The following is a 57671-nucleotide window of genomic DNA, read 5'->3' on the forward strand; positions in this document are numbered from 1 at the left end:
GGTGACGGCACCACCGTGGCGCGCGTAATGAAGAACGACGTCTCCATATCCTCAAACACGATATTCAGACGCTGGCCCACGTTCTTGACGATGTCGTCGACAGCGGGGGTTTCCTTGAAGCCGAAATCCACCACTGCGGTGTAGATGTCTTCGCCGATGGTCTTGAGCACCATCCGCTTGGCGGGCTCCACATAAGGCACGGCCAGCGTGCGGAAGTGAATGAACAGCACGCGCTTGTGCAGCACGTGGTTGTGCTTGAGGTTGTGCAACAGCGCCAGCGGCACGAACTCGATGCTCGGCGTGAGATACACAGCCGTACCATCCACGCGATATGGCGGATGGCGCAACAGGCCTTCCATGAAAGGTTCAAGCGGAATGCCGCCCTCCACGTTGCGCGCCTTGAGCAACTGCGTGCCCGTGTGCCACGTCACCATCAGGAAAAAGATCAGGCCGCCCAACAGCAGCGGGAACCAGCCACCTGCTGCAATCTTCAGCAGGTTGGCGCTGAAGAACGACAGGTCCACCGCCAGAAACACGGTGCCGAGGCAGGCCACCACGGGCAGACTCCACTTCCATGCGTTGTGCATGACGACGGTCACCAAGCCCGTGGTCAACAGCATGGTGGTCGTCACGGCAATGCCGTAGGCAGCCGCCAGATTGTCGGATTTGCCGAAGGCAAGCACCACTGCCACCACCAGCAACAGCAGGATGTAGTTCACGACCGGCACATAGATCTGGCCGATTTCCACATCCGACGTATAGAGAATCTTCATGCGTGGTGCATAACCCAAGTGCACAGCCTGCGCCGTCATCGAGAACGCACCGGAGATGACTGCCTGCGATGCGATCACGGTGGCGGCTGTCGCCAGCACCACCATCGGCCCGACGGCCCAGCTCGGCATCAACAAGAAAAATGGATTCTGCACGGCAGAAGGCTCGCGCAGCAGCAATGCGCCTTGCCCGAAATAATTCAGCAGCAGGCAAGGCATGGCGATGTAGAACCATGCAAAGCGGATCGGCCGCGCACCGAAGTGGCCCATGTCGGCATAGAGCGCCTCGGCACCGGTCAACGCCAGGAACACTGAGCCAAACACGATGAACGCCAGAATGGTGTGCCGGAACGCAAATTCCAGAGCATAGGTGGGGCTCAACGCCACAAGCACCTGCGGAGACTTCACCACCGAGGCCAGTCCAATCAGCCCCAACAGCACGAACCAGATCAACATAATCGGCCCGAACAGGCGCCCGACCACGTGCGTGCCCTGCTTCTGCAGCAGAAACAAGCCAATCAGCACCACCAACGCCAGCGGCAACACCCACGTCTGCAGCGCGGGCGCCATGATTTCCATACCTTCAATGGCGGAGAGCACCGAGATGGCCGGCGTGATGACCGCGTCGCCGTAGAACATCGCGGCACCCAACAGGCCAAGCATCATGAGCGTGCGGGTGAACCGGGCACCGCCGCCGCTGGCGCGCATTGCCAGCGCTGTCAATGCAAGGATGCCGCCTTCGCCGTTGTTGTCGGCGCGCATGACGAACACCACATATTTGATGGAAACCACCAGCGTCATCGCCCAAAACAGCATCGACAGGATGCCGAAAACGGTCTGGTCCGAGAACGGAACCCCATGCTCGGGGTTGAAGCATTCCTTTAATGCATACAAGGGGCTGGTGCCGATGTCCCCGAAAACCACGCCGATCGCCCCCACCATGGTGACCATCAACGCGGGTTTTTTTGTGATTGTGCTGGCGGTGGCTGTCGTCATGGTTGCCTGCGACTGGAACGGCGGGAGCACACGCAATTTTCGTGCGAGATCTGCCATGCCGCCCACGCCTAGCGCGGCTTTGGAGTGCGGCAGAAGCCACTAAAGCTTAGGTGAAAACGCTCGGTTTTGTGCGAGTGTTTGCACCGATGGCGAGAACGCCCGGACCCTGATGCGCCCGGCAGGCATCGTCTATGCTTGATCTAAACAAGAGAAGTGAAAAAAACAGACTTTGACGAGGAGACGCGCCAAGCATATATTCACCAAACGATCGTTTGGCCGGTTTGGCCGGGTCTGCCTGCTGTGTTTCTCTTGGCCGGCGGCCGATCGATTTCTCAACTTTACGACTCAAGATCATGGCTACTGGTACTGTTAAGTGGTTCAACGACGCAAAGGGCTTCGGCTTCATTACCCCGGATGACGGCGGTGAGGACCTTTTCGCGCATTTCTCTGCGATCAATGCGGCGGGCTTCAAAAGCCTGAAGGAAGGTCAAAAGGTATCGTTTGACGTCACGCAAGGCCCGAAGGGTAAGCAGGCGTCGAATATCGTGCCGCAGTAAGTCGAAGGCCGGGGCACAGGCACCGCCAAGATCGTCATTGCGATTGCAGGACGGCGCGCCATCCTTCCGGGCAGGCGGCGCGCCGGTCAAAAGCCCCTAGAAGTCAGGTTGTAAGGGTTGTTCAGTACGTGTTTGCCATCAAGCGGTCGAAGGGCTGCCGCCTCCTAAACAGCGGCGCTCCGGTTTGACGAAGTCCCTCATGGGAGAATGCAATGGCCAGCCGAATTGAAGATAACGCCGTTCAATATGATCCGCCCGCCGGGGCAGCTGCAGAAATGCACGCTGCCCCGCGTTTTATTCGGGATTCGGAGATCCAGTTTTCACGCGCCCCCGCATTCCACGAAGGCCAGCGTGTGAGTTTCGATATCGAGATCGGCCCGGATGGCGAGCCGATCGCCGTGAATATCAAGCCAATATGACGGTGCGGTTGACCAACCGCATGCTCAAAGAAAAAAGGGAGGCATAGCCTCCCTTCTTCATTGCTGCATACCGCTTTACTTGGCAGTCGGCATGACGAACTCGGCGCCCTTGGCAATCGAATCCGGCCAGCGTTGCATCACGCTCTTGTAGCGTGTGTAAAAACGTACACCCTCTTCGCCATAGGCGTGGTGATCGCCAAACAGCGAGCGCTTCCAGCCGCCAAAGCTGTGCCAGGCCATCGGCACCGGAATCGGCACGTTAATGCCGACCATGCCCACCTGAATCTGCCTTGCAAACGCACGCGCCACGCCACCGTCGCTGGTGTAGCACGACACGCCATTGCCATATTCGTGCGCGTTGATCAGGTCCACCGCCTCGGCAAAATCGTGCACACGCACCACTGACAGCACTGGGCCGAAGATCTCTTCCTTATAGATCGTCATGTCAGGCTTGACATGATCGAACAACGTACCGCCCGTGAAGAAGCCTTGTGCGTGGCCATCCACCGTATGGCCGCGGCCATCCACCACCAGCTTGGCGCCCTCTTCCACACCCTTGGCGATATAGCCTTCCACCTTGGCCTTGTGCGCGCCGGTAACGAGCGGGCCCATTTCGCTGTCGGCGTCCATACCGTTGCCGATCTTGAGCGCTTTCGCGCGTTCCGCCAGACGCGGCACGAGCTTGTCCGCAACATCGCCCACCGCCACGGCCACGGAGATCGCCATGCAGCGCTCGCCGGCCGAACCGTAGCCGGCGCCGATCAATGCATCGACAGCCTGGTCGAGATCGGCATCGGGCATCACCACTAGATGGTTCTTCGCACCGCCCAGCGCCTGCACGCGCTTGCCGTGCTTCGTACCTTCCGTATAGATGTACTCGGCGATGGGCGTGCTGCCGACGAAGGACAGCGCCTGCACATCCGGATGCACCAGCAGCGCATCCACGGCATCCTTGCCGCCTTGCACAACGTTGAACACGCCATCGGGCAGACCGGCTTGCTTGAGCAGATCGGCAATCATCAGGCTCGGGCTCGGGTCACGTTCGCTCGGCTTGAGGATGAACGTGTTGCCGCAGGCCAGCGCCACCGGCGCCATCCACATCGGCACCATGAAGGGGAAGTTGAACGGCGTGATGCCGGCCACCACGCCCAGCGGTTGGCGCAGGTTCCAGTTGTCGATGCCGCCGCCGATGTTGTCGGTGAATTCCGTCTTGAGCAGGTTCGGGATGCCGCAGGCAAACTCCACCACCTCAATGCCGCGCGTGACTTCGCCCTTGGCATCGGAGAACACCTTGCCGTGTTCGCGGGTGATGGCCGCAGCCAGAGCGTCGTGATTCTGGTCGAGCAGTTCCTTGAACTTGAACAGAACGCGCGAGCGCTTGAGCGGCGAGGTCTCGGCCCACGCCGCTGCAGCGGCCTGCGCGGCAGCCACGGCGGCATCCACCTCAGCCTTGCCACCCAGCAGCACCTGCGCACTCACGGCGCCGGTGGCGGGGTTGAACACATCGGCACTACGTGTGCCTGCGCCGGCATAGCGCTGCCCGCCAATGTAGTGGCTGACCACGGATTCGGTGACGGCAGGGTCAATCGGTCGGTTCATCTCAAGCTACCTCTTGCAGAACGGTACGGACGGTGTCGAAGATGCGCGCAATCTGCGCCTCGTCGATGATGAGCGGTGGCGAGAATGCCAGGATGTCGCCGGTGTAGCGCACCAGCACGCCGCGCTCCAGGCATTTCAAGAAGACTTCGTACGCGCGTGCACCAATCGCACCCGGGCGCGATTCCAGCTCGATGCCGGCCACCAGCCCCAAGTTGCGGATGTCCTTGACGTGCGGGGCGCCCTTGACCGAATGCGCCGCGGCTTCAAACGCCGGCGACAGCGCGCGCGCACGCTCGAACAAACCCTCACTGCGATACAGGTCGATAGCGGCAACCGCAGCGGCGGCGGCCAGCGGGTGTGCGGAATAGGTATAGCCGTGGAACAACTCGATCGCACCCGGCGCACCGGCGTCGATGATGGTGTCGTGCAGCGACTGGCGTACGGCCACGGCGCCCATCGGCACGGCGGCATTGTTGATGCCCTTGGCCATCGTCAGCAGATCCGGCGTCACGCCAAAGAACGCCGACGCGGTAGCGGCACCCAGGCGGCCGAAACCGGTGATGACCTCATCAAAGATCAGCAGGATGCCGTGCTTGTCACACAGCGCGCGCAGGCGCTGCAGGTAGCCCTTGGGTGGCACCAGCACGCCCGTCGAACCCGCCAGCGGCTCGACAATGACTGCTGCAATGGTGGACGCGTCATGCAGCGTGACGAGGCGCTCCAGCTCATCGGCGAGGTGTTCACCCCAGGCCGGTTGGCCCTTGGAGAATGCGTTGTGCTCCGGCGCATGCGTATGCGGCAGGTGGTCAACACCCGGAATCAGGTTGCCCGAAAACGCCTTGCGGTTCGGCGAGATACCGCCCACCGAAATGCCCCCGAAGCCCACGCCGTGATAGCCGCGCTCACGGCCAATCAAGCGGGTGCGTTGCCCCTCGCCACGTGCTCGGTGGTAGGCCAGCGCGATCTTGAGCGCCGTGTCCACCGCCTCCGAACCGGAGTTGACGAAGAAGATGCGGTTCAGCCCTTCCGGCATCAGCTCGGCCACTTTCTCGGCCGCGCGGAAGGCCATCGGGTGGCCCATCTGGAAGGTGGGTGCGAAATCCAGCGTGCTGGCCTGCGCGGTGATGGCGTCGACGATCTCCTTGCGGCTGTGGCCAGCGTTGACGCACCACAGGCCGGCCGTGCCGTCCAGCACTTCACGGCCGTCAGCGTCGCGGTAGTACATGCCTTGTGCCGACGTGAGCAGGCGCGGTGCGGCCTTGTACTGGCGGTTGGCCGTAAACGGCATCCAGAAGTAGGACAGATCAGTCGTTTCCAGCGGGTGCGGTGCGGGTTTCATCGGCGTCTCCGGAAGAAAAGCAGGCAAGCGTGCATGCAGCACAACGGTTCGGGCAAACTGTACAGAGTCACACGCACTGCGGACATGCACAGATGACGGTTCTATACGAAACTGTATAGGTGCCCGCCGCGCTTATGTCGCTCAGATGCCGCATCGCAACATGCAACTCGAACTCGATCCCCATCATCCCCAGCGTACGTTGGTCGATCAGATAGTCCAAGGCATTCGTGCCGCCGTGGAAAGCCGCAGCCTGCCGCCAGGCACACGGCTGCCCTCGGTGCGCAAGCTTGCTCAGGCACACGACGTCAGCACGTTCACGGTGGCCGAGGCCTACACGCGGCTGGCCGCGCTGGGGGCCATCGTGGCGCGGCCGCGCTCGGGCTATCTGGTGGCCGCACGTGCGCCTGCACAGCCTGCGCCCGTCGCACCGCGCTGGGAGCCGCCCAAGCTCAACGCTGCATGGCTGCTGTCGGATGTGTTTGCCGATCGCTCCATCGCCATCAAGCCAGGCTGCGGTTGGCTGCCGAACGATTGGCTGGACGAGCGCGGCGTGCAAGAGGCGATGCGCGCCGTGAGCCGGGTTTCTGCATTGCGCGTGGCGGGCTACGGGCACCCGTGGGGCTATGCACCGCTGGGCGAGTACGTGGCGGAGTCGCTCACCCTGCGCGGGTTGCCCGTCGAACGCTCGCAGGTACTGCTGACCAGCGGAGCCACCCAGGGGCTCGACCTGATCGTGCGCACCCTGTTCAAAGCCGGTGACGTGGTGGCCGTGGATGAGCCGGGCTATTGCAATGTGCTTCAGGTGCTGAAACTGGCCGGCCTGCGCGTAGTCGGCGTGCCCCGCACGCCAGATGGGTTGGACACAGCGGCCCTGGAGGCCATCCTGCGCACCGATGATGCCGAACGCCCACGCGCGCTCTTCACCAGCTCCGTGCTGCAGAACCCCACCGGCACCTCGATGACCGCGCAGAACGCCTACCGCGTGTTGCAACTGGCCGAGCAGCACGGCCTATGGATCGTCGAAGACGACCTGCACCGCGAACTGGCCGACCCCGCCGCACCCATGCTGGCCGCGCTCGATGGCCTGCGGCGCACGCTGTATGTAAGCGGTTTCTCCAAGACAATCTCGCCGTCGCTGCGTTCGGGGTATGTGGTCGCGGATGCCGCCATCACGCGCGAATTGGCCCGTACCAAGATGGCCGTCGCCCTCACCTCATCGGAAATCACCGAGCGCATCGTGCATGCGTTCGTGACCCGGCCGGGCTATGCAGAGCACGTGACGCGACTCATTGCGCGCCTGGCCAAAGCGCATGCCGACGCGGAGGCCCGGATGCGCGAGCACGGTGCCGTCACGTTCGATACGCCGGGGCGGGGGCTCTTCCTGTGGGCGCGCCTGCCGGGCCACCCGAATGCCGCCGCATTGGCCGACCAGGCAATCGGCCACAACATCTGGCTGGCACCGGGCCAGTATTTCCGCACCAACGAGGCGCTCGATCCTTGGCTACGCTTTAACGTGGCCTACTCCGCCGAGCCCGCACTGTGGGCATTCCTGAGCCAGCAATAGCGGCGCCCTCAAGCGCAACAACGCATTGCGCCCGTCAACCAAGGTTGTGGGTTTCGCATATATATGCGGCTTCGCAGTCCAATATTTGCCCATGCAATCATATAAATACGCATGGGAAACATCCCTCGGTACCGGTGATTCGCATCCGCATGTGACGATTTGACCGTCCTGTCACATAAGCCCGGCAGGATCGACTTTTGCGTCACATGCGTGTCGGCCGGCGCACCACCGTCAGGCTTTGTCTATCGTGTTCCAGGCGCGCCGGCTTCACACAACTGGTTCCACGGCCGGCTGATTTCTCGTTTTTCTCGCTGTCCGAAATCCCTCTCCTCGATCCCTCACCGCACAAGGAGTGCCATGGATATCAAGACTGTCCGCGAAACCGCGTTCGCGATGCCGATCACGAGCCCGGCCTACCCGCCCGGCCCGTACCGCTTTATCCACCGTGAGTTCTTCATCATCACGTACCGCACCGACCCGGCCAAGCTGCGCGCCATGGTGCCCGAGCCGCTGGAAGTGCCCGAGCCGCTGGTTGCCTATGAGTTCATCCGCATGGCCGACTCCACGGGCTTTGGCGACTACACCGAGAGCGGCCAGGTGATCCCCGTCACCTACGAGGGCAAGCCCGGCACCTATACGCTGGCGATGTACCTGGACGACCATCCGCCCCTGGCAGGCGGCCGCGAGATGTGGGGCTTCCCCAAAAAACTCGCCAGCCCCAAGCTCGAGACCGACAAGGACACGCTGATCGGCACGCTCGACTACGGCCCCGTGCGTGTCGCCACAGGCACCATGGGCTACAAGCACCGAGAACTGGATCTGGCCGAGCAGAAGCGCCGGCTGGGGCTACCCAACTACCTGCTCAAGATCATCCCGCACGTGGACGGCAAGACCGCGCGCATCTGCGAGCTGTCGCGCAACTATATGGTCGATATCGACATGAAAGGCGCCTGGAGCGGCCCCGCCTCGCTGGAGCTCGCCCACCACGCGCTGGCGCCGGTGGCCGAACTGCCGGTGCTGGAGATTGTCGAAGCTCGGCACATCATTGCAGACCTGACCCTCGGCATGGGCGAGGTCGTGTTCGACTACCTCGCGCAGTAATCCCTCCCCCGTCAACCCTCACGGAGTACACAACATGTCTGATTTGAAAGGCAAAGTCGCTGTTGTCACAGGCGCCGCCAGCGGCATCGGCAAGCAGATCGCCCTCACGCTCGCCAATTCGGGCGCGGCTATCGCCATCGTTGACCTGAACGAAGATGGCGCAAAGGCCGTCGCCAAGGAGATCACCGATGCGGGCGGCCGCGCCATCGGCCTGCGCATGGACGTGACCGATGAGCAAGCCGTTGACAGCGGCATCGACCGCGTGGCGGAAGAGCTCGGTTCGGTCGACATCCTCGTCTCGAACGCCGGCATCCAGATCGTCAACCCGTTCGTGAGCTACTCGTTTGCCGACTGGAAGAAGATGCAGGCCATCCATGTCGACGGCGCCTTCCTGACCACGCGTGCAGCGCTGCGCCACATGTACAAGGACGACCGTGGCGGCGTGGTGATCTACATGGGTTCGGTGCACTCGCACGAAGGCTCGCCGCTCAAGTCAGCCTACGTGGCGGCCAAGCACGCACTGCTGGGCCTGAACAAGGTGCTGGCCAAGGAAGGCGCGGCACACAACGTGCGCTCGCACGTGGTATGCCCGGGCTTTGTGCGCACGCCGCTGGTTGAAAAGCAGATTCCCGAGCAGGCCAAGGAACTCGGTATCAGCGAGGAAGACGTCGTGAAGAAGGTCATGCTGGGCGAGACGGTGGACGGCGTGTTCACCACCGTGGAAGACGTGGCCGAGACAGTGCGCTTCCTGGCGACCTTCCCGAGCGCCGCGCTGACCGGCCAGTCGTTCGTGGTCAGCCACGGCTGGTTCATGCAGTAAGAACGGAGGAGACATGCCCGCACCCAAGCTACGCGTGGCGGCCAGCCGCGCCAAGTCCAACGACACTGCGCAAGCCGCCGGCACCTCGCCGTCACGCATTGAACTGCCGCCCTACGAAAACATCGCGCTGGTGCTGCAAGGCGGCGGCGCGCTCGGCTCGTATCAGGCCGGCGTGTTCGAAGGGCTGGATGCGGCCGGCATCATGCCGAACTGGATTGCGGGCATCTCCATCGGGGCGTTGAACACGGCCATCATCGCGGGCAACGCGCCTGAGCACCGGTTGGCAAGGCTGCGCGAGTTCTGGCAGATCATCACGCAGCCGACCTTCTCGCCACCGCTGCCGGACATCCTGGAAAACGCATGGTTTGACGGCAACTCGCATCTGCGCAAATGGCTGACCGCCATGCAGGCGGCCGACACCCTCATCGAGGGGCAGCGCGGTTTCTTCACACCACGTATTCCCGCGCCGCTGCCGGCCAATGAAATGGACCCGCTCGACGCCAGTTACTACGACACGACACCGTTGAAGGCCACGCTTGAGCGCCTGTGCGATTTCGATCGCATCAACGACGGTGGCATCCGCGTATCGGTGGGCGCTGTGAACGTTCGCACCGGCAACCTGGAAGCCTTCGACAACACCGAGCGCCGCTTGTGCGCGGAGCACTTCATGGCCTCCGGCGCGCTGCCGCCGGGCTTCCCGCCGGTGCTGATCGACGGCGAGTACTACTGGGATGGCGGTGTCGTCTCCAACACGCCGCTGTCGTACGTGCTGGGCACCAAGCCACGCCGCGACACGCTCGTGTTTCAGGTGGACTTGTGGAGCGCACTGGGGCCGGTGCCCAACACCATGATCGGCGTAGCCAGCCGTCAGAAGGATCTGCAGTATTCCAGCCGCACCCGGCTCATCACCGACTGGATGGAGCGCTCGCAATCGACGCGCCGGTTGGTGCGCAAGTTGCTCGACCACCTGCCGGAGGAGGAATTCAAGCGCTCGCCATGGTACAAGCACGCGCAAGAACTGGCCTGCGCCAAACGCTACAACGTGATCCACCTGATCTACGCGGCCAAGGAGCACGAAGGGCCAGGTAAGGACATCCAGTTTGGGCCATCCACCATGCGCGACCACTGGGGCTCGGGTCTGGCGGACATCCGCGAATCGCTCTCGCACCCCGAGTGGCTAGCAATGCCCGATGACGAGTCCGGCTTCGTCACACACGATATCCACCGCCACGCGCACGCCGAGCGGCGCGGCAAGCGGCTCTAAGGCCGGCTAACCGGGCGGCTGCGGCGCGCTTGCCTGCTGCGCACGCAGCGTCCGCAGCGACACGCCCAATGGCGGCCGCGGCAACGCCGCCGACCACGCCCGGCGGATCACGCCGCTGATCTGCTTGTAGACCTCCTTCGAGATCACCGTTTCGGCCAGCATGGCGTCAATCTTGTTCTGGCCGATGTGCAGCGCAAACAGCAACAGCAGGCGCTTTTCGAGCACGGCGCTGTAATCGCCAAACTTGTCGCGCAACTCGGTCAACCCTTCTTCTGCGGCTTCGATCCGCGCGATGAGCACGCCGTCGAGCAAGTCCGCCATGCGCTCGCCCAGTACCGGCTGCAATGACAAGCGGTTGTAGGCACGCAAGCGCTCCAGCACGGTCTGCCGGCAGACCAACAGCTCGAAGCGGTCAGCCAGCGCATTGGCCAGCGGCCGGTCGATATGCGCAACCCGGTGGACCCAGAACGCAGCGCGATAGCCGATGTGCTTGGCAAGAATTCGGCGCGATGCGCGCTTGTACCCAACGCGCCCCTCTGCGCGCGCCGCGTCGATCATGTCGGCGGTGTTGCGCATCATCACATCGAGGTTGCGGATGGAAACCAGGCCGTTGCCGTATTCGGGAATCAGCTCGCGCTCACGCGTGGCCAGCGAGACCAACCCGATGGTCAAACGCTCGCGCTCTGACAATGCGTCTTCAAGGTTCAACTCGGCAGCGCCGGCTGCCACTTCCAGCCGGTACGCTTCTGCCGCCTGATCTGTTGCCCCCGCCGCAAAGTGAAAGTGCCCACCGATGCGGCGCATGATCGACTCCACTTCCACCGTCGACAGGTTCAGCGCCTGCCGCTGCAGCGCCTGCTCCTGCGGCGAGAGCTGGTCGAGCCCGAGCTGGTGCATCACCCAGCGCAGTGTCGCGCCGTTGAAGAGCACGCTCACCAGCACGAAACCCGTGGCGAGGATGGTGACGAAATGGCGATCGGCCACGTGCACCGCGGCGTTCTCGGCCACGCCCAGCGCCAGTACCAAGGTGACGGCGCCGCGCAGGCCACCCCATGCAATCGCCAGCTTGTAGGCATGACTGACCGGCGCTGAGAGCTTGCACCACGCGAGCGCCGGCAACAGGCCAAACAGCACGGCCAGGCGCGCTGCCAGCGCAGCCACCACAACCACCGCCAGCCACAGCGCGTCTTTCCACACCACGCCGTGCAACAGCTCGGGCACGCGCACCGCAGCCAACAGGAAGACCACCGCCCCCGCCAGCGCTGCAATCTGCTCCCAGATCAACTGCAGGTGCGACCAGTTGCGTGGCGCCAGGCGCGTGCGCCCCAGCGCGCCGATCACCAGCCCCGCGCACACCACAGACACCACGCCCGACACGTCGAGCACGTTCTCCGCCACGAGGTACAGCGGATACGGCAACGCAAGCGTCCATGCGGCTTCCGCCTGCGCAATGCCGTGCAGCGCCGGCAACAGGAACGCGGCAACACGCCCGGCAATCAAGCCAAAGAGCACACCACCACCAAATGCCTTGGCCAGTTCACGCAGGCCACCGCTGACCGTCGCATCGGTGCCGTGGCCCGTGAGCATAGCCAACAACACACCCATGATGGCAATGGCCGCCGCATCGTTGAGCAACGCCTCGCCCTCCACCAACCGGATCAGCCGCGCCGGCGCGCCCACATCGCGAAACACGGCAATCACAGCGGACGGGTCCGTGGTGGCAATCATCGCGCCCAGCAACAGGCAAGTGACGATGCCAAACGGCGTGACCGCCGCCGCAGCCAAGCCGATGACGCCCGTGGCCACGATCACTGCCACGATGGCCAGCATAAGAATGGGGGCGGCGTCCGGTGCCATGCTGCGCACGTCCACCGACAGCGCCGCCTGAAACAGCAGCGGCGGCAGGAACAACCACAGATAGGCTTCTGCCGGCCAGCTTGGATCAATGAGCGGTGCAAAGAAGGTCGTCGCAAATGCAGGCGCCGTATTCTGCAAGCCCACATAAGCGCCGCCGATGCCGATACCCGCCAGCGCCAGCAGCGTCGATTCGGGCAGCGTCAGTCGCGAAGCCAGCATCTGCACCAGCGCCACCACGGCGAGCAAACCGCCCGCCACCAGCAAGAGGATGACGACGCCGTTCACGAGGTGGACTCCCGTACGGCAAGCCAATCGGTGCGCTCGGTGTCGGTCAGGTCCGGCACAACCGCTATGCCCGTCTCGGCAGCAGCGATCGCCGCTTCGAGCACCGCCATAACCGCCAATGCCTGAACCGGAGGAACAGGATTGGGGCGTTGACCGAGGATGGCATCGCGCACGGCAGCGTAGTACGCGCGCTGGTCACCCACAGGTGTGGCGACATCGCTTGCCGATGACGTCGCACCATCGATGAGAGCGCCCGTATCGGCATCCGCGCCCCAGCCCTGCGCACCGGGCATCATGCCGGCCAGCAGTTGCGCTTCCTGCTGATCCATACCGCGTTTGATGAAAGAGCCGCGCGTGCCATGCACGATCCAGCGCGGTGCGCCGCCGGCCACCAGCATGCTGGCGTGCAGGATGGTGCGGCGTTCGCCGTGGTGGAGAACCACGTGCGCCCAATCGGCAGTCTCCGCACCGGGGCGTTGCCGGGCGAACGAGGCGCTCACCGCATCGGGCAGGCCGAGCAGCAGCAACGCCTGGTCAATCAGATGCGGGCCGAGATCAAACCAGATGCCGGTGCCCTGCCCGGCCTGTTCGCGCCAACGCGCCCGCACCTGCGGGCGATAGCGGTCGAAATGCGCCTCCACGTGCATTGCTTCGCCCACGGCACCGCTGGCAATCACTGCCTGCACGGCAAGGAAATCACTGTCCCAACGCCGGTTCTGGAAAACCGACAGCAAACGCCCGGTCTCCCGCGCCGCGTAGGCCAGATGCCGTGCCTCCGCCAGCGTGACCGTAAAGGGCTTGTCCACCACAACGTGCTTGCCGGCACGCAGCGCGGCTTCAGCCAGCGGCGCGTGGCGGTCGTTGGGTGCGGCAATGACAACGAGATCGACCTCCCGGTGCACCGCTGCCGCTTCGGGCGCGCAAACCACAGCGTCCGGCCGGTCTGCGAGCACAGCGTCCGGCCGGTTCGAACCAATTACATGCAGGAGCAGACCCGGCGTGGCATCGATCAGGGCCGCGTGGAACAGCTTGCCCGCATACCCATAGCCCACCAGGGCAACGCGCAGGGGGCTCAATGGATGTGGTGAGGACGACATATCAGGAAAAGGCAGAAAGCAACTGAGTCAGACACAGCGCACGCAACTTGGTGCCGAAAATTCGCAATTGACTCATGGAAAGTTGCTGAATCTTGTACCCGCAAACGTTGCATTCCGTCAAAAGCATGATTTAACTCTCTTGTAAATAGGAATTGTTCTCATTATTATTTGCGCCTTCACAAAGTGAAGGCGCCGCAGATGACGGCGCCCTTCCCCATACCGGGGCTTTTTACTTTACGGGAACTGCAATGCCGCCGAATTTTCGACGAGATGGCCTGCGCCTGTCTCTGGCCGTCCTTGGAACCCTGCCGCTCATGCACGTGGCGGCGGCTGCCGACACGATTGCGGCCGCCGATGCCGGCACGCTGCCGACGTCCACCGTCAAGGGCACGCGCAGCAGCACGAGCTACGACACGCCTGTTGCCAACACGGCCACGAAGATTCCCGTGCCGTTGCGCGAGATTCCACAGTCGGTCAACGTCGTGCCGCGCGCGGTCATCCAGGATCAGGGCGCGCTGTCGCTCAAGGACACCCTGCGCAATGTGCCCGGCGTATCGGCCTCGCTGGGCGATGCGCAACGCGATCAGGTGACCATTCGCGGCTTCTCGTCAATCAACGATCAGTACGTCGACGGCCTGCGCGATGACTCGCTGTACTTCCGCGATCTGTCGAACATCGACCGCATTGAAGTGCTGAAGGGCCCGGCTGCCGTGCTGTACGGGCGCGGCTCGTCGGGCGGCATCATCAACCGCGTCACCAAGAAGCCACTGGCCACGCCGCTGGCCGAAATTGGCGTGCTGGTGGGCACCGAGCGCCAGAAGCGCGCCGAGTTCGACCTGAACACCTCCATCAACGACGACGCCATTCGCGCGCGCATCACCGGTGCGGTGGAAGACTCGGGCGGTTTCCGCAACGACTACTTCCTGCGCCGTCAGGCGATTTCGCCATCGTTCCTGTTCAACCTGTCACCCGACACCAAGCTGACGGTGCAGTTCGACTACCTGCACGACAAGCGCATTGCCGACCAGGGCGTGCCGTCGTACCACGGCCGCCCCGTGGATGTGCCCATCGGCACGCGCTACGGCTCGGCCGATGCGGGCGCGGGCAACATCGACACCACCGTCAAGAGCGTGACAGGCACACTGGATCATCGCTTCAACGATCAGTGGTCGTTCCACAGCGTGGTGCGCAACTATGAATACTCGCTGGGCCGCAACAACTACACGACCGTGAAGAGCGTGAACGACGGCCCGATCCCGACCGTCACGCTCAACGTCAACCAGCGCAACCGCAGCGATCGCGGCACCGTGTGGCAAAACGAGCTGACGCAGAAAGCCGAGACCTGGGGCATCCAGCACACGCTGCTGTACGGCATCGAACTGGGCTATCAGGACAAGAGCGACCGCGTGGCGTCCACCCCGGGCAACTTCAACGTCAACCTGTTCAATCCGGTGCTGCCGCTACTGCCCACGGTGCCCGCCAACGCCACGCCCAACAACTACGGCCTCTCGCACAACGAAACGTACGCCGCGTATGTGCAGGACCTGATCAAGTTCTCGCCGCAATGGACGGTGTTGGCCGGCCTGCGCTATGAAGCGCTCAAGCAGAGCCGCACAGACCTTACGCCCAGGAACCAGAACTACGCGCGCACCGACACACCGGTCAGCCCGCGCCTGGGGGTGGTGTATCACCCGGTGGAGCCGCTCTCGCTCTACGCGTCTTACAGCCGCTCGTTCCAGCCGGTGGCGGACAGCTTCAGCGTGTACCCGAACAGCAGTGCACTGGCGCCGCAATCCACGACCAACTACGAGATCGGCGCCAAATACGATGTGTCGGCCAACGCCAGCCTGACCGCCGCACTGTTCGACATGAAACAGACCAACCTGACCGGCGTAGATCCGGCCACGCAGCTGGCAGTGCCCATCGGCACGCAGCGCACGCGCGGGCTGGAGCTGTCGTTCACAGGCGAGGTGGTGAAGACGTGGTCCCTCATCGCCAGCTATGCCTATCTGAACGGCGTGCTGACCAACCCGCTCGACAAGAGCGCCGGCGTGGCCGTCAACGGCAACCAGCCGTCGCTCACGCCACGGCATAGCGGTTCGCTTTGGCTAAAGCACGATCTGCCCAATGGCTTCTATGTGGCCGGTGGCGTGCGTGCAGAGGCCTCGCGCTATGCATCGCAGTACAACGTGACGACGCTGCCGGGCTACATGACGGTCGACCTGGGTGCGGGCTATCGCAGCAAGCACGTCGACGTCACGCTCAATCTGCAGAACCTGTTCAACCGCGCGTACTACGTGTCGGCCCATGGCGGCGCCGAGAACTACAACATGCCGGGCGCCCCGCGCATGGCGCTGCTGGGCGTGCGCTACAAGATGTAAGCGTGTAAAGGGCAAACACGCGATGCTACGACGGGTGCTCTTTCGCCTGCACTGGCTGATCGGGTTGTCAGCCAGTGTGGTACTGGCCGTCGTCGGCATCAGCGGTGCGCTGATGGCGTGCGACGAAGAACTGCTGCGCTGGCTGAACCCCAGCGTGTTCAACTTGCCGGCGCGCACCGGCCCGGCGCCCACGCTGCCACAGGTAGCGGCACAGGCGCGCGCCGCCATGCCCGAGCGCCCCGTCACGTTCATCACCGCAGCCTCGGGGCCCACTGAACCCTGGCGCATCTGGTACGCGTGGCCACCGGGCAAGCGCGGCGGCAGCAGCCGCGGCGAGTTGCGCTACTTCGACCCGACCACCGGCACTTTGCTGCCCGAGGCGCGTGGGCAACGCTTCTTCGCCACCGTCAAGCTGCTGCACCGGACATTGCTGGCAGACGAGATCGGCAAGCAGATCGTTGGGGCCAGCACGATAGCGCTGGTGGTGATGGCGCTGTCGGGGCTGTACTTGCGCTGGCCGCGCCGCGTGACTAACTGGCGTAGCTGGCTCATCATCCGCTGGAGCCGCAGCGGGCGCATCCGCTGGTGGGATGTACACACCGTCATCGGCACACTGGTGCTGCCGCTCTACCTGCTGGCCGCATTGAGCGGGCTGTACTGGGCCTATGACTGGTATCGCGAAGGCCTGCAGCACATGGCCGGCATGCCGGTTACCGCCAAGCCAATGCCAACGGAAGGCCCGCGCAATTCGCTCGACAATGCGGCATTGGAGCGCACCTGGAACGCTTTCCTCGCCAAGACGTCCAACTATGCGAGTGCCACCCTGCGCATCGACGATGCGCGCACCGGCAAGGTTGACATCAACTGGCTGCCGCTCAACGCACCGCACGACCGCGCCTTCAACCGCCTGACGCTCGACGCAGCCACTGGCGCGGTCCTCCGCCAGGAATCCTTCACTGACAAGCCACCAATGCAGCGCCTGCTGGCCGGCATGTTGCCGCTGCACAATGGGCGCTACTTCGGGCCCGTCGGCATTGTGCTGGTGTTGATCGGCGCGTTGATGCTGCCGGTCTTTGCGATAACGGGGTGGTGGCTGTATCTGGATCGGCGCAAGCGCGCGCAACCGCAGCGCAAACACGCATCCTCAGCGACACGTCCTTGCTGACCACGCAGGGACGTCGATGCGATGTCGAGCGCCCTCAACACAACAAGGACAACATCATGGTGATTGAAAGAGCCCGCGACCTTTCCCTGCGCCCACTGGAGCGCAATGACCTGCGCTTCGTGCACGAGCTGAACAACGACGCGAAGATCATGCGCTACTGGTTCGAAGAACCGTACGAGACCTTCACCGAGCTGTCGCAACTCTATGACCGGCACGTACACGATCAGCGCGAACGCCGCTTCATCTGCGAGAACGACGCGGGTGAAGCCGTTGGCCTGGTCGAGCTGATGGAGCTCAACTACATCCACCGCCGAGGCGAGTTCCAGATCATCATCGCCCCCGGATGGCAAGGGCATGGCTATGCATCAATCGCGACACGTCTGGCGGTCGACTATGCCTTCATGGTGCTGAATCTGCACAAGCTGTATCTGGTCGTCGACGTGGAAAACGAGCGCGCCATCCACGTGTACGAGAAGTGTGGCTTCCAGCGTGAAGGTGAACTGATCGAAGAGTTCTTCAGCAACGGCGCGTACCACAACGCCTTGCGGATGTGCGTGTTCCAGCGCGACTACGTGAGCGCGGTGCGCGGCGCCAACTGACGAAGGCAGGCGCCTACGCCGTGCGCAGCCACGCGTGCAATTCGCGCTGCCCGAGTTCGGTCATCTCCAACGCGCGGGAGTGCTTCTGCCGCGCGAGCCAGCCCAGCGCAATACAACGCTCCGCCACGGCCGCCCCAAGCGCACCGGCCAGATGCGGGCGGCGCTCACTCCAATCCATGCAGCCGTAAGCAAAACGGCGGCGCCCGCCGCGCAAGGCCACCACGTCGACACCGATGGCGGCAAAGGCACGCTTGCCTTCGGACGTAACGTCGTAGGCGGCATGCGCTTCATCAAGCTGTTCGAGCCAACCGCGTGTCAGCAGCTTCTCTGACACCTCCGTGCCAAGCTGTCCGGCCAGATGGTCGTAGCACAGCCGTGCCGCACGCAGGTTTTCAGGCACGGTCGAACGGCGCGGGTCTGCGGGCTTTTCTGGCGCAACCACCATCAGCGATTCGATCATCTCTGCCACCGCTGGCGAGCGCAGCCCGAAGTACTTGTAGCGCCCGCTGGCCAACGAAGTGATCAGCGCATCCGCCTCCAACCGGCGCAGGTGCGCGCTGGCGGTCGCGGGCTCCACGCCGGCGCCATAGGCCAGCTCCTTGGCTGTGAGCGAGCGGCCCTCCATCAACAGCAGCAGCATGCGGATGCGGGTTGGGTCGCCAATGGTGGCGGCCACCCGGCCGATATCAGGTTGTGTCGCTGGGGAAGATGCGGTCATGGTTCGATGCAGACCAAACTGTTGGCGCGTGACAGGCGCGGGGCCAGTCCAGACAATGGGAGCCATCTTACTCCTGCACCTCGCGCCCCGATCGCGTTGATTGCCGCCATGGACATCACCCTCGCCCCACCCGCTGATCCGCTGCAAGCCATTGTGCACGCCGACCCTGTGCCGTACTACGCCACGCTTGCTGCCACGCGGCCGTTCTTCTTCGATGCCGCGCTCGGCTGGTGGGTAGCCGCCAGCGCCGATGCAGTAGACGCCGTGCTCAACAGTGCTGCCTGCCGCGTCCGCCCTGCGGAAGAACCGGTACCCAAAGTGGTGGCCGCCTCGCCAACAGGTGCGTTCTTTGGCCGCCTCGTCCGGCAAATCGACGGGCCGGATCACGACGCACGCAAAGCCACGGTGATGGCTGCCCTGGGCCGGTTGGATGTGGCCGCGCTGGCCAACCGCGCGCATCAACAAGCGCAAGCCACCCTGCCCGACGCAACCGCCCTCGACGCCGCGCTGCGCACGGACGCCCATTTCCGCGTGCCGCTGGCCACCATCGCGCAAACGCTGCTGGCCGATCAAGCAGACACACACGCCTGCCAGAGCGACATCACCGCCTACCTGGCAGCGCTCGGCCCCGGCGCCAACGCCTCGACCGTCGAACGCGCGGATGCCGCCGTCGGCCGCCTGCAGCAGCGCTTTGCCGACTCGCCGTTCGCTGCCAGCGACGACGATGCCGACATCAGCAACCTCGCCGCCCTGCTCGCGCAAACCTATGACGCATGCGCCGGGCTGCTCGGCAACAGCATCGTCACGCTGGCGCGGCATCCAGAGTTGGTCGAGCGCCTGCATGCTGCACCGGAGTCAATCGAACCCTTCGTGCGAGAAGTCCTTCGCCTGGACGCACCGGTACAGAACACGCGCCGCTTTGTCGCCCACGACACCGATCTGCTTGGACAGCCGTTGCGCGCGGGTGATCGCATCCTCGTGCTGCTGGCCGCCGCCAACGTGGATGCCGCAGTCACGCCCAATCCACTGCGTTTTGACATCGATCGCACCCAACCGCGCCTCTGGACCTTCGGTGGCGGCGCACACCGTTGCCCAGCCGAGACCCTGGCAGTGGTGATTGCGCGCGAAACCGTACAACATCTATTGCGTCTGCCCGGCATTGCGCGATGGCTCGCCAACCTGGGCGAGATCGCGTACCGGCCATCGCCCAACGCACGTATCCCCGTCTTCCAGGCCTGATCTGACACCTCGACGTTTCGACTCTCTGCAGGAGCTTCCACCATGATTGCCGTCATCTTTGAAGTCGTGCCCGCCCCGGGCCAGCGCGATACCTACCTCAACATCGCCGCGCGCCTGAAGCCGCTGCTTGAGCAGATCGACGGCTTTATCTCCGTCGAACGCTTTCAGAGCCTCACCAACCCTGACAAGCTGCTCTCGCTGTCGTTTTTTCGCGATGAAGAGGCCATCAAGGCCTGGCGCAACCTGGAGCAGCATCGCAGCGCACAGCACGTCGGCCGCGAGAGCGCGTTTGCCGACTACCGCCTGCGCATTGCACACGTCGTGCGTGACTACGGTCTGAACGAGCGCGAACAGGCCCCCGCTGACAGCCGTACCGAGCACGCCTGACCTGCCGCCGAGCCCCCGTTTGGCGCCCACTGGCGCCCTCGGGCATCCCCTTTGCTAGTTGGTTGCGGAGCCGGCACGGAATGACGCATCGCACCATCCCGCGTCACTTCCGCGCGCAACGATTGCAAAGGAGTTGTCATGTCTACCGCTTTTCACGAGGCCGAACCTGCTCTGCAGGCCACACCCGCCCCGATCGCACACAAGCCAACGCACCACCCAGTGCGCTACGCGGTGGTGGGGGCCGGGTGGATTTCCCAGGCCACCTTCCTGCCCGGCGTGACGCATAGCGGCAACTTCGTTGTCACCGCGCTGGTGACGGGCGACGCCACCAAGGCCAACGCATTGGCCAGGCGCTATGGCATTAAGCACGTCTGTGGCTATGCCGACTACGAACACTTGCTGACCAGTGGAGAGATCGACGCCATCTACCTCGCGCTGCCCAACGACATGCACCGGCAGTACGCGCTGCCCGCACTGCAACGCGGCATCCATGTCCTGCTGGAAAAACCCATGGCCACCAGCGAAGCCGACTGCGAAGCCATGATCGAAGCGGCCCGCCAAGGCAACGCCAAGCTGATGATCGCGTACCGGCTCCATTTCGAGCCGGCCACGATGGCCGCCATTGAGCTGGTGCGTGCAGGTAAGCTGGGCCGCATCCGCGCGTTCTCGGCCGTATTCAGCCAGTCGATCGCGCCGTCCAACCACCGCGCCAGCCATGGCTATTGGGCGGGGCCGGTATCCGACATGGGCGTGTACCCGATCAACGCTGTGCGCAATCTGTTTGGCGAGGAACCCGTGGAAGTGGCGGCCGTCGGCGTGCGCGCCCCGGATCTGCCCTTTAACTTTGACGACACGGTGGCCGTGACGCTGCGCTTTGCCGACCACCGCGTCGCGCAGTTCACCGTCAGCTACAGCGCAACATGGGTCGACCAATACCGCATTCTCGGCACCAAGGGCGATCTGGAGGTCTCACCGGGTTTTACGTTTGGCTCGGGCCTGCGGCACCGCCTCACGCTGAACGGCCACACGCAGGAACACGCGTTCGATGCCACCAACCAGTTTGGCGGCGAGTTGCAGTACTTCTCTGACTGCATCCTGAACGACCTGGAGCCGGAACCGAACGGCGAGGAAGGCTTGGCCGACGTGCGCATCCTGGCCGCCATCGAGCGGGCGCTGGAGTCGGGGCAACCGCAAAGCCTGGGGCAGTTTCATCGCCACGGCCGCATGGAGGCTGGGCAGGTGCGCAAGCTGCCGGCCGTGTCGGCACCAGAACTGGTGGACGCGGCGGAGCCAAACGTGGGTTGAAGCGGAAGGAACAGCACCCGCAGCGAACGGCGGGCGCAGGGGACTACAGCTTGATGCGCTGCACAGCGTCGCGCATGCGCAGGCGGGTGGACACGTCGGAGTTGTTGGTGTTACCGCTGCCGTCGGTTTCCATGGCGTTGTCGCAGCGCCATTCTGTGGCGGCGCCGCTGTCGGTCAGCGCGCAGACGCGGTGGGTCCAGCGGTCCCACACGAACACATCGCTGCCCGCCTCGCCGGAGAGCAGCGGCTCGAACCGGTACATCCACAAGTACCCGACACCCAGCAGGGTAAAGACCAGAATCGCCACCCAGGACGCTTTGATTCGGCGTCGCATTGTCATTTCTCCTCGCAGAAGCACCGCGCCGGACGCGTCAGACAGTGCGTCGCCAAGCTCAAAAAACACGGTGCTTCAAACGCAAATCGTAACATGCGGCGTGCCCGCCTCCGCCCGGCGGGCAGGACGGCGCGGCGGCACAACGATCCGGGAGCCGTCTCAGCAACCTCAGTTGAAGACGTCCTGCCGGTAGCGTCCGGATTGCATCTGCTCGGTCAGCCAGTCTGATGCGGTGGCCAGATCACTGCCGTAGCGCGCCTGGTGCATGCGGATGAGCGTGTCGCGCACGGCCGGTGCCATGGCGCGGCCGTCACCGCAAACGTACAGCGTGGCGCCTGCGTCGAATGCCGCCCAGACGGCCTCGCGCGCATCCCACAGTGCGTGCTGCACGAAGCGATGCGGGTGGTCATCCACGCATGAGTACGCCTGGAAGACACGCACCACGCCAGCGTCTTCCCAACCGCGCAGGGCATCGCGGTACAGGAAATCGTGCTCAGGGTGCCGACAGCCGAAGCACAGCAGCGATGTCGCGACGGCCTCTCCCGTCGCGTGCTGCGCAGCACGCTCCTCCAGGAAACCTCGGAACGGTGCAATGCCTGTGCCGGCGCAGATCAGTACCATCGGCTTGCTGGTATCCATCTCGGGCGCGAATGGTGGGTTGGGCGTACGCACCGTGGCGGCGATCTCCGCACCAGCCTGCAGTTGCATCAGGTAGTTCGACGCCGTACCACGATACGTGCCGACACCCGACCATGCCGGCCCCGACACCGTGCCCACCGTCAGCGCCGCAACATCCGGCGAGACGCGCGCCGATGAGGCAATCGAATAGAAGCGCGGCCGCATCGCCCCAAGGCGGGCGAGAAAGCCCTCCAGCGTCAGTTCGATGGCGGGAAAGCGGATCAGCAGATCGAGCACGCTTACGTGTGCGGCCTGGATGTCCTGGTCGAAACGCTGCGCCGCAGCCTCCCCGTCGATCCACACGGCAAGCTGGCTGCGTGTGAACGGGCAGCGCGTGATCGCGTGCAACGCAGTGATGTCACGCGCCGTGGCGGTGTCCTGCAACTCGACAAAATCGCGCAGCAATTGGCGCACAGTCACTGGCTGATTGAGCGGCAAGTGCCGCACATGGGCATGCTGCGCCGTCAGCGTGACAAGCGCCTCGCCTTCCAGGCCGAGCCGGGCAATGGCCGCCTCAACACGATCATCGGCATTGCGCGGATAGACGGCGAGGTGATCACCCGTGGCGTAGGTCACGCCTTGGGGCAGCCGTACTGTCAGATGACGCGTCGGGCCACGCGGAGCCTCGCGGATGAAGTCCCACAGTCCGGTGGGATCCCTGACGAGCTCCTCATTGGCGAGCACTGTCATGCTGCGTGCGGCGGCAGGCAATACGGCGGCACGCACGGCATCCGTTGCCAGGTATTGCACACTGACAGCGACAGCGTCGGCCTGCACCTGCCGCGCGCCGAGGGCAGCCCACAGGCCGCGCGTCCAGGCATCGACAGCCGCATCAAACCCGCCATTGCCGTCGGCCTCACCGCGCGGCACGATGGCCTGCGCACCGGCGGCGGCCAGCATGGCGTCCACCCGCGTGGGAAACGCCTGGAACGCCGGCCACTGCGAGTTGCCGCAACCCAGCACGGCATAGCGCAAGCCGGACGCCTGCCGGACCAGCTCACCATCCGAATCGAGCCGCGCCTCCAGCATGCGAGCGCTGTCCGGCGCACGGCCGTTATAAGTGGCCGCCACAACAACGAGCGTGCCCTGCTGCGGCAACGCATCGGCAACGGCATCCAGCGGCGCCACCTTGGCATCAAAGCCTGCGCGCGACGCCGTGGCCGCAATCTGTTCGGCAATGTCCTGGCAGGTGCCGAGGCTGCCGCCATACAGCACGTGCATCGGCTCCCCGCCGCCGGCCAGCGTGGCTTGTGCATCGGCGTCCGACGCCGAACTGGCCTGCGACGGCATGGAAACCAGCAACCGCTCGCGCGCATTGCGCAACCGCGCACGCAGGCGGAAGCCGTCCGGCTTGAGCGTCAGCGTCTCCTTGATGTGGAACGCGTAGTCGTGCGGATCGGACAGCGCAAAACGCTGCAGAATCACGGCCAGCGCCAGCTTGGCCTCGGTCAGGGCGAACTGGCGGCCGATGCAGGCACGCTCGCCGTTGCCGAAGGGCTTGTAGGCATGCGGGTGGATGCGGGCTTCGTTCTCGGGCAGGAAGCGATCGATGTCGAACACCTCGGGCCGATCCCACACGGCGGGGTCGCGGTGCAAGGCCATCAGTAGCGTCACCACGCGCTGATCCTTGCGGATGGCGTAGCGGCCACCAATGCGCGTGTCTTCGTACGGCGCCACACCAAAGCTGGGAGCCGTGGGCCACAGGCGCAGCGTTTCTTTCAACACGCGCTCGATCACATCGAGCTGCGCCAGGTGCGCGTACTGTGGCACGGTGTCGCCCCGAAGTACGCGATCGACCTCGGCATACGCCTGCGCCAGCACGGCCGGGTGGCGCAGCAGCATGTACAGCGCGAACGTCAACAGTCCGCTGGTGGTCTCGTGCCCGGCAATCAGGAAGGTGATGACCTGGAAGCGGATGTTGGTGTCGTCCAGCGGCAGATCCGTTACCGGATCGCGCGCGTTGAGCATCAACCCCAGCAGGTCGCTCGCCCCCTTGCCGCCATCCTGCGCCTGGCGGCGCTTGCGGATCACCTCGTCCACCAGTTGGTGCATGGCGGCCACATCCTGCTCGAAGCGGCGATGGTGCTCATGCATGAACCGGTCTTTGAACGGCAGGCGCGTGAGCTTGCCCATCGCCTCGGACAGCACGCCCGCCATGGCTTCCAGGAATGGATGCAGCGCGGGCGTCTTGAACGAATCAAAGCGGTATCCGAAGCCCGCCAGCGAGATAGTGTCGAGCGTGAGCCGCGTCATGTCGTCGGCGACGGAGATGTCGGCGTCGGGGCCTTGGCGCGTCCATTTGTCGGCCAGCGCGTTGGCCACTTCGAGCATCACGTCGAAGTAGCCCTTCATGGCGCGCTGGCTGAAGGCCGGCAGCAGGATGCGGTGGGCCTTGCCCCAGTTGGGCTCGTCCTGGTGTGCGGTGAACAGGCCATCGCCTGCCCCGGCACGCAGGAAGGACAGCGGCGGGCCGATCAGCTTGCGAAAGCGCGTTTCATCGCACAGCTCAGCCACCAAGTCGGCGGAATAGACGAACGGGACGCAGCGGCCGACGAAGTTGAGCTGGTACAGGCCTTGGGGAAACTGCCTGCTGATCTCCAGAAACGTCTGGGCGACGCGGTCTTTAGGCAATTGAAGCAGGTTGCCCAGCCACGGCAGGCCTTTGGGCTGCGGGATGGGCTCCGCCGCTGCGGGGGAGGCGTTGGCGGGCAACTCGGAGGCAGAACGCATGCGCGGTCGACTACAAAAATGGGGTGTCCGCCAATGTACGCGCCACTCGGTGCAGTATCAAACGCCATCGCCGTGTTTGAATGCCGCCCCCTAAAAGTGTATCGGGCGACCCGTGGGCCGCCCGATCTGGTGGACTGCGATGTGCTGATCAGCGATTGCGCTGCGACGGATTGAACGGCGCGTTGACCTGGGCTTCCAGCGCGCGGATCTGGCGCTGCAGTTCGTCCACGCGGGCGCGGGCGGCGCGGCGCTCCACATCCAGCGTATCGGCTTCGGAGCGGGCAACCTTCTGGCGCTCCTGCGCCTGGGCCTGCTGCTGGCGTTGGATTTCCAGGTCAGTCTTCAGACCGCGCAGCGTTTCTTCCTGCACCGCAATCTGACGCTCGGAGCGCTCCTTCTGGGCTTCCAGGCGGATGCGCTGCAACTCCAGGTCGGCCATCGTGCGCGTCTGCTTGGCGAAGTCGCTGTACAGGCGCTCGGCAGAGGCTTCATTGGTGGTCTTGATGACGCGCCAGAGGTCTTTCTGCTGGAACAACGTCACGTAGTAGGTCAGATCGCTCTGGGCAAACAGCAGGCTGGCGCCGTAGGCCCCGTTGTAGGTGGTGCGCAGCTCGGACAATTCATGGGCCTGCATGCGACGCTGCAAATCCAGTACGGCGCTGTTGCCGGCACCGTTGCCGACCGGGCTCTCGGCACGGGCGGTACTGTTGCTGGCCGCGGGCGTGCTGGTGGCAGCCGTTGCGGTGGTCTGACCAACGGTGGCGGTCAGTGCCGGCACCGGCGCGGCCGCGGCAATCGGTGCGATGGCGGTGGGTGGTGCAGCCGGGCTCTGCGCCACGGCAGATGTGCAGGCGGTGCCGCCCGCCATGGCTGCCAACGCGGCCACAACGGCCAATCCCCTCTGAAACGCCTGTTGCGACGCTTTCCCTGACTGTTTTGTTGTTGTCATCTCGACCCTGTGGATTCTGCGCAGGTGTTGCAGCCGAAAACTATACGCGATCCGCCGCCCGAGTGGCATGCCGGGGGTCCCGCCGGGCGGGAGGGTGTTGTTTAGAACCCATTTCCCCAATAGGAAGGGGCGCGAAGGCTGTCGCCTTCCCTACGGGTTCAAGTCAGGAGAGGCGCATGCGTCGTTACCGGCCTTGACCTTGGAATGGCCAAGGCCTGCGGCCCGTGCCTAGCCTGCGCCTCTCCTGGCTTGAACGCGTCCCCATCCTATTGGGGAAATGGGTTCTATCACTCCATCTCACGCAACTCGGTTTCGCCGTCGGCAATCTGGTATTTGCGCATCTTTTCCCACAACACCTTGCGGCTGATGCCCAGGGTGGCGGCGGTGTCCTGGCGGCGCCAGTTGTTGGCGTCCAGCGCGGCCAGGATGCGGCGGCGCTCCTCATCGCTACCACTGCCGCGGTCATGGCCGTTGCCGCCATTGCCGTTGTTGGCCTCGCGCTCGAAGGCGTCGCGCTGGAGGCCGGCAAACAGGGGCAGGATGCGGGCCTCGTCCCAGCGGCCGAACTGGCGCAGGGTGATGCCGATGCGCTCGGCCAGGTTGCGCAGTTCGCGCACATTGCCGGCAAAGTAGGCACGGCCCACCGACGCCCTCACCCACTCCGGCACCGGCGGCATGCTCTCGTAGGTCTTGTCGCCCAGCAAATGCCGCAGGAAAGACAGCAGCAGCGCCACCTTGTCGTCGGCGCCGCGCTGCTCCAGGCTGGGAATACGCAGCTCGATCACGGCCAGGCGGAAGTACAGGTCTGCACGAAACTTGCCGGTGGCAACCATCTCGCGCAGGTTCTTGTTGGTCGCCGCCACCAGACGGAAATCCAGCTTCACGGGCACGGTCGAGCCCAGCCGCGTGCATTCGCTGTCTTCCAGCACGCGCAGCAGCTTCACCTGCTGATACAGCGGCAGGTCACCCAGTTCATCAAGGAACAGCGTGCCGCCGTTGGCTTGCTCGAAGTAGCCACGGTGCGCATACATGGCCCCCGTGAATGCGCCCTTGGCGTGGCCAAAGAACTGCGATTCGAACAGCCCATCAGGAATGGCGCCGCAGTTGACCGCCACGAACGGGCCTTTACCGTACATACGGTTCTTGTCGTGCAGCAGGCGGGCGATGCGCTCCTTGCCGGCGCCAGTCTCGCCGTAGAGCATGACGTTGCTGTCGCAGTCGGCAAAGGTGTCGACCTGTTCCAGCAGCCCATGCATGGCCGGCGATGCCGCGACGAGATCGCTCTGGTCGGGCGCCTGATCCCGCGCCGACGACATCGACGGCAAGACCTTGCTGATCTGCGCGCGCAGTTCCGTGGCGCCAAAGTCCGGCCCAAGCACGTAGGTGTATTCGGGCGGGAAACGACTCGAGTCGTGCTGCGTGTCCGCTGCCACCCAGATGACAGGCATGCCCTGCGCGGCTTGCCAGTCCAGCACGGTAAAGCCGCCGCTTTCCACTACAGACGCGCTGATGATGGCCACGCTAGGCTTGGCACGCGGCTCGGCCGGCTGGAAGTCGATACCGCCGGCGCGAATCACCTCCGCACCAAACGGCGCCATGAACCGCGCCACACGATCGGCAATGTCGTAGCGCCCTTCCCAGACAAAGATATCAAGCGTTTCGTACGCCCAGCGATCGGTTTTCATGTCGTCGCTTCCATGTCAGAAAACCAGCTCGACGGAATCGCAGTCGAGCGAGAGGAGTTTGATGTCGGCATAGCCGAGCTGGATGCCAAGCAGCCCCAACAAGGGACTGAGAACGCCATCTAGAGTCGTCCCGACCAGCGCCAACACCGGCGCAATGACGGGCGCCAGATCAGAGCCCAGCGGAATGGTTCCCACGAGCGGGAGGGTCACGGATAGTTGAAGCTGATTCAGATTGCTGTTCAAGATGGAACTGAAGACACCTGCCGTTGCGACACGTGGCGGCGAGTTACCACTCGTATCCGTTTGGGGGTTCAGGCCGATCTGCGTTGCGGCAATGGTTTCATCGCCCCAACCGGAATTGGCAGTTGGCGACACATTGGCTTTGATGCTCACAGCCCCTAGAGGACCCAGATCCACCAAGGAGGCCGGAGATGCTGACGCACAATTCATTGCACCGTTGACCGCCTTATCTGCGCCGGTAGCAATACATATCGATACAGGCTGGGGTTGCGCGGAAATCGTGGCCGTGGAGTTAGTACGCGGGATCGTGCAACTGGTCGACTTCGCGTGTGCTTGTGCCCCCGCCACTTGCAGACCAATCGGTACGCTCACTGCAAGCACCCCCGGGGCACCAACCACGACCCCCACCCCCAAGCGCACCTGCGCCGTGCGCGCTTGCGTTTTCCACTGTCCAGCATTCGGCCCTGAAAGAAACTGGCCAGGTGGCCCGATAGCGATGGCAGGCGGCTCAATGATCTTCAGCGACAACGTGACGGCACCCAGCCCGACGAGATTCAACGTAAGCGGTGCCACGTTCACCGCTGATTGACTGTTGGCAATTTGAGCGGCGGTCGTCAGCAAGTCCAACACATTGACTGTGGCATTGAGCGCGGCCTGCTCATTGCCGGCGAGCGCAAGCACCGAAAGCAGCCCCGGAGAAGCAGCTCCGCCATCACCAATGTTGATGGGCAAATTCAAGTCGTTACCAAACGACAGCGCATTGCTGGCCCCTGCTGCGCCCACGGATATGCCCGCCAGCCCGGATTGCGAGGCAACCGAAATCACCGCATTGAAGAACGTCCCCAGATTGGGCGACAACGCCAGCAACTGCTGCATGGAGCCAGCGCCAAGCGCGACGGCAAGATCAGCCAGCCGGATGTTGGTCGTGGCCAGCCCCTGGTATGAAGCGGCATCGAGGTTAAGGTTGGTGTGCAGCAAATACCCGAGCACCTGGTTCAGCAATCCGTTGTTGACGGACGCCAGCCCAGAGCCGAGTGAGAACGACACGATGGACGTGTTCTTTGCGATGGCTGTCGCTTGTAACTGCCGCTTCCCGACCATGAAGAAATACGGCACGTTCTGCGTGATCGTTACCTGCGCGGCATTGGTGTTGCCGTCTACTGCCGCCTGGGCCGTGAAATAGGTCGGCGCGGTGCCAGCGCTGGCATCCCACACCCCGGGCACCACGGCCAGCGTAACGTTGGTGCCGTCAACCGTCAGCCCGTTCTGTGCCACCGATTGCTGCGCCGCGTTAGGCAAATCCAGTCGCTGCACAGCGGCCATTGCTGCCAGATCAGCGGAGCGCTGCAGCGTACGTTGCGTGTAGAAGAGATTGCCGATGTCGATGGATACCAGCACCGCCAAGCCAACGGTGGCAACAAAGACGGCCGTCATCACGCTCACTGCACCGCGCATGCGGCGCAGTGAGGTGGCGGTTCGGAGAGGGCGGGTAGCGGATTGCATCACGACGGGGAGAAACTGCGGCTCAACGCCCGGACGACTGCGCCGTGTTCTGCGTGGATGTGCGCGTACCGGTGTTCTGCGCTGCCACGCTTGGCATCGGCTGGTTGAATGAATTGAGGTAGCGTTGGTACGCCAACGCGGCCTGTTCTCCACGCAACGGCACGAATTCGCCTGCGTATGTCCCGTCACGTTGAGCCCTGAGCAACGCGCGCGTGGCGTCGTTGACGTTGGTTCCCACCTTGGGAGCCGCCAACGCGGCACTCTGTGCGTCTGCCCCGGAAAAACCCTGGGCAGCAGCGATACCACACGCCAACCATGTCGCCATGCCGGCAACCATCAGAATGCGATTGATCATTGTGCAGCCTCCAAGGTATCCAGTAGGCGGCCGCGCTGTAACGCCAGCGGGCCAACCGAGGTACGAACAGTATTGACGGCTGCGGTAGGCGCCACGGTGAACGGAGCCGCCGCCACGGCACGCGGGGCCACCGGTGAGGTTTCACGCGCGATACGGCGATCACGCCAAGCGCTACGTACACGCGCCACGTCGTCGTCAATGGCTTTGCGAGCCGAAGGCGTCAACTGCGCATGCGAAGCCAGCGATGCGGCATCGTCCCTGCGGTCATTCACGGTCAACCAGATCACCAGATTGCCGGAGATCTTCGGGCTACCAGCAGCCATCTGCTGCGCCTGCATCAAAGGCACACGGGCCTGTTCGACCTCGCCGGCACGCATCAGGGCGTAGCCGTAGTCGCTGGCGGTGGCCGGGTCAGTCGGGTTGGCTTGCGCTGCCACCTGCAGGCGACGCGCGGCCTCAACAAAGTTGCCCTGGCGGCCGGCGGTGATACCCAGTCCACGCCAAGCGGCCGCGTTGAGCAACGCGCCTTGCGTACCCGCCCCCATGGCGGCGGTGGCGCCCACCACCGCACGGTATTCGGCATCAGCCGCTGCAAGTTGATCGGTCTCGCGCAGTGCATCAGCGTGCAACAACATCACGTCCGGCGTGCGGCCATAGCGCTGCTGGTAGGCATCGATATGCGCCAGCGATGCGTAATACAGCCCCTGCTCCTGCATCCTGCGGATCAGCGACAGATACGTCGCTGGGTTCGTGATCTCGGCTTTCTCCTGGCTTTGACGCTGACGCGCCATCTCGATATCGGCATCTGCACGCAGGCCCATGTCAGAGGCGGCCATCGAGCCGCAGCCGGCCATCAGCGCGGTCAGAATCGATAGGCTGGCCAACCGTATGCAGGCTGCCCTCGGGATTCGTGTCATCTCAATGTCCCCCGGTATGTTGCAGGCTGCGCATCACGCTCATAAAGCCAGGCCCTGCAGTAATGATCAGCAACGCAGGCAGCAGCGTTATCACCATGATCATGGTCATCTTGACGGTCAGCTTGCCCACCTGCTCTTTCAAGCGGGCGCGACGGTTTTCTTGCAAGCGCCCGCCAAACTGCCGCAGCGGCTCCTGCACAGCGCCGCCAAAGCGGTCAACCTGGGTGAGCAGCGTGATCAGGCCCTTCAGATCTTCGTTGTCGAACAGCCTGGCAATGCGCAGCAGTGTCTGCTCACGCGGGCGGCCCGATGCAAACTGCTGGTTGGCTCGGCCGAACTCACCAGCCAGCACCGGCAGCATGCTGTGGAACTCGTTGGCAATCACCTGCAGGCTTTGGTCAATCGATAAACCCACCCCTTGCAACAGGCGCAGCATGTCGACCATCACAGGCAGTTCGTCATCCACACGGCGGCGGCGGCCTTCCTTGCGGCGCCCTAGCAGCCACTTCGGGCCCAGATAGCCCAAAGCAAAACCCACAAAACCCCACACAAACACAAACAGGAACGACGAAGCATTCAGTGCACCGACAACCGCCAGCAACGGCGGCAACACGATGCGTGTACCGCCGAACACCGTGCGCGCGTGCTCGCCGTAGTAGCCGCACTCTTCCAGCAGCTTGCGGTCTTCATCGGTGACGATCCGTCGCCCCAGGCCAGTGTCAATCCAGCGCTGCCCCACCTTGGCAATCTGCTGCTGAATCTGCTGCGCCTCGCGCGTGCCGTGAGGGCTCGTCTTGGCCACCGGAGGCACAGTAGGTGCCGCCGCGGTTGGGGCTGCGTTGACCCCGCTCGTTCGCATGTTGGACAGCGCTGTATCCAGCTTGCGTGCGCTTCGATAGCGGGTGAGCGTCGCCCGCAATGCCAGTCCACCGAATACCAGCACGCCCGCTGCGGCTGCAGTGAGACTGAGTGTGATGAGCGCATCGTCCATGTCAATCCCGTCCCTAGACTGATTTCGCCAGCCTGGCCAGCATGACCGCGCCGATCACTTCCATGGCGAATGCCGTCAGGATTAGCGACTTACCAAACGGGTCGCGCCACATCGACATGATGTAAGCCGCGTTAGACATGACGATCACCCCCCCAACAACCACCGGCAGCAGGCCGATGATCCACGCAGACATGCGTGTCTCGGCAGAGAGCGCAATCAACTCTTGCTGCGCCTGCTGACGGTCTCGCATGAACGCCGCGGTACGCTCCATCACGATATCTGCCCGCCCGCCGTAGCGCAGTGACAGACGCAGCACGGACGACAGCAGAATCAGCTCATTGACGCGGTACTGCTGACCTACTGCCAGTACAGCGGCATCAAGATCCTTGCCTGCACGCTGCATTTGCGTAATCGCAATCAGGCACGAGCGCAGCGGTTGCTCGGTATTGGCACTGGCGGCCTGAAAGGCGGCTGGCACTGCACTGCCAATGCTCATCAGGCGTACCACGCCATCCAGGAACCCGGGCAACTGCTGCAGCAGTCGTTCATTCATTTTCCGCGAGCGGTTCCAGAACAGAAAAGCCACGATGAGCGCGTACAACCCAAGCGCCATCACCGCAGACAGCAAGCTCGACACGGCCCATGCAATCAGTGCGATCGTCAGCGCCGGCACAATCAACAGCATGTAGAAACGCCGGCTTGGCTGGATGTCGGCCCGGCGCAGCGCATCGTTCCAGGCCCGGGTAAAAGAGTCCGGCACGCTGACGGGTGCCGCCTCCACATTGGGCTGGTAGCGCGCATTGATCTGCTCGGTCTGCGTGCGCACAAAGCTGCGCGAGGCCTCGCGCTCACGCCGGCGCACGGACTCCGCCCACAGCATGAGCGATGCGCCCATCAGCAGGAGTGCCAGGCAACCGAACCAGAGCGTCATGCTAGACATGGAAGCGGCCTCCATTGCCGAATCCGCTCATCCCGCCGTCCTCCAACCCACTGTTGCGCATGCGTGCCAGCTTGGGTGAATGCGGTTGCAGGCCGAGTGCCGTCCAGCGGTCGACCTCTTCGCCATCGGGGCCGGTGTAGGGCTCGTAGCGATACAGCTCCTGTGTGGAGATGATGTTGTCGCCCAGCCCCGTGACTTCCGTAATCGACAGGATGCGCCGCTTGCCGCTGGACAAGCGCCCGATCTGCACGATGAAATCGATGGCATTGGTGATCTGGCGGCGCAGGCTCACCTCACTGCCCTGGAACCCAGCAAAGCCGGCCAGCATTTCCAACCGGTACAGACATTCGCGTGGGCTGCTGGCGTGGATGGTGCCCATCGAGCCATCGTGGCCGGTACTCATGGCCTGCAGCATTTCCAGCACTTCGCCACCACGCACTTCGCCCACGATGATGCGGTCCGGACGCATGCGCAGGCTGTTACGCAGCAGTTCGCGAATCGTCACCACGCCGGTGCCTTCAAAACCACCGGGCCGGCTTTCCAGCCGCACCACGTGCGGGTGGTTGAGCGACAGCTCCGCCGTATCCTCAATGGTGATCACACGTTCTGTGGTCGGAATGTGGTACGCCATCGCATTGAGCAGCGAAGTCTTGCCCGAGCTCGTACCGCCGCTCACCAGGATGTTGCAGCGTGCCCGCACGGCAGCTTCGATCAGCACACCGATCTCTTCGCTCATCGTGCCCAAGCCCAGCAGATCCTCCGGCTTGAGCGGGTCTTTGCGGAACTTGCGGATCGACACCACCGGGCCTTCCAGCGCCAGCGGCGGAATAACCACGTTGATGCGCCCCCCATCGGGCAGGCGCGCGTCCACCATCGGATTGGATTCATCCAATCGCCGGCCAATCGGCGCGAGGATGCGGCGCACGATACGCAGCAGATGGTTGTTGTCGGCAAAGCGCACCGGAATGCGCTCCAGCACGCCATGGCGGGACACATACACATCCAGATGGCCGTTGACGAGAATGTCTTCCACCGCAGGGTCGGCCAGCAGATCTTCGATCGGGCCGAAGCCCGCCAACTCCTTGGTTAGCGCCTCGGCAATCTGACGCACTTCCGTCTCGTTGACGGGAATCCGGCGCATGCGTGTAAAACCTTCGACTTCCAGATCAACAAAGCGTTGGATGGCCGTGCGCGACCAACGCCCGAACTCGGCGCCCAGTTCTTCAATACGGGTAAGCAGATGTTCGTGCGCCGCTTCCTTGATGTCCTGGAAGGCCTGCGTGACAGCAAACGCGCCGGTACCCGCGTCCGCCTGGTTGGAAAACTCGATGGGTTGTGTCATGTCGCGTTCCGTCCAGTGGTGCCCAGATCCAGTTCGTCCTGGTCTGTCGATTTACGTTTGAGGCGCCCGTCCTGCCCTTTACCGAACCGCCCACCCAGGCGCGCCCGTGCACCCGCCACCCAACCCGACATGCCCGATGTTCGCTCGCTGTGCTGGGCATAGCCCAGCGTCTGCGCGATGTGGGCCAGTGCCTTCACGTAAACGTCGGTCGGGTGGGTTTCCGCCAGCATGGCGCCCTGGTTAGAGGCAATCACCAGCGCCTCACGGCGGCTCGGCACAGTCAGCACCGAGGGAATCTCCAATCGCTCAGCAATCTGCGCGGCGTCCAATGACAGACGCGTGTCGAACTTCGAGATGGTCAGATGCAGGTGATCGCGATCGATCTCGCGCTTCTTAAGCTCCTGCATCAACTCTGCGGCCGAAACAATCGCGCCCACGCTCTGCTCGGTCACCAGCATCACGTCGTCGGCGGCTTTGACCAGTTGGGCGATGAAGTCGATGTTGCCGAAACCGCCCAGGTCGACCACCTGCAGGTCGAAGAACGTACGCAGGCGGTTCAGCAGTCCGAGTGCCTCGGAGAATGAGATGTCGCGCATCTCTGCCAGCGAGATCGGCAGCGGCAGTACCGCCAGCCCATTCGGATGGCGCGACAGGGCCGTCTGCACAAACACCTGGTCAAAACGGCGCAAGTTGCGCACGGCTTCCACAAAATGGAAGTTCGCCTGCACGTTCAGATACAGCGCACCGTCACGCAGCGGCTGGCCGAGGTCCAGCAGCATCACGTCGCTGGCCGACGTGCGACGCACCAGCGTGGCCAGATTGGTGGCAAGCGTTGTAGCACCCACGCCGGGGCGCGCACCGAGCACCGCAAGCACACGGCCACGACGTGTCGGCTCAGTGGAGGCGCGCTCGGCCAGCAGGCGGCGCACCACGCGCACGGCCTCGGCAGGAGCCCCTTCCACGTCAACGAAATCCTTTACGCCAGCGCGCAATGCGGCCAGCATGGCGCGGCCGTCGGTTGCCGAGCCGACAGCCACCAGCGGCAGCCCCGGGAACAAGCGCGTGAGCTGACCGACCAGTTGCGTTGCCTCGCCAATGTCGTCGGCGCCCTCGCCCAGCTTCTGATCCTGGTCTGGCACGTCGATCAGCGTGGGAGACGACGCAAAGCGCACAAACACCACTTCGGGATTCACCGAGCCAATCTGCTCGAGAAACGCGTCGTGACCGGTGGTCTCTGCCACCAGCACGCCCAGTTCGCGAATCGCTGCGGCCAGCCAGCGGTGCACGCCGGCCGCCTGCGCGTCGCCCTGCACGCCACCACGTGCGCCACCGTGCAGAAGGAAGTAGTCCATGCCTGCCCCTTACTGCGAGAAGCCGGGCATGGTGGCCGGATCTGCCACCCCCAGTGCAAACGGGCGCCAGACTGCCTCGCCCGCGGTGTCACGATCCTGCCCGCCGCTTTGGCCCGGAAGCATCTTCTCGATGGGCGCGTTGCGTGCCATCGGCTTGACCAGGTGCGGCGTCACGATAATCACCAACTCACGCTCTTCCTGGTTGTAGTTCAGGCGCTTGAAGAACGTCCCGATGATCGGCACATCGCCCAGGAATGGCACCTTGTCGACATTGGAAAGCGTGGAGCGGCTGACCAGCCCGCCGATGACAAAGCTCTCGCCATCGCCCAATTCCACCGTTGTATCAGCACGCCGAGTGACGATGGCCGGGACGGTCGCGCCATTGAGCGTGATGCCGCGGCTAAAATCGAGGTCGCTCGCTTCGGGCGCCACCTTCAGGGCGATGCGGTTTTCCGACAGGATGGTGGGCGACACCGTCAGTCCGATACCGAATGGCTTGTACTCAATGGTCGTCGTACCCAGCGCCTGCGGCACAGGAATCGGAATCTCGCCGCCAGCCAGGAAGTTGGCACTCTGGCCCGAGAGCGCCACCAGGCTAGGCTCAGCCAGCACGCGTGCCATGCCGTTCGATTCGATCAGGCTCAGATTGGCGAAGAGGCCCTTGCTGACCGACCCAACCAGCAGGTTGAATGCGGAACTCAACGGCATGGTCGATTGCGCGCTCAGCCCCGTCGACGGGCTAAACGTGGCCTGCGTAAGCGAAGACGGCGAGAACGCCCCAAAGGAGAATCCACCCCTTGTGCGTGTGAAGTTCAGGCCCGACTCCTTCAGCACTGTCTTGCTGAACTCCACCACACGCACGTCGACCTGCACGGTACCCGGCACGTTCAATGAGGTGTTGTCGATCACGTTGCCGTTCTTTGGCTTCTCACCTCCACCAGCCGCAGTAGCCGAGCGGCGAGCGCGCGCCAAGGCATACACATCCTTGGCCTGACCAGACACCACGGCTGAATCGCCCTGCACGGTCACATTGGGGTCACCCGGCTCAGACTCGGCAGCATCAACCTGCACGTTGTAGGTCGTAGCAGCACCACCTTGCGTCCAGACCATGACGCTGGCCGCACCCGGCTTCTTGGCGATGATCAGCAGGCTGTTGGCCGCGCCACGCCCCTTGAGCAGCAGTGCGTCGGCAATCTCCGGGTTGCCGATCGCAATGCGCTCGAGCGGCTTGCCCAGGCGAATCTCACGTTGGCTTCCGGTCAGCAGATGCAGCGTCTGCCCAGCCGGCGCCGTTTCGGCAAATGCCGTCGATACAAAGGCAGCACACCCCCACGCGAGTGCGCCCATCCAACCGCGAACCACGGCGGCATCAATCATGTTGCTCCTCACGTTTACCTGCGCGGATGATCTCGACGCCAGTGCTGGCGGTGCTGCTGCGCACCGTCGTGCGCGCCGCTGCAATCGCAGGCAACGGCGTTGGCTGCATCAGGACAGGGCGGCGTGATGAACCGGTCAGGCTGGACATCGAGACACCTGCCTGCGCCACGTCCATCGGGTTGCGGTTGGCGGCGGCCAGCAATGCGGCGTCCTGTGGTTTCACTGTGGGTTCGGCGTCGTCCCCTGGATTGCGCAAGGCAAGCAGCAAGCGGCCGCTCTGATGGGCCATCGCAAGTTGACTGACGGCTTCCACCGGCACCGCCAGCACGGCTGTCCTAGCCAGGTCGACCTTTCGCGTGACCGCGTTGCCGTCCGGCTGCTTCTGCGGCCCCTCATTGACCGCCAGGGGGCCGAATGCCAGCACACGTAGATGCGGCAACAGCAAACGCGCTTGGCTGTCTTCGATTTCCTGACCATCCTTTCGCACGACAAGAAACACGTCCACGTAGTCACCCGGCATCACGCGGTTGCCGACGCCAATCACCTCATCAACGGTGATGGCGACCGCGCGTTGCCCAGCCTCTACCTGCTGCGCCAATCCGGAAGCAAGCTGGGAGGCAATCAGCGGCACACCCACACCCACAGGAAGAATGGGCTCGCGCCCCACCACTTTGGACACATCGGAGAACGCCTCCGCCGGATTGATCGGCAATTGTTCGATGCCCAGTTGATCGGCCGTAATGGGCTTACCGGCCTCCAATGGTTTGACAGTGACGACAACCGGGTAGACCGTTTTGCCGTCTTTCTGCGCAACCACAGGCGCTGGCGGGCGATGCGCGCTCTTCCACGCCACGGCACCAAGAATGGCGGCAAGCAGCAGCAGCGCGGCGGCGAAGATCTGGAGGTGTTTGCTGGTCATCTAGGCAGTCTGTCGGGGCGGTCGATCAAGAACGTCGGCGAACAACAACGGGTTAAGAGCCGGGAACCAGTTGCACAACAGCCGAGCCCGTCAGTGTCGCGGGTGCAGGCAGCAGCGGTATCGAAGGCAACAGCGGGTTGTTGCCGGAAGTCACCGGCAAGGTCAGCACCACGCTCAGGCATTGCATGCCGGCAACGTTCTGGCAGTTCACCAATGGTGTACTGCTCTGGTTGGTCTGAACCCGATTGCTGAAAGAGGTGGGAAGAACCGATGCAACCGCGGCATAAGCAGCCGCGACGCGTTGAGTATTGGAGGGCTGATAGCGCAGCGCAGCGCGCGCGCCCTCTTCGGCTGCCAAGGTCAGCATCTGCTGCATAGCGAGGATGACACCGTAGTACACGATGCTGAGCATCAGTACCAGCAGCACCGGTACGACTACGGCGAATTCGAGGGCCGCCACACCGCCGCTGCCACGTCGGCCAAACCGAAGCGCTGCAAACCTACGCGTACCTGGGTGCATGCGTGCACCCTCCCGTTCCCGTCGCAATGTCGGCATGGCCGACTCCTTTTTATATGCTGGCCGCTTCGCGGCTCTTCTTCAACGCTTCAACAGTTCTGACTACATGCCCGGCAGCCATGACACCCGCATCACTGTGGGCACCCAAGGCAAGCTCAACAAGCCAATGGCCATATAGGCCGCATATGGAATGCCTCTGCTTCCAGCCTCTGTGGTATCCATGCGGGCCAGCGCGGGCCACATGCGCATCACCGCCCAGGCAGAAGGTGACGACGCATCAAGTTGGCGTAGCGCCATGATCGCCAGCCCGTGCAGCCCGGCGATCAGGCTCGAAACCAGCCACACCGCAATCAAACCATGCCAGCCAGCCAGCATGCCGGTCACTGTGAAGAACTTGACGTCACCCGCCCCCATCCATCCCAGCACGTAAAGCGGTAAAAAGCAGGAAAATGCGATGGCGCCACCAAGCCAGAAGTCCTGCCAGTCATAGGCAAGCGCCTGTACCCCACCAAGCTTGATGAGCACGATGGACAGCACCACACCTGCAGCGACGAGCCAGTTCGGCACGCGCCGCGAGCGGAAATCCAACGTGATTGCAAGAACAGCGAGAACTACGACACTTGCCCAGCCAGCAACATCAATACGGCTATACAAGGCGAAGCTCTAGCACGCGGTTCCGTTATTGACGGCCTTGCAGATGCTGGTGAAGACCGTGTTGAGTTGGGAACCCAACTTGCCGACGATAACCGTGATCGCTGCAGCGATCAGGCCCGCGATCATGCCGTACTCGACGGCCGTGGCACCTTGTTCGTCGCGAAGGAACTTCAGAACGGCGTTTTTCATGATTGCTCTCCTGTTTGCACTCGCCCACGGATGCTGTTGATCTTGACCAGCCTGCGGTGCTCCGGCCGCGACCAGTTCATATTGGGTAATAACGGATAAAACGCTTTGGGATTTATAGCGATGACACATTCGAAACAAAATATTCTCACCGCTCAGATTTCGTTTTACCAATAAAACAAAGATGAAACGTCATCAGATGATCTTGGTCCCGAAAAAGCATCCAATGACCACCGCGCGCCCAAAACCCGTTACCCCACTTCCAGAATGTCACGTATGTCACGTAACGCTCCGTAACGGTTTTATAGGCGTGCGGCGCCGCAAACAAAATAACTCAACTTAGGTACTTACCAGCAATTAGAGTAAGGACTCTATTAAATTCTATTAAAGACGCCGCAACCCCCTGAAAACTAATGGAAATCCCTTAATGACCGGCAGACTAGACCCATTATTTAAGCAGGTTCTCCATTAACCCGGGGCGACATGAACGCTCCCCATTCTCTGTCAAGGCAAAAAAAGGATGCGCGAGCGACGGGAACACGCCCGCGCACCTTCAAGAGCACAGACAGGTACTGCTCAGTGCGCCAGGCTGCTTACGCCGCCCAGCAAGTTCGTAACAGGCGCCAGTGGATTGCTGCCCGAGGCGCCGCCGGCTGCGCTGGTCACGCCGCCCAGCAAGCCCGTGACAGGCGCCAGCGGGTTGGAGCCTCCTGCGGCACCGCCCAGCAAGCCGGTGACGGGTGCCAGCGGATTGCTACCACCAGCAGCGCCGCTCAACAGGCCAGTAACGGGGGCCAAGGGGTTTGAGCCGCCCGCCGCGCCGCCCAACAGACCAGTGATCGGTGCCAGCGGATTGCTACCGCCCGAGGCGCCTCCCAACCCGCCCAGCAAACCGCCCAGCGGATTGCTGCCAGACGAGCCGCCGGCAGTGCCTACACCACCCAAGGCCGCCACCGTAGTCCCAACGGAGGAGACCACCGGGCCCAAGGTTGAAACCACAGGCACGCCAGTCCCTGTGATGGTGTTGCCTGCACCGGCCACACCACCGCCAACCGCACCCAGCACGGTATTCAGACCGCCGCCCAGGCCAGTCGCATCACCCAGCATTTGCGTCGCATTGGTCACCTGCGTGGTGACCGGCACAATGGCCGAGCTGGCCTGCTGTGTGATCTGCTGCACCGCGCCGGAAGACAGCGCGCTACCCAGCAGCGTGCCGCCGCCAATCAGCGCCTGACCAACCTGTTGCACGCCGCCGCCGACCGGCTGCGTAATCGGCGCGAGCGGTGCGCCAGCGCCTTGACCCAGACCCTGCACGAGCGTACCGGCGCTGACCGTGGTTTGGCCGAGGTCCGTCACGACGTTGCCAGTGCTGGCCACCGTCGTGCCGATCGGATTCGGGTTCTGGCCCATCTTGCCCAGACCGGTTTGTACGCCCAGACCCAGGTCGCTGACGGCCTTGCCGGCATTGCTGACCGTACCGCCCAGGCCAGCCTTGGCTTGGTCGGAAAGGCCCGGAATATTGGCGTTCTGCAGGGTCGTGCCCAGGCTGCTGACGGCCTGGCCCGTCGCCACAACTGTGTTACCGGTGCCGTTAGCGACCTTGCCGACCGGCGTCACACCCGTCAGATCGTTCGGGCTGGGGTTGGGCGAGCTGCCGGAACCGCCACCGCCTGAAGAGCAGGCTGCCAGCGTAAGCGCAGCAACAGCGCACGCCAGCGGCATGACGTGGATGGTGCGAATGGTTTTTTGGATCTGTTTCATGTCCCGTCCCCTTCTCAAGAATTTGTCTTACCTGTTGTGTCTGAGCTCGGTACTGCGCACTGCGGGCCAGATTCTGCAATTGCCATGCCAGCCACATTAGAGAAAAGCCTCGATTTCAAGAAAGTGGCGTCACAACACGCTTTGCAGGCAACGCACCCGGTATTACCCGAATGTGGTGAAGAGGCGTTACGGTGAGAAAGTCCGTGTTCCCAGCGTTACGTTGTAACGTGACACGGAACATATTCACCCTGAACATAACCCCCACGGCAAACGTTTCCGCCCCTCACTCGCGGGGCAGGGTAAATCCCATATTTCAGTTAATTTTCGCAATTCCTCCATTTATCAGAGGCAAATCACATCAGATTTCGATAATCAGTTGCGCATAGCGTAATAATCAAGACATGGCACACCGTTTGCAGAGTTGCGCTACCCAAATCGACATTGGGACTCTTTTCCAGCTGACACAAAGCGGACTTTTCTAAAACGGGAGAACGATCATGAATAAGAACATCAAGTGCCTGGCTGCCACGATGGCAAGCCTGTTGGTCTTGGGCGGTTGCGCAAGCTCCGGTTCAGGCGATATGGGCGGTGCGTTGGGCGGCTCGAACGGAAGCGGCGGGTCCAACAACAACTCGGGCGGCTCGACACCGACGCCGTCCCCAGCACCTTCGCCCTCGCCGTCCCCTTCGCCGTCTCCCTCTCCTTCGCCGTCTCCTTCACCGTCCCCGACGCCTGCACCCGCCCCCCTGACGCCGACCGGCGCGATCCTCAACAACACGGGCAATGTTGTGTCGGCCACCGGCTCGGCGGTCACGGGCATCGGCTCGGATATCAAGAACGCCCCGCTGCCCGCGCAACTCAGTGGCGTGCAGAGCGGCCTGGGTGGCGTGGTGCAAAACCTCGGCACAACGGTTTCGACATTGGGCGCCGGTGTTCAGAATGGCCTCGGTAGCATTGGCCGCAATCCGGATCCGGTTGGCACCACGGTGTCGAGCCTCGGTAACGTAGTCACTGGCGCGGGCAACACAGTCACCAGCGCCGGTACGCTGGTGAACAATCTGGGTACTGGCCCGCTGGCGCCGCTGGCCCCTGTCACGACGCCGCTGGCCGGCGTGGTCACACAAGTCGGCCAAGCCGTTGCCAACGGTGGCAGCACGCTTGGCGCGGCGCTGTCGACAGGCCCGGTGCAGCAGCTCACGCAGCAACTCAGCACGGCCATCGTGCCGATCACCTCGCAGCTCACCAGCGCAACGCAGACGCTGGGGGCAACCACCGGTCTGGGTTCGCCGGTCAACACGCTCCTGGGCCAGTTGGGCGGTGCGGTCGCCAACGGCGGTAGCGCCATCACTGCAACCCATGCACCGGTCGTCGGCAACCTGGGCGGTGTGGTGACGGCGGTCGGCAATACGGTCGGCGCACTGGGCGGCGCGGTGTATTCGCCGACGACGTCATCGGGCGGCAACCCGCTGGCTCCGATTACCGGCCTGCTCGGCGGCCTGGGCGGTGCTACGGGCGGCTCCAACCCGCTTGCCCCGATTACCGGCGCACTCGGCGGCTTGGGCGGTGCTGGTGGCAGCAATCCGCTGGCCCCCATCACCGGTGTGTTGGGTGGCCTGACAGGCGGCGCAACCGGTGGTTCCAACCCGCTCGCCCCGATTACCGGTGCGCTCGGCGGCTTGGGCGGCGCTGGTGGCAGCAATCCGCTGGCGCCCATCACCGGTGCGCTGGGGGGCCTGACGGGCGGCGCAACCGGTGGTTCCAACCCGCTCGCCCCGATTACCGGTGCGCTCGGCGGCCTGGGCGGCGCTGGTGGCAGCAATCCGCTGGCGCCCATCACCGGTGCGCTGGGTGGCCTGACGGGTGGAGCAACCGGCGGCTCCAACCCGCTCGCCCCGATTACCGGTATGCTCGGCGGCCTGGGCGGTGCTGCAGGCGGCAGCAACCCGGTCAGCTCGATTACAGCGCCGGTGGGCACGGTTGTCAGCACGGTGGGCAGCGGCCTGACTTCGGCCGGCGCTGCAACGCCACTGGCACCGGTAACCGGTGCAGTGGGCGGCCTGCTGGGCACGGTGGGCGGCGTACTGGGTGGCACGCGTCACTGATCAACGTGCTGTACAACGCGCGGCGGATCGGCCTGACCAGCCGGTCTGCTGTTGCGTTTCAAACGCGATGATGCTGCGCCAAGCGGCATGATTGCAGGGCCAACGGCCACGGGGTAACACACCATTGGTATCAACCATGGGCGTTGCGTCGCGTGAACGTTGCTTCTATGTGTTTTGTTGTAAAGCACCATGTCTCGCGGTTATCGTTCCATGCAGTGCGCAACCATGCGCGGCGTCGACCGGCCCGGACCGGCAGATCGCTTCACTGCAGAACAAACACCACGGAGGAGACAGGCGTGCGGAGCACCACGATGCGGTTAGCGCTGGCCACAGGCGTTGCATTGACCAGCCCGGCACTGAGCTGGGCACAGAGCAGCCCCACGCAAGGCAACCCGATCGACACGCTGCCCAAGGTCGATACCTCCCGTCCGCCCGAGCAGAAGATCCAGGTGCAAGTCCAGCGGCCGAACCCCGCGCTGGAAAACCTGCTTGCCACGCATCTCACGCCCACCAAGTTCCAGATCGAAGGCGTCAAGACGCTGCCGTTTCCCGAGATTGCAGCACACTTCGCGCCGCTGGCCGGGCACGACGTCACCGTCGCGCAGCTGCTGCAGGCCGCCAACGATGTCACCAAGCTGTATGCGGATCGCGGCTATCCGCTCTCCTTCGCATTCGTGCCCGCACAAACGTTTGAAGGCGGCGTGGTCCGCATCACCGTGGTGGAGGGCTACGTCGCACGCATGCGCATTGAAGGTACGCCCGGGCCGCTGGAAGGTCGGTTGCGCGAGATTTCGCAACGCATGATGGATGAGAAGCCGCTGCGTCGCGAAACCTTCGAGCGCGTGACCGGCGTGCTGGCTTTGCAGCCCGGCGTGCAAATCACCGCGACCGTGCAACCGCCCACCACCACCGATGGTGCGAGCGAGCTGGTGCTCAACGTCAAGCGCCAGCCATACACCATCGGCACCGGCGTTGAATACCGCTCACCCGGTGTGCGCGCCGTCATCACGGGCACGCTCAACAGCGTGACACCGCTGGGCGAACAGATCACGGTGTCGACGCTGCAACCGCGCGGACCGGATCACGAAACGTTCTACTCCGCCACCTGGGCGCAGCCGATCGGCACCGACGGGTTGCTGGCCAAGCTCACGTGGTCGCACTATCGCGGCATGCCCGAGAACCTGCCGCTTGAGCAGCTCGGCTATCAGTCGCGCTATCTGACCGACACGCAGCGACTGGGCCTGTCGCTGAGCTATCCGGTGCTGCTGTCGAACACGCGCAGCCTTACGCTCACGGGCACGTTCTACGGCAACGACGACAAGCAGCAGTACTCGCCGCAGAACATCGCCATTCCGCAAACCGAGTTGAGCGCCAAGGCGCGTGTGGCCGGCGCCGAAGCGCTGTACACCGAGGTCAACCCGGGTGAGACGCGTCGCGCGTCGTTCGGCCTGTATCAGGGCATCAACAGCCTCGGGGCCGGGAAGTCGGCCAACAACAATGTCGACCTGAGCTTCCTGCGCACGCGCATCACCGCAAGCGAGGCACACGACTTGCCGCTGGGCTTCGGCATCGTGGTCTCGGGCGCGGCGCAATACAGCGGCGCGGTACTACCGTCGTCGGAGCAGATCAGCTTTGGCGGGCGTTTCTTTGGGCTGGCCTATCCGGCTGGTGAAGTGGCGGGCGACCGCGGCTGGGGCGCATCGGTGGAACTGAACCGGGTCTTCACGGTGTCGATGGAATATCTGAAGACCGTGCAGCCGTACGTGCTGTACGACACGGCCAAGGTGTATTCAAACGCCGGCACGCTGGTGCACGACCAACTCGGCTCCATTGCCTTGGGGGTGCGCTTCTCTGATCGCAAGTACTACACGCTGGACCTGGCCATTGCACGCCCGGTGGGCGACAAGCCGATCAACACGAACTCTCGGAGCCTGCGCTTCACCGCCGCCTATACGTACCAGTTCAACTAGTCGACGCGCAAGGCACTGAACAGGTTAACGAATTTTGTATATTTTTTATATTTTCAGCGCTGAAAGTCGCCCATACTCCCTCCTAACGTGGGGGATACAGCACCGCTGGAATTTGGGAGCATCAGAAGCGGAATGTTAAGTTTTTCCAAAGAGTTGCCGATTACCAAGGAAGTCGCGCAGAAGAACAACAATCAACACAGCGACAGCGGCCGGCAGGACATTGAGCCGCAACACGCCGATGGCGGGGGGCAGCTCCCTCAGTCATCGCAATACGCACCGGGGGCCACCATGCTGCAACGTCTATCGGATGACGCAGAATTTCATCGACTCGTCGATACCATCTACGAGGCGGTGTTAGACCCCGCGCAGATGCCGACTGCCCTGGCCTTGCTCTCCGTCTATGCCGGGGCCGAAAGCGCACATTATTTTGTCTGGGACAAGCACACCGACGCGCCGCGCCAAGGCGTTTCGTCGGGCTGGTGCCAGCACTGCCCGCAACCGGGCCACTGCAACGCATTCTGCCAGGACCCTCAATTACTGCTCGCTGCACAGGCTGAAGACACGCCTGCGCGCGGCGTAACGTTGATGGACACGCCAGACCTGTCCATCACCATGCGCCTGCGCACACGCGAGGGCATCTCGGAAGTGAGCGTCGCCGAACGCGAAGAGCGCCTGCAGCGCGTCCTGCCTCATCTGCAGCGTGCAGCGCGCATGCAGCAGCGCAATCAAGAACTGAACGAACTCGCCGCGCTCGGCATGGCCGGGCTGGATACGCTCGACTTTGGCGTAATGGTGATCGAACGTAGCATGCGCGTGAAATACGCAAATGCATGGGCGCGCACGATGACCGCAGAAGACGATCGTTTGTCGCTCGATGGCAGCATGTTGCACTCCGCGGATCACACACATAACTCCGCGCTGCGCAACCTGATCGAACAGGCAGCAGGCTCGATGGGCATACAAGGCGCTGCCGGCTCGTGGATGTATCTGGCACGCGATGGGCGCCCCGTTCCCTTCATTGCTACGCCGCTGGCACCGTCCGATGCAATGCGCTCGACCTGGGCGGCGCCGCTTGCCCTGGTACTGGTCGGCAACTCTGAGGCACGCTCGGTCATGGATGCTGGCGTGCTCGCGTCGCTCTTCGGGCTGACGAACAAGGAGTGCGTCGTCGCTGCCCGGCTGGCCGCGGGCGAAACCCTGCAGGAAATCGCCGACCGCGAATTCCTGTCGCTGCATACGGTGCGCGTGCACATCCGCGACATTCTGCGCAAGACCGGCACGCACCGCCAATCCGAACTCGTGCGCCTGCTGCATCTGCTGCCCAGCGTCGACCTGGAACGTGCCGGCGCGGCCACCCCCGCCTCCCGCCGACGCACTCGACTGAACGCCTGAATCTTCACCCGCAACCGCTGGCGTACAGCCATTCGCGTATACCCCGGGTCATACGACCGCGGTTTCCTGCCGATGCATCAGGACAGGCGTGGAGCCGCCGCAATTGCTTGATGCAATGCAATAGCGGCGGATTATCCCGACGCATTCTGTGAATAGCGCGCAACAAGCGGGCCTTTTCACCGCCTGAAACACCAGGCTCTTGCGCTATCCTCGCCGCAAAACACAGATAGGTGCCGGTCGAATGTCGGGGGGCCGCGCCAAATGCGCTCGCATGCATAACGATTTCCATATTGCGCTGCTGCTGTTTGCGTGGGTAAGCACGGGCTTAACCACGTTTGCCGCATTAGACGCTGCGACACGTATGCCGGGGGGTTCGACGGTCGCAAAACGCCGGAACTGGCGCATTGCCTGCGCCATCATTCTCGGCATTGGGCTATGGTCGGGGCTCTGGCTCGCTCAGGTGGGCCTGCACCGGCCATTGGCCGCGCAACTCGCAGCCCCCATTTCCGCCACGCTCATGACGGCGTTGGCGGCGTCGCTCGTGGCACTCCTGACGGTGTTGCCCGATATGCCGCCCGCCATCGCCGGGCGGCCTCCGCATCGCCATCGCATTGCCATGGGGGCCATCGCGCTGGGGATCGGGCTGCTGATGACCGAACTGTATCTGGCACGCCCATGGGCACACGACGACGCCCTCTCGCTGCAGCGCACGCTGGTGGGCTGGGGCGGCGGCACCCTCGTGCTCGGCGCAGGAACATGCCTGGCGATGTGCATGGCCTTTCATCTACCGCCGGCACAACGCCGAGCCGCAGTCGGCTTGCGCGCACGAGCGGCAGCAGTGTTGGCTACATCCGCGATGCTCTCGTTGGCGGCCTGGCCGTCGGCCAGCGCCTGGCCCGCAGACGAGGCAACCACGCTGCACGTGGTGCCCGTCATCATGCTGAGTGCCGGCGGCATGCTGCTCGCGCTTGGATTGCACGCGTTACTGATCATGCTGGAGACGCGAGTCGATTCGGCGCAAGCCCATCTGGCAGCATCCCTGGCGCGTGTCGCGAATCAGGCCCCCACGCCGCAGCATCACGATGCGTTGACCGGCCTGCCCAATCGGCTTCAGCTTCGGCAATCGCTGGATAGCGCAATTCTCTCGACAACGCGACGCGGACGCCCTTTCGCCCTCTTCTGCCTTGACCTGGACAACTTTGGCCAGATCAACGAGCAATACGGCCGCGCCACCGGCGACCGCGTATTGCAGATCATCGCCGAGCGCCTGCGTCAGACCATGCGCGGCGAAGACATGGTGGTCCGGCTGGGCGGCGATGAGTTCGCCATTCTGGTCGAGGGCCTCACCCTGCCCGAGGCGGCTGCCACCGTTGGCGACAAGCTGCTGTTCCGCCTGCGCGAACTGGTTGAGGTGGACGGCCGCCGCCTGCGTGCGACGGCAAGCATTGGTGTGGTGATCCATCCGCACAATGGCGCAACGGCCGACGCGCTCCTGGAACATGCGGACGCAGCCATGTTCGATTGCAAGCAGTCCACCGGCAACGCCTACCGCTTCTATGAGCCGCGCCTGAATACCACGGCCCATCGCGTACTGCAGATCCAGCGCGCACTCTCGCACGCAGCACTGAACGGCCAGCTATCGGTGTACTACCAGCCCAAATTCGATGCGTTCACGCAGGCAATGACGGGGGCGGAGGCGCTGCTGCGCTGGAATCACCCTGAGCTTGGTCCCGTGTCGCCTGCCGAGTTCATCCCGCTGGCAGAGCGCACCGGCACCATCGTCGAGCTGGGCGACTGGGTTGTCGAAGAAGTCTGCCGCCAGATCATGCATTGGGATGCGGCCGGCATGGTCCCACAGCGCATCGCAGTCAATCTTTCACCGCGCCAGTTTCAGCAGCCAGACCTCGTGCAGCGCCTGTCGCAGATCCTGCACCGCTATCAGGTGAGCGCACACCGCCTGATGTTCGAGATTACCGAGACGGCGGCCATGCGCGATGCCAGCCAGAGCATTGCCGTGATCCGTCAGATCCAGGCGCTCGGCATTGAGGTAGCCATCGACGATTTCGGCACCGGTTATTCCAGCCTCAGTTATCTCCAGCGCTTTCGCGCCCAGCAGATCAAGATCGATCGGGCGTTCATTTCCGCGCTCGATGACAACCCGCCCGAGGCGGCCGCGATCATCCGTGCCATCTGCGCGATGGCGCATTCGTTAGACATGACAGTGGTGGCGGAAGGCGTGGAAACCGAGGCGCAGATGGAAGCCTTGGTGAATCTGCAATGCGACCAAGTACAGGGCTATCTGTTGGCGCGTCCGTTGCCGGCAAAGGATTTTCAAGGCTTGCTCGAGGGAATGCAGTTCGCTTGAGGCAATTGTAAAAATGCGCCAATTTGATGCATTTTCCATTTCCCTTTCAGCAACCTTTCAATTTCCCCCAAAAGCCTTTCGTCAAATCGGTATCCAGTACGGCTGCCGAAGCAATGAAGCAATCACATAAAAAGAATGTGTGCCCTGACCGCTCAATGCCTCTCGTTGGCATTGAACGCACACAGTCGTGCGATTTCTCACTTCTTCATATGTTCACAATTTCCATTACTCCGGATAAATGGCCGCGCCATGCCGGTTTGCGCAACGCACAGCGCTGCGCAAAATCCACGCTGTTGACATGAGGTCTTAACGAAATTCATTTCACTCGGGCAAAGTCGTTATAATGCGGTGGGCAACGGGGAGCGTGCCCATGTTTCAATTGCAAAGTTGAGGAATCCATAATGCCGACTTACAAGGAAATCGTTCAGAAGATCTCTGAACTGCAGCGCCAGGCCGATGAACTTCGGGCAAACGAGCAGGCGACGGTGATCGCTGAAATCAAGCAGAAGATCGTGGAATATGGCCTGACCGCCGACGACCTCGGTTTTGGTGCCAAGGGTGCAGTGGCTTCGAAAAAGGCTGGCCGCAAGGTGCCGGTGCGTTACCGCGACAGCAGCGGCAATACCTGGACGGGCCGCGGCAAGCGCCCAGGCTGGCTGGTCAAGGAACTGTCGTCGGGTCGGAAGATGGAGGATTTTCTGGTCGCCTGATCCGCACAGAAAAGTAGTACATCCGAGTCTGCACACAGAGGCAACCGGAAACCACAAAAGACAAGGCCGGCGATATTGCCGGCCTTGTTTTTCTTAGGCTTCAGCTCGTTATACCTGGAAGCGCCCCACCGCCGAGCGCAGCAATTGCGCCTGTTCTTCCAATGAGAGCGCTGCAGCCGCAGCCTGCTCCACCAGCGCAGCGTTCTGTTGCGTCACTTCATCCATCTGATTCACGGCCTGATTGACCTGCTCAATACCTGAGCTTTGCTCGTCGGATGCGGCAGAAATCTCACCCATGATGTCGGTCACGCGCTTGACCGCGACCACCACTTCGTCAATCACGGTTCCCGCTTCCTGCACCAGCGCAGAACCGTTCTGCACACGCCCCACCGAGTCGCCGATTAACTCCTTGATCTCCTTGGCGGCACTGGCCGAACGCTGCGCAAGGCTACGCACCTCGCCCGCCACCACGGCAAAGCCGCGGCCTTGCTCGCCGGCGCGGGCGGCTTCCACTGCGGCGTTGAGCGCCAGGATGTTGGTTTGGAACGCGATGCCCTCGATCACGCCAATGATGTCGGCAATCTTCTTGCTGCTCTCGTTGATGCCCGACATGGTCTCGACCACACGCCCGACCACTTCACCGCCCTTGACGGCGATCTCCGACGCGTTGACTGCAAGCGTGCTGGCCTGGCGGGCGTTGTCGGCGTTCTGCTTCACGATGCCGGTCAGCTCTTCCATGCTCGATGCCGTCTCTTCCAGCGACGACGCCTGCTGCTCCGTCCGCTGTGACAGATCAGCGTTGCCGGCCGCAATCTGCTTGGTTGCGCTGGCGATGGAATCAGCCGAGTTCTTGATGTCGCTGATCGTGCCCGTCAGCTGCTGCTGCATCTGCGACATGGCGAAGAGCATGCTGTCGCGATCACCTTGGCGCGTCTGCACGCGTACCGCCAGATCGCCGCCCGCAATGCGCGCTGCAACATCTGCGGCATACGCCGGCTCACCGCCCAGCTGCCGCTGCAAACCGCGCGTGACGGCCACCACAACCACCGTCATCAGCAGGCCAACTCCCAGCAACAAACCGAGCGATTGCATGAGCGAGGCACGAAACGCAGCATCAACGTCATCGATATACAGGCCCGTCGTCATCGACCAATCCCAAGGCTCGTAATACGAGACGTAGGTCAGCTTGGGCTCCGCCTTGTCACTGCCGGGCTTCGGCCACAGATAGCGCACGAACCCGCCGCCTGCCTTGGCCATCTGTGCGATGTCCACAAACAGATGCTTGCCCTCGGGATCGGTTGCTGCAGACATGTTCTTGCCGACCATCTCGGGCTTGATCGGGTGCATGACCGAAACGGTGTCGGTTCTCGACAGCGAGAAATAGCCGTCGGTGCCATAGCGCATGTCTTTCAAGCGCGCGATGGTCTGAGCCTTGGCCTCTTCCACCGTCATCTTGCCGTCCTGCGCCAACTGGCCGTATTCCTTGATGACGCTGAATGCGGTGGCGCTGACGTTCTGCAGATCGCGCTGCCGCTCCTCCATGCGCACAGTCCGTGCGCTCCATGCACTCCACAAGGTGATCACAAGCAGGCACAGCCAGCTCAGGACGAGCGGCAGCCACAGCTTCTGTCGAAGCGTGAGTCGGTTCATTTTCCTTCCTCCAAGCGTTTCTTCTTGTCCGCATGATGCTGGCGGTGCTCCCCGGCGCGATTGCACGCGCTCTGCATGAGCTATCGGGCGAGCCGGAAGAAAACTTGAGTACCGGGCGTGATCAAGCGCCGGAAAAATGAGGAAACCTCAACGCAGCGCGTTGGGATTGATGCTGGGCAGTGTGCCGTTGCTGGCGGGCGCTGGTGCCGGCTCGGTCGGCACAGTCACGGTGGTTGGTGCGTCGGAGATATCGGTCGCATTATCCAGCGGCGACCACGACTCCCACAGCCCCTGGCGACGAAGCGTCTCGGGCTGCGCAGCAGACGTGGCAATGTCTGGCAAGGCAGTATTTGCTGAGGCCATTTTCTGCACCCGCTCGACGTGCGAGCCAGCCATGCGTGTGGCACGGCCGCCCGCATCGCGCAAAGCCACACCGTGCGCGACGATCTGACGATAGCTGCCATCCTTGTGCCGCATGCGGAATTCCGCAGCGTAGGCGGGCGCATTGCCATCAACATGCGCCTGGATACGGTTGAGCACGAGCGGCAGATCATCCGGGTGCACGAGGCGCAGGTACTCGCTGGTACTCGGGCCGATCTCCTTGAGCGCGTAGCCGAGCATGGCGGCAAAGCGCGTGGAGAACTGTGCGCTGCGCGTGATCAGATCAAATTCCCATAAACCGACATCCGCACCATCGAGCAGCAGTTGATGCCGCGCGGCCAGTTCAGCCTCGCGCTGCCGATAGCTCTGCTCCAGATCGTTGAGTGCCTGCATCGTCTCCTTGCGGCGGCGGATTTCGCGGGCGGCAATCGCGGCGGAGGTGTCGCCCGATGCGCGGTCACGATAGCCGAGCAAAAAGCCAGCGAGCACCGTTGCCACCGCCCCGCCCGCCAGCAGCAGCTGCAGCCAGGCCGGCACGTTGCCGATGAGAGCCGATGGTGAATCCACCAGCGAAGCCGCATACACCGCGTCGACGGCCAGACCGATACCAAACAGCACACTCACGAACAGGCTCACGACGGGGCGACGGACCGCCACACCCGTAGCACCTGATTGCGCCGACAGCGCAAACTGCAACGCCGCCGCACAGGCCGCCGCCGACAGCAGCATGACGATGCCAAGCACGCCGGCATCTGACCACGCCAGCGCATCGAAGCTGGTGACACCCGCCAGCAACAACACGGCCACAGGGCCGCTGATGCTCAGCAACACACCCAACAGCACCGCGCGTACGGTGCCCGCCTGGCCACCCAGGATGCACCACAGCGCGGCCACCGCCAGACTCCAGCAGAACGATGCCGGCGTCATCACCAACAGCGCGGCGCCCTCGTGCAGCGGCCAACGCGCAACCAGCGGCAGCAGTGGCACCGTCCATAGCGCAATCGCGCAAAACAGTGCTGTCATCGCCAGCGGCACTCGGGCGCGCGTGACATCGGCACTGCGCAGATCGTCCAGCAAACGCAACAGCAAGCTGCCGGCGCCGCATGCCACGATCAATGGCAACAATGCGCCAGCAAGCCTGCCAGTCAGTTGAGCAACAAGGTGAGCGACATCATCCACTGCGGGGTGGTTCCAGTTCTGCGGGTATCAAACAGCGTCGTGGATCAGCGGGACTGAAAGCCGTCCGGATTCATGCTTTGCCAGCGCCACGAGTCTTCGCACATGCGCTCGATACCGTATTGCGCGCGCCAGCCCAGCATGGATGCAGCGAGTGCCGGATCGGCGTAGCACGCGGCGATATCGCCGGGGCGGCGGTCCACGATCTGGTACGGAACCGGGCGGCCACTCGCACGTTTGTAGGCCTCAACAACTTCCAGCACCGAATAGCCGCGCCCAGTGCCCAGGTTGACGGTAAAGCCACGACCATCGCGACGCAGCACATCAAGCGCCGACAGATGCCCGCGCGCCAGGTCGACCACATGGATGTAGTCGCGCACGCCCGTGCCATCGGGCGTAGGCCAATCGCCACCGTAGACGGAGAGCTTCTCGCGCTTGCCGATTGCCACCTGGGCCACGTAAGGCATCAGATTGTTTGGAATCCCGCGCGGGTCTTCGCCAATCAGGCCACTGTGGTGCGCGCCAACCGGATTGAAATAGCGCAGGTAGGCAATCTGCCAAGCGGCGTTGGAGACTTCCAGGTCGCGCAGCACCTGCTCGCCCATCAGCTTGGTCTGGCCGTACGGGTTGGTGGCCGACAGCGGAAACGACTCGGTAATCGGCACCGTATGCGGATTGCCATACACGGTTGCCGACGAGCTGAACACCAACTGGCGCACATTGGCATGCGCCATCGATGCACACAGCGTGACCAGTCCGCCGATGTTGTTGTCGTAGTAGGCCAGTGGCTTCTGCACCGACTCGCCCACCGATTTGAGCGCGGCAAAGTGGATGACGGCCGAGATGCGTGTGCTGGCAAAGAGATCATCGAGCAGGCGGCGGTCACGCACATCGCCCTGCACGAACTTGGGCGTCTTGGCGGTGATCTGCTCGATACGAGACAGTACGGTCGAGCTGCTGTTGCACAGATTGTCGAGGCCGATCACCTGATAGCCCGCATCCAGCAGTTCAACCCAGGTATGCGAGGCAATGTAGCCGGTGGCGCCGGTTAGCAGAATGGTTTCTGTCATGGGTGCGAAGTATCGAGAAAGAGATCGTGGCGTGCCGATTCGAGCGCGGCATCGGGTTCGCAGCATCGATGCAACCGGCGCGGCGGAACAGCGCGATCATAGCAAGCCCAGCGCCGTACTGCGGGCCGTTTGCAAACGATGTTGCGCAAAAAAGCGGTGTTATGAAGCGGTGCCCGCGTGCGCATCCGGATGGGCTGCCGCTTGCCAGTCGGCATATGCAGAGCGCAGACGCCAGGCCGAGGTCTGGTCTCGCAAACCCAGTGCGTACCCCACCTCGGCAGGGGCTGCGCCGGCATCGAATAGCGCCGCGGCATAGCCGTTGCGCAGTGTCTGCGGCGAAAGCCGTTCGCTGCGGTGCACCAAAGCGGGCAGCGCGGCCAGCCAGGCCTCCACACGCCGGTATATCGAGGCGGCATGCATGACACGCCCACCGGCATCGGCCACGAAGATACGCTCGCCAGGCACCTCGGCGTGACCGCGCACGGCCAGCCAGGCCGCCAGCGCAGGGCGCGCGCTCACCAGCAACGGCGCGTGATACGCCGGGCCGCGCGACGGCTCGACGGTAATGCTCTCCAGCGCTTCGCCCGCGTGGCGAAGCAACAATGACTGCACCTGCGCGACCTTCAGCCCCGCACCGTGGCACACCGCCACGAGTGCCCTGTCGCGCGCCAGCTTGAATGCACTGGCATTGGCAGCCGCCTCACTCGCCCGCGCGCCTACCTCCAGTGAGGCCTCGATGGCAACGCGCTCGGCCGCGGAAAGAAAGGTGGTCGGGTCATTCTCACCCTCGGCCAGTTTCTGCTTCACTGCCGCGCTGGCCGGGTTGTGCGTGCCCATGCGCAGCACTTCAATCTGATGGAAGACGCGCTCGATCAGGCGCGCATAGCGATACCGATGCAGCTTGGTCAGGCCGGACGCATCCAGGAAGGCGGCAATGTCGCCCGCACTCCAATCCGCCAACGCACGTTGGTGCGATTCGGCCCACCGCAGCCATTTGCGCCACATTGCGCGGTACACCGTGGCCGACGACTCCCGATAGCCGCGCGCGGCCAGCCAGTGCTCAAAGGCCTGAGCGGGCTGGTCGGCCCAGTCCTGCAGGGTGGGCTGGAACAGGTCGGGAACGGGCGTGGCAGGCGGCGTTGGGCTGTCGGACATGCGGGAAAATGCAGGAAAAAACCGGCGGGAGCAGGCGTTTCGCGTATCCTGCCGAGCGTAACACGCAGTTCATGACGCCCATTGCGGATCCCATTGTGAAGAAAACCGACCTCGAAAAACTCAAGGGCCTGAAGATCGCCAACAGTCTCAAGCGCGACAGCCAGCGCGCCGGCAAGCCCGGCCAAGGCACCGGCCGTGCGATTCCCCAGAACAAATTGCTGAAAGCGCTGCTCGGCAAACCTGCAGAAGACGAGCCGAAAAAGTCCTGACGCGCACCCTACACATCTAGAACCCTGCCCTGTTGTTCCAACGGGCGCTTGGGTGCTACCGTCCGGCGCGTTCCCACATCACGTGACGCGCCGGCCATGTCCTCCTCCAAGCCCTCCTCGCCGTACCCCCACCTGCTCGCTCCGCTGGATCTCGGCTTCACCACGCTCAAAAACCGCGTGCTGATGGGCTCGATGCATACGGGGCTGGAAGACGGCAACCACTTCGACCGCCTGGCGGCCTACTTTGCCGAGCGCGCGCGCGGTGATGTCGGCCTGATGGTCACGGGTGGCTTCGCCCCCAACATTGCGGGATGGACCAAGCCGTTTGCCGGGCGCCTGGCCACGCATGGGGCAGCACGCCGCCACCGCGCCGTAACCAGCGCTGTGCACGAAGAAGGCGGCAAGATCGCGCTGCAGATCCTGCACACCGGCCGCTACGGCTATCACCCGTTTGCCGTGGCGCCCACCGCGCTGCGCTCCCCCATCAGCCCGTTCACGCCGCGCGAACTCTCCGCGCGCGGCATCGAGCGCCAGATCCGCGCGTTCGTGCGCTGCGCCCAACTGGCACGCGAAGCGGGCTACGACGGCGTCGAGATCATGGGTTCCGAGGGCTACTTCATCAACCAGTTCCTCGTCACCCATACCAACAAGCGCACCGACGACTGGGGCGGCAGCTACGCCAATCGGATGCGCCTGCCCGTGGAAATCGTCCAGCGTACGCGTGAGGCGGTCGGCCGTGACTTCATCATCATCTACCGCCTGTCGATGATCGACCTGATTCCCGACGGCAGCTCGTGGGAAGAAGTCGTGCAGCTCGCAAAGGCCGTGGAGCGCGCCGGCGCCACCATCATCAACACCGGTATCGGCTGGCATGAAGCGCGTATTCCTACCATTGCGACGAGCGTACCGCGCGCGGCGTTCGCGTGGGTGACGCAGAAGATGAAGGGCGAGGTCGGCATTCCGCTGGTCACGTCCAACCGCATCAATACGCCGGAAGTGGCAGAGAGCGTGTTGGCCGATGGCTGCGCCGATATGGTCTCGATGGCGCGCCCGCTGCTGGCCGACCCGGACTTTGTGCGAAAGGCTGCAACCAGCCGCGCGCAGGACATCAACACCTGCATTGCTTGCAACCAGGCATGTCTGGACCACGCATTCAAGGCAAAGATTGCGAGCTGCCTGGTCAACCCGCGCGCATGCCATGAGACCGAACTCGTCATCCGCCAGACGCCGGCCAAGCGACGCTTTGCTGTGGTGGGGGCGGGGCCAGCCGGGTTGTCAGCGTCGATCACGCTGGCGGAGCGCGGGCATGCGGTGGACCTGTACGACGCGGCACCCGAGCTGGGCGGCCAATTGAACATGGCCAAGACGATTCCGGGCAAGGAAGAGTTTCACGAGATGGTGCGCTACTTCACGCGCCGCGTAGAGGCCACCGGCGTGACCCTGCGCCTGGGTGCGCGCGTCGATGCGCAGCAACTGCTGGCGGGCAAGTACGACGAAATCATCATCGCGACGGGCGTGTCGCCGCGCAATCCGAAGATTCCGGGGCAAGACCATCCGAGCGTGCTGTCGTATATCGACGTGCTGCGCCATCGCAAGCCGGTGGGCAAGCGCGTGGCAATTGTCGGCGCGGGCGGCATCGGCTTTGACGTGGCCGAATTCCTCGCGCTCGATGGCCACTCGCCCACGTTGGACCTGCAAACATGGCGCACCGAATGGGGCGTCGGTGATCCGACCCAGGTGCGCGGCGGCGTGGATGGCATCCGCGCACAACCCGAAACACCTGCGCGCGAGATCATGCTGCTGCAGCGGCGCGCCGGCAAGCTGGGCGCGGGCCTGGGCAAGACGACCGGCTGGATCCACCGCACGAGCCTGAAGAACATGGGCGTGCGCATGGTCGGCGGCGTCAATTACGAGCGCATCGGCGACGAGGGCCTGCTGGTGAGCTACGGCGAGAAACGCGAGGCCGCCGAATGGCTGCCGGTCGATTCCATCGTGCTGTGCGCCGGGCAGGAACCGCTGCGCGAGTTGGTCGAACCCTTACAAGCAGGCGGCGCCAAGGTGCATGTGATTGGCGGCGCGGATGAGGCACGCGAACTCGATGCCAAACGGGCCATCGATCAAGGTACGCGTCTGGCCGCATCGTTGTGACGCCTGCAGCGTGCGCAGGGTGAAGGATTTGCACCCCGTGTCCGTTTTTACATGCCAATTTCCCATCAAACCGGCCGTAGATGGCGAAATGACAACGCTTGAAAACCTGTGCGCGATCCGTAGCGAGCGGTCCAAGGTTGGCCTGAGAAGCGCAGCCATACATGGATACGGTGAGCATCGCAGGGCCAGGATCGGACCGCGCAGCAGGATCGTGCGCAGGTTCTGGCGCGGCCGGTCCGGTTCTTGCGTCAACAGGCGCATCACGCACATTCACATGAACCGGTTTGCCCAAAAACGATCGCTCACCGCATTTCACCAGCGCGGCGCCGCTCCCCAAGGTGGACGTTGCCCATACGGCCTTCCTGCTGGACTTTGACGGCACGCTTGTCGA

Annotated in this window: 47 protein-coding genes (2 of these 47 only partly in view); 20 read left to right on the top strand and 27 right to left on the bottom strand. The window is 63.5% G+C overall.

Annotation, left to right across the window (positions count from 1 at the left end; all coding sequences use genetic code 11):
- Positions 1-1766 carry the 5' portion of a potassium transporter Kup gene (locus tag R2N11_RS24165; RefSeq protein ID WP_199029849.1) on the bottom strand. It extends 130 nt beyond the left edge of the window, so the window shows 1766 of its 1896 coding nt (coding positions 1-1766); the start codon lies at positions 1764-1766; the stop codon falls past the left edge of the window.
- Between the two features lie 353 nt (positions 1767-2119).
- Here R2N11_RS24165 and R2N11_RS24170 point away from each other — a divergent pair, with 353 nt between their 5' ends.
- Together R2N11_RS24170 and R2N11_RS24175 are read left to right on the top strand one after the other, a co-directional pair.
- On the top strand, positions 2120-2323 hold the full coding sequence (locus R2N11_RS24170) for a cold-shock protein (protein ID WP_021192552.1): 204 nt from the start codon (positions 2120-2122) through the stop codon (positions 2321-2323).
- 212 nt (positions 2324-2535) lie between these two features.
- A complete protein-coding gene (locus R2N11_RS24175; protein WP_199029825.1) occupies positions 2536-2742 on the top strand; it encodes a cold-shock protein in 207 nt (68 codons plus the stop codon).
- Between the two features lie 75 nt (positions 2743-2817).
- Here R2N11_RS24175 and R2N11_RS24180 read toward each other — a convergent pair whose 3' ends face one another.
- Positions 2818-4341: a CoA-acylating methylmalonate-semialdehyde dehydrogenase gene (locus tag R2N11_RS24180; protein ID WP_316682667.1), complete on the bottom strand. Its 1524-nt coding sequence runs from the start codon at positions 4339-4341 to the stop codon at positions 2818-2820.
- A gap of 1 nt (position 4342) precedes the next feature.
- Positions 4343-5680, bottom strand: coding sequence for an omega-aminotransferase AptA (aptA, locus tag R2N11_RS24185; RefSeq protein ID WP_199029829.1), 1338 nt, complete (start codon positions 5678-5680; stop codon positions 4343-4345).
- Positions 5681-5840: 160 nt separating this feature from the next.
- Here aptA and R2N11_RS24190 point away from each other — a divergent pair, with 160 nt between their 5' ends.
- From R2N11_RS24190 to R2N11_RS24205, 4 genes are all read left to right on the top strand, one after another.
- The gene (locus R2N11_RS24190) at positions 5841-7244 is read left to right on the top strand and encodes an aminotransferase-like domain-containing protein (RefSeq protein WP_316682668.1); all 1404 of its coding nucleotides are present in this window, start codon (positions 5841-5843) and stop codon (positions 7242-7244) included.
- Positions 7245-7601: 357 nt separating this feature from the next.
- On the top strand, positions 7602-8345 hold the full coding sequence (locus tag R2N11_RS24195) for an acetoacetate decarboxylase (protein ID WP_199029833.1): 744 nt from the start codon (positions 7602-7604) through the stop codon (positions 8343-8345).
- 34 nt (positions 8346-8379) lie between these two features.
- On the top strand, positions 8380-9165 hold the full coding sequence (locus R2N11_RS24200) for a 3-hydroxybutyrate dehydrogenase (protein WP_199029835.1): 786 nt from the start codon (positions 8380-8382) through the stop codon (positions 9163-9165).
- Positions 9166-9178: 13 nt separating this feature from the next.
- Entirely contained in the window at positions 9179-10429 is a 1251-nt protein-coding gene (locus R2N11_RS24205) for a DUF3734 domain-containing protein (protein WP_199029837.1), read from the top strand.
- A gap of 6 nt (positions 10430-10435) precedes the next feature.
- Here R2N11_RS24205 and R2N11_RS24210 read toward each other — a convergent pair whose 3' ends face one another.
- Complete coding sequence (locus R2N11_RS24210; protein WP_316682669.1) at positions 10436-12571, bottom strand: cation:proton antiporter; 2136 nt, start codon at positions 12569-12571, stop codon at positions 10436-10438.
- Positions 12568-13668 (bottom strand): oxidoreductase, encoded by a 1101-nt coding sequence (locus R2N11_RS24215; RefSeq protein ID WP_316682670.1) that lies wholly within the window; start codon positions 13666-13668, stop codon positions 12568-12570. The genes R2N11_RS24210 and R2N11_RS24215 overlap by 4 nt, the downstream gene beginning before the upstream one ends.
- Positions 13669-13982: 314 nt before the next feature.
- Between R2N11_RS24215 and R2N11_RS24220 the strand changes: the two genes are divergently transcribed.
- The 3 genes from R2N11_RS24220 to speG are packed head-to-tail and all read left to right on the top strand — an operon-like array spanning position 13983 to position 17813.
- Positions 13983-16049, top strand: coding sequence for a TonB-dependent receptor (locus R2N11_RS24220; RefSeq protein WP_316682698.1), 2067 nt, complete (start codon positions 13983-13985; stop codon positions 16047-16049).
- A 22-nt stretch (positions 16050-16071) separates the two neighbouring features.
- Positions 16072-17214, top strand: coding sequence for a PepSY-associated TM helix domain-containing protein (locus tag R2N11_RS24225; protein ID WP_316682671.1), 1143 nt, complete (start codon positions 16072-16074; stop codon positions 17212-17214).
- Between the two features lie 56 nt (positions 17215-17270).
- On the top strand, positions 17271-17813 hold the full coding sequence (speG, locus tag R2N11_RS24230) for a spermidine N1-acetyltransferase (protein ID WP_316682672.1): 543 nt from the start codon (positions 17271-17273) through the stop codon (positions 17811-17813).
- A 13-nt stretch (positions 17814-17826) separates the two neighbouring features.
- Here the strand turns inward: speG and R2N11_RS24235 are convergent, their stop codons facing one another.
- On the bottom strand, positions 17827-18531 hold the full coding sequence (locus R2N11_RS24235; RefSeq protein ID WP_316682673.1) for an ArsR/SmtB family transcription factor: 705 nt from the start codon (positions 18529-18531) through the stop codon (positions 17827-17829).
- A 108-nt stretch (positions 18532-18639) separates the two neighbouring features.
- On the opposite strand from R2N11_RS24235, the gene R2N11_RS24240 reads away from it, so the two are divergent.
- The 3 genes from R2N11_RS24240 to R2N11_RS24250 all read left to right on the top strand — a co-directional run bounded on the left by R2N11_RS24240 (position 18640) and on the right by R2N11_RS24250 (position 21462).
- Positions 18640-19770, top strand: coding sequence for a cytochrome P450 (locus tag R2N11_RS24240; RefSeq protein ID WP_316682674.1), 1131 nt, complete (start codon positions 18640-18642; stop codon positions 19768-19770).
- Positions 19771-19812: 42 nt separating this feature from the next.
- Positions 19813-20157, top strand: a complete 345-nt coding sequence (locus R2N11_RS24245; RefSeq protein ID WP_021192566.1) for an antibiotic biosynthesis monooxygenase family protein — start codon at positions 19813-19815, stop codon at positions 20155-20157.
- A gap of 138 nt (positions 20158-20295) precedes the next feature.
- Positions 20296-21462, top strand: a complete 1167-nt coding sequence (locus tag R2N11_RS24250; protein ID WP_199030978.1) for a Gfo/Idh/MocA family protein — start codon at positions 20296-20298, stop codon at positions 21460-21462.
- A 43-nt stretch (positions 21463-21505) separates the two neighbouring features.
- Here the strand turns inward: R2N11_RS24250 and R2N11_RS24255 are convergent, their stop codons facing one another.
- From R2N11_RS24255 to R2N11_RS24335, 17 genes are all read right to left on the bottom strand, one after another.
- Complete coding sequence (locus R2N11_RS24255) at positions 21506-21796, bottom strand: hypothetical protein (protein ID WP_316682675.1); 291 nt, start codon at positions 21794-21796, stop codon at positions 21506-21508.
- Between the two features lie 168 nt (positions 21797-21964).
- On the bottom strand, positions 21965-25204 hold the full coding sequence (locus R2N11_RS24260) for a bifunctional cytochrome P450/NADPH--P450 reductase (RefSeq protein ID WP_316682676.1): 3240 nt from the start codon (positions 25202-25204) through the stop codon (positions 21965-21967).
- Positions 25205-25352: 148 nt separating this feature from the next.
- Positions 25353-26153, bottom strand: a complete 801-nt coding sequence (locus tag R2N11_RS24265) for a DUF2968 domain-containing protein (protein ID WP_316682677.1) — start codon at positions 26151-26153, stop codon at positions 25353-25355.
- Between the two features lie 287 nt (positions 26154-26440).
- Entirely contained in the window at positions 26441-27838 is a 1398-nt protein-coding gene (locus R2N11_RS24270; RefSeq protein ID WP_316682678.1) for a sigma-54-dependent transcriptional regulator, read from the bottom strand.
- Between the two features lie 15 nt (positions 27839-27853).
- Positions 27854-29581, bottom strand: a complete 1728-nt coding sequence (locus tag R2N11_RS24275; protein WP_316682679.1) for a TadG family pilus assembly protein — start codon at positions 29579-29581, stop codon at positions 27854-27856.
- Between the two features lie 22 nt (positions 29582-29603).
- The gene (locus tag R2N11_RS24280) at positions 29604-29936 is read right to left on the bottom strand and encodes a DUF3613 domain-containing protein (RefSeq protein ID WP_316682680.1); all 333 of its coding nucleotides are present in this window, start codon (positions 29934-29936) and stop codon (positions 29604-29606) included.
- The gene (locus R2N11_RS24285) at positions 29933-30853 is read right to left on the bottom strand and encodes a tetratricopeptide repeat protein (protein ID WP_199030972.1); all 921 of its coding nucleotides are present in this window, start codon (positions 30851-30853) and stop codon (positions 29933-29935) included. Before R2N11_RS24285 ends, R2N11_RS24280 begins: the two co-directional genes overlap by 4 nt.
- Position 30854: 1 nt before the next feature.
- Complete coding sequence (locus R2N11_RS24290) at positions 30855-31844, bottom strand: type II secretion system F family protein (RefSeq protein ID WP_199030971.1); 990 nt, start codon at positions 31842-31844, stop codon at positions 30855-30857.
- Between the two features lie 13 nt (positions 31845-31857).
- Positions 31858-32784 (bottom strand): type II secretion system F family protein, encoded by a 927-nt coding sequence (locus R2N11_RS24295; RefSeq protein WP_316682681.1) that lies wholly within the window; start codon positions 32782-32784, stop codon positions 31858-31860.
- Positions 32777-34126, bottom strand: coding sequence for a TadA family conjugal transfer-associated ATPase (locus R2N11_RS24300; protein ID WP_199030969.1), 1350 nt, complete (start codon positions 34124-34126; stop codon positions 32777-32779). The genes R2N11_RS24295 and R2N11_RS24300 overlap by 8 nt, the downstream gene beginning before the upstream one ends.
- Complete coding sequence (locus tag R2N11_RS24305; protein ID WP_316682682.1) at positions 34123-35478, bottom strand: CpaE/TadZ family protein; 1356 nt, start codon at positions 35476-35478, stop codon at positions 34123-34125. The genes R2N11_RS24300 and R2N11_RS24305 overlap by 4 nt, the downstream gene beginning before the upstream one ends.
- Before the next feature lie 9 nt (positions 35479-35487).
- Positions 35488-36855: a type II and III secretion system protein family protein gene (locus R2N11_RS24310; protein ID WP_316682683.1), complete on the bottom strand. Its 1368-nt coding sequence runs from the start codon at positions 36853-36855 to the stop codon at positions 35488-35490.
- Positions 36848-37774, bottom strand: a complete 927-nt coding sequence (cpaB, locus tag R2N11_RS24315) for a Flp pilus assembly protein CpaB (protein WP_199032731.1) — start codon at positions 37772-37774, stop codon at positions 36848-36850. Before cpaB ends, R2N11_RS24310 begins: the two co-directional genes overlap by 8 nt.
- Before the next feature lie 52 nt (positions 37775-37826).
- Positions 37827-38330, bottom strand: coding sequence for a TadE/TadG family type IV pilus assembly protein (locus R2N11_RS24320; protein ID WP_199032732.1), 504 nt, complete (start codon positions 38328-38330; stop codon positions 37827-37829).
- 63 nt (positions 38331-38393) lie between these two features.
- Positions 38394-38945 (bottom strand): A24 family peptidase, encoded by a 552-nt coding sequence (locus R2N11_RS24325; protein WP_316682684.1) that lies wholly within the window; start codon positions 38943-38945, stop codon positions 38394-38396.
- Between the two features lie 9 nt (positions 38946-38954).
- Positions 38955-39134: a Flp family type IVb pilin gene (locus tag R2N11_RS24330; protein WP_199032734.1), complete on the bottom strand. Its 180-nt coding sequence runs from the start codon at positions 39132-39134 to the stop codon at positions 38955-38957.
- A 573-nt stretch (positions 39135-39707) separates the two neighbouring features.
- Positions 39708-40892, bottom strand: a complete 1185-nt coding sequence (locus tag R2N11_RS24335) for a collagen-like triple helix repeat-containing protein (protein WP_199032735.1) — start codon at positions 40890-40892, stop codon at positions 39708-39710.
- 497 nt (positions 40893-41389) lie between these two features.
- Here R2N11_RS24335 and R2N11_RS24340 point away from each other — a divergent pair, with 497 nt between their 5' ends.
- From R2N11_RS24340 to R2N11_RS24360, 5 genes are all read left to right on the top strand, one after another.
- Positions 41390-42994: a collagen-like triple helix repeat-containing protein gene (locus R2N11_RS24340; RefSeq protein WP_316682685.1), complete on the top strand. Its 1605-nt coding sequence runs from the start codon at positions 41390-41392 to the stop codon at positions 42992-42994.
- Positions 42995-43290: 296 nt separating this feature from the next.
- Complete coding sequence (locus R2N11_RS24345) at positions 43291-44964, top strand: ShlB/FhaC/HecB family hemolysin secretion/activation protein (RefSeq protein WP_316682686.1); 1674 nt, start codon at positions 43291-43293, stop codon at positions 44962-44964.
- 132 nt (positions 44965-45096) lie between these two features.
- Entirely contained in the window at positions 45097-46356 is a 1260-nt protein-coding gene (locus tag R2N11_RS24350; protein ID WP_316682687.1) for a helix-turn-helix transcriptional regulator, read from the top strand.
- Between the two features lie 271 nt (positions 46357-46627).
- Complete coding sequence (locus R2N11_RS24355; RefSeq protein ID WP_316682688.1) at positions 46628-48721, top strand: putative bifunctional diguanylate cyclase/phosphodiesterase; 2094 nt, start codon at positions 46628-46630, stop codon at positions 48719-48721.
- A 401-nt stretch (positions 48722-49122) separates the two neighbouring features.
- Positions 49123-49431 carry an H-NS histone family protein gene (locus R2N11_RS24360; RefSeq protein WP_021192590.1) on the top strand — a complete coding sequence of 103 codons (309 nt, stop codon included), beginning with the start codon at positions 49123-49125 and terminating at the stop codon, positions 49429-49431.
- Positions 49432-49539: 108 nt separating this feature from the next.
- Here R2N11_RS24360 and R2N11_RS24365 read toward each other — a convergent pair whose 3' ends face one another.
- The 4 genes from R2N11_RS24365 to R2N11_RS24380 all read right to left on the bottom strand — a co-directional run bounded on the left by R2N11_RS24365 (position 49540) and on the right by R2N11_RS24380 (position 54863).
- Positions 49540-51081 (bottom strand): methyl-accepting chemotaxis protein, encoded by a 1542-nt coding sequence (locus R2N11_RS24365; protein ID WP_316682689.1) that lies wholly within the window; start codon positions 51079-51081, stop codon positions 49540-49542.
- A gap of 147 nt (positions 51082-51228) precedes the next feature.
- Positions 51229-52641 (bottom strand): PAS domain-containing protein, encoded by a 1413-nt coding sequence (locus tag R2N11_RS24370; RefSeq protein ID WP_316682690.1) that lies wholly within the window; start codon positions 52639-52641, stop codon positions 51229-51231.
- 44 nt (positions 52642-52685) lie between these two features.
- Positions 52686-53708, bottom strand: a complete 1023-nt coding sequence (gene galE, locus R2N11_RS24375) for a UDP-glucose 4-epimerase GalE (protein WP_316682691.1) — start codon at positions 53706-53708, stop codon at positions 52686-52688.
- Between the two features lie 159 nt (positions 53709-53867).
- Complete coding sequence (locus tag R2N11_RS24380; RefSeq protein WP_316682692.1) at positions 53868-54863, bottom strand: integrase; 996 nt, start codon at positions 54861-54863, stop codon at positions 53868-53870.
- A gap of 71 nt (positions 54864-54934) precedes the next feature.
- Here R2N11_RS24380 and R2N11_RS24385 point away from each other — a divergent pair, with 71 nt between their 5' ends.
- The 3 genes from R2N11_RS24385 to otsB all read left to right on the top strand — a co-directional run.
- Complete coding sequence (locus tag R2N11_RS24385) at positions 54935-55132, top strand: hypothetical protein (protein ID WP_199030128.1); 198 nt, start codon at positions 54935-54937, stop codon at positions 55130-55132.
- 96 nt (positions 55133-55228) lie between these two features.
- A complete protein-coding gene (locus R2N11_RS24390) occupies positions 55229-57280 on the top strand; it encodes an oxidoreductase (protein WP_316682693.1) in 2052 nt (683 codons plus the stop codon).
- A 284-nt stretch (positions 57281-57564) separates the two neighbouring features.
- On the top strand, positions 57565-57671 hold the 5' end (the start) of the coding sequence (gene otsB / locus R2N11_RS24395; protein WP_199030095.1) for a trehalose-phosphatase. Its footprint extends 679 nt past the window's final position; the window shows 107 of its 786 coding nt (coding positions 1-107); it begins with the start codon at positions 57565-57567; its stop codon lies off the right edge, out of view.

Origin of the sequence: Ralstonia flaminis (genome assembly GCF_958415495.1) — a bacterium.
Taxonomy (GTDB): Bacteria; Pseudomonadota; Gammaproteobacteria; order Burkholderiales; family Burkholderiaceae; genus Ralstonia; species Ralstonia flaminis.

What these genes read in the sequence shown, in the direction of transcription:
- R2N11_RS24170 (WP_021192552.1), top strand. Translation starts at nt 2,120, where the DNA reads ATGGCTACTGGTACTGTTAAGTGGTTCAACGACGCAAAGGGCTTCGGC.
- R2N11_RS24175 (WP_199029825.1), top strand. Translation starts at nt 2,536, where the DNA reads ATGGCCAGCCGAATTGAAGATAACGCCGTTCAATATGATCCGCCCGCC.
- R2N11_RS24180 (WP_316682667.1), bottom strand. Translation starts at nt 4,341, where the DNA reads ATGAACCGACCGATTGACCCTGCCGTCACCGAATCCGTGGTCAGCCAC.
- aptA (WP_199029829.1), bottom strand. Translation starts at nt 5,680, where the DNA reads ATGAAACCCGCACCGCACCCGCTGGAAACGACTGATCTGTCCTACTTC.
- R2N11_RS24190 (WP_316682668.1), top strand. Translation starts at nt 5,841, where the DNA reads ATGCAACTCGAACTCGATCCCCATCATCCCCAGCGTACGTTGGTCGAT.
- R2N11_RS24195 (WP_199029833.1), top strand. Translation starts at nt 7,602, where the DNA reads ATGGATATCAAGACTGTCCGCGAAACCGCGTTCGCGATGCCGATCACG.
- R2N11_RS24200 (WP_199029835.1), top strand. Translation starts at nt 8,380, where the DNA reads ATGTCTGATTTGAAAGGCAAAGTCGCTGTTGTCACAGGCGCCGCCAGC.
- R2N11_RS24205 (WP_199029837.1), top strand. Translation starts at nt 9,179, where the DNA reads ATGCCCGCACCCAAGCTACGCGTGGCGGCCAGCCGCGCCAAGTCCAAC.
- R2N11_RS24215 (WP_316682670.1), bottom strand. Translation starts at nt 13,668, where the DNA reads ATGTCGTCCTCACCACATCCATTGAGCCCCCTGCGCGTTGCCCTGGTG.
- R2N11_RS24220 (WP_316682698.1), top strand. Translation starts at nt 13,983, where the DNA reads ATGCACGTGGCGGCGGCTGCCGACACGATTGCGGCCGCCGATGCCGGC.
- R2N11_RS24225 (WP_316682671.1), top strand. Translation starts at nt 16,072, where the DNA reads ATGCTACGACGGGTGCTCTTTCGCCTGCACTGGCTGATCGGGTTGTCA.
- speG (WP_316682672.1), top strand. Translation starts at nt 17,271, where the DNA reads ATGGTGATTGAAAGAGCCCGCGACCTTTCCCTGCGCCCACTGGAGCGC.
- R2N11_RS24235 (WP_316682673.1), bottom strand. Translation starts at nt 18,531, where the DNA reads ATGACCGCATCTTCCCCAGCGACACAACCTGATATCGGCCGGGTGGCC.
- R2N11_RS24240 (WP_316682674.1), top strand. Translation starts at nt 18,640, where the DNA reads ATGGACATCACCCTCGCCCCACCCGCTGATCCGCTGCAAGCCATTGTG.
- R2N11_RS24245 (WP_021192566.1), top strand. Translation starts at nt 19,813, where the DNA reads ATGATTGCCGTCATCTTTGAAGTCGTGCCCGCCCCGGGCCAGCGCGAT.
- R2N11_RS24250 (WP_199030978.1), top strand. Translation starts at nt 20,296, where the DNA reads ATGTCTACCGCTTTTCACGAGGCCGAACCTGCTCTGCAGGCCACACCC.
- R2N11_RS24255 (WP_316682675.1), bottom strand. Translation starts at nt 21,796, where the DNA reads ATGCGACGCCGAATCAAAGCGTCCTGGGTGGCGATTCTGGTCTTTACC.
- R2N11_RS24260 (WP_316682676.1), bottom strand. Translation starts at nt 25,204, where the DNA reads ATGCGTTCTGCCTCCGAGTTGCCCGCCAACGCCTCCCCCGCAGCGGCG.
- R2N11_RS24265 (WP_316682677.1), bottom strand. Translation starts at nt 26,153, where the DNA reads ATGACAACAACAAAACAGTCAGGGAAAGCGTCGCAACAGGCGTTTCAG.
- R2N11_RS24270 (WP_316682678.1), bottom strand. Translation starts at nt 27,838, where the DNA reads ATGAAAACCGATCGCTGGGCGTACGAAACGCTTGATATCTTTGTCTGG.
- R2N11_RS24275 (WP_316682679.1), bottom strand. Translation starts at nt 29,581, where the DNA reads ATGCAATCCGCTACCCGCCCTCTCCGAACCGCCACCTCACTGCGCCGC.
- R2N11_RS24280 (WP_316682680.1), bottom strand. Translation starts at nt 29,936, where the DNA reads ATGATCAATCGCATTCTGATGGTTGCCGGCATGGCGACATGGTTGGCG.
- R2N11_RS24285 (WP_199030972.1), bottom strand. Translation starts at nt 30,853, where the DNA reads ATGACACGAATCCCGAGGGCAGCCTGCATACGGTTGGCCAGCCTATCG.
- R2N11_RS24290 (WP_199030971.1), bottom strand. Translation starts at nt 31,844, where the DNA reads ATGGACGATGCGCTCATCACACTCAGTCTCACTGCAGCCGCAGCGGGC.
- R2N11_RS24295 (WP_316682681.1), bottom strand. Translation starts at nt 32,784, where the DNA reads ATGTCTAGCATGACGCTCTGGTTCGGTTGCCTGGCACTCCTGCTGATG.
- R2N11_RS24300 (WP_199030969.1), bottom strand. Translation starts at nt 34,126, where the DNA reads ATGACACAACCCATCGAGTTTTCCAACCAGGCGGACGCGGGTACCGGC.
- R2N11_RS24305 (WP_316682682.1), bottom strand. Translation starts at nt 35,478, where the DNA reads ATGGACTACTTCCTTCTGCACGGTGGCGCACGTGGTGGCGTGCAGGGC.
- R2N11_RS24310 (WP_316682683.1), bottom strand. Translation starts at nt 36,855, where the DNA reads ATGATTGATGCCGCCGTGGTTCGCGGTTGGATGGGCGCACTCGCGTGG.
- cpaB (WP_199032731.1), bottom strand. Translation starts at nt 37,774, where the DNA reads ATGACCAGCAAACACCTCCAGATCTTCGCCGCCGCGCTGCTGCTGCTT.
- R2N11_RS24320 (WP_199032732.1), bottom strand. Translation starts at nt 38,330, where the DNA reads ATGCCGACATTGCGACGGGAACGGGAGGGTGCACGCATGCACCCAGGT.
- R2N11_RS24330 (WP_199032734.1), bottom strand. Translation starts at nt 39,134, where the DNA reads ATGAAAAACGCCGTTCTGAAGTTCCTTCGCGACGAACAAGGTGCCACG.
- R2N11_RS24335 (WP_199032735.1), bottom strand. Translation starts at nt 40,892, where the DNA reads ATGAAACAGATCCAAAAAACCATTCGCACCATCCACGTCATGCCGCTG.
- R2N11_RS24340 (WP_316682685.1), top strand. Translation starts at nt 41,390, where the DNA reads ATGAATAAGAACATCAAGTGCCTGGCTGCCACGATGGCAAGCCTGTTG.
- R2N11_RS24350 (WP_316682687.1), top strand. Translation starts at nt 45,097, where the DNA reads ATGTTAAGTTTTTCCAAAGAGTTGCCGATTACCAAGGAAGTCGCGCAG.
- R2N11_RS24355 (WP_316682688.1), top strand. Translation starts at nt 46,628, where the DNA reads ATGCATAACGATTTCCATATTGCGCTGCTGCTGTTTGCGTGGGTAAGC.
- R2N11_RS24360 (WP_021192590.1), top strand. Translation starts at nt 49,123, where the DNA reads ATGCCGACTTACAAGGAAATCGTTCAGAAGATCTCTGAACTGCAGCGC.
- R2N11_RS24365 (WP_316682689.1), bottom strand. Translation starts at nt 51,081, where the DNA reads ATGAACCGACTCACGCTTCGACAGAAGCTGTGGCTGCCGCTCGTCCTG.
- galE (WP_316682691.1), bottom strand. Translation starts at nt 53,708, where the DNA reads ATGACAGAAACCATTCTGCTAACCGGCGCCACCGGCTACATTGCCTCG.
- R2N11_RS24380 (WP_316682692.1), bottom strand. Translation starts at nt 54,863, where the DNA reads ATGTCCGACAGCCCAACGCCGCCTGCCACGCCCGTTCCCGACCTGTTC.
- R2N11_RS24385 (WP_199030128.1), top strand. Translation starts at nt 54,935, where the DNA reads ATGACGCCCATTGCGGATCCCATTGTGAAGAAAACCGACCTCGAAAAA.
- R2N11_RS24390 (WP_316682693.1), top strand. Translation starts at nt 55,229, where the DNA reads ATGTCCTCCTCCAAGCCCTCCTCGCCGTACCCCCACCTGCTCGCTCCG.